Source organism: Nonomuraea sp. NPDC050643 (assembly GCF_040654715.1).
Classification (GTDB): domain Bacteria; phylum Actinomycetota; class Actinomycetes; order Streptosporangiales; family Streptosporangiaceae; genus Nonomuraea.
The window spans coordinates 1-56,300 of the sequence record NZ_JBFAIM010000019.1 but is presented as its reverse complement, the minus strand read 5'-3'; the positions used below and the strand labels follow the sequence as shown (position 1 = coordinate 56,300).

At 71.7% G+C, this 56,300-nt stretch carries 54 protein-coding genes and 1 pseudogene (1 of these 55 running past the window's edge); 31 read left to right on the top strand and 24 right to left on the bottom strand.

Going from position 1 to position 56,300, the window contains the following annotated elements; genetic code table 11:
* Together AB0I15_RS26000 and AB0I15_RS25995 are read right to left on the bottom strand one after the other, a co-directional pair.
* Positions 1–855 carry the 5' portion of a 5'-3' exonuclease gene (locus tag AB0I15_RS26000; protein ID WP_358100898.1) on the bottom strand. The gene continues 42 nt to the left of window position 1, outside the view, so 855 of the gene's 897 nt are visible here — the first part of the coding sequence; its start codon is at positions 853–855; its stop codon lies beyond the left edge, outside the window.
* Between the two features lie 10 nt (positions 856–865).
* Positions 866–2,092, bottom strand: a complete 1,227-nt coding sequence (locus AB0I15_RS25995; protein WP_358100494.1) for a SpoIIE family protein phosphatase — start codon at positions 2,090–2,092, stop codon at positions 866–868.
* Between the two features lie 143 nt (positions 2,093–2,235).
* Between AB0I15_RS25995 and AB0I15_RS25990 the strand changes: the two genes are divergently transcribed.
* The 6 genes from AB0I15_RS25990 to AB0I15_RS25965 all read left to right on the top strand — a co-directional run bounded on the left by AB0I15_RS25990 (position 2,236) and on the right by AB0I15_RS25965 (position 9,687).
* On the top strand, positions 2,236–3,345 hold the full coding sequence (locus AB0I15_RS25990) for a Xaa-Pro peptidase family protein (protein ID WP_358100491.1): 1,110 nt from the start codon (positions 2,236–2,238) through the stop codon (positions 3,343–3,345).
* Positions 3,346–3,441: 96 nt separating this feature from the next.
* The gene (locus AB0I15_RS25985) at positions 3,442–4,206 is read left to right on the top strand and encodes a protein phosphatase 2C domain-containing protein (protein ID WP_358100488.1); all 765 of its coding nucleotides are present in this window, start codon (positions 3,442–3,444) and stop codon (positions 4,204–4,206) included.
* Positions 4,207–4,303: 97 nt separating this feature from the next.
* Positions 4,304–7,249 carry an AAA family ATPase gene (locus AB0I15_RS25980; RefSeq protein ID WP_358100485.1) on the top strand — a complete coding sequence of 982 codons (2,946 nt, stop codon included), beginning with the start codon at positions 4,304–4,306 and terminating at the stop codon, positions 7,247–7,249.
* A 219-nt stretch (positions 7,250–7,468) separates the two neighbouring features.
* The gene (locus AB0I15_RS25975; protein ID WP_358100482.1) at positions 7,469–8,335 is read left to right on the top strand and encodes a terpene synthase family protein; all 867 of its coding nucleotides are present in this window, start codon (positions 7,469–7,471) and stop codon (positions 8,333–8,335) included.
* Positions 8,336–8,593: 258 nt separating this feature from the next.
* Positions 8,594–9,187, top strand: a complete 594-nt coding sequence (locus AB0I15_RS25970) for an ATP/GTP-binding protein (protein ID WP_358100479.1) — start codon at positions 8,594–8,596, stop codon at positions 9,185–9,187.
* 23 nt (positions 9,188–9,210) lie between these two features.
* Positions 9,211–9,687 (top strand): Lrp/AsnC family transcriptional regulator, encoded by a 477-nt coding sequence (locus tag AB0I15_RS25965; protein WP_358100476.1) that lies wholly within the window; start codon positions 9,211–9,213, stop codon positions 9,685–9,687.
* Between the two features lie 220 nt (positions 9,688–9,907).
* On the opposite strand, the gene AB0I15_RS25960 is transcribed toward AB0I15_RS25965, so the two are convergent.
* From AB0I15_RS25960 to AB0I15_RS25935, 6 genes are all read right to left on the bottom strand, one after another.
* Positions 9,908–10,960, bottom strand: a complete 1,053-nt coding sequence (locus AB0I15_RS25960; protein WP_358100473.1) for a BadF/BadG/BcrA/BcrD ATPase family protein — start codon at positions 10,958–10,960, stop codon at positions 9,908–9,910.
* Complete coding sequence (locus AB0I15_RS25955; protein ID WP_358100470.1) at positions 10,960–12,219, bottom strand: 6-phospho-beta-glucosidase; 1,260 nt, start codon at positions 12,217–12,219, stop codon at positions 10,960–10,962. Before AB0I15_RS25955 ends, AB0I15_RS25960 begins: the two co-directional genes overlap by 1 nt.
* Positions 12,216–13,109, bottom strand: a complete 894-nt coding sequence (locus AB0I15_RS25950) for a carbohydrate ABC transporter permease (protein WP_358100467.1) — start codon at positions 13,107–13,109, stop codon at positions 12,216–12,218. The genes AB0I15_RS25955 and AB0I15_RS25950 overlap by 4 nt, the downstream gene beginning before the upstream one ends.
* On the bottom strand, positions 13,106–14,053 hold the full coding sequence (locus AB0I15_RS25945; RefSeq protein WP_358100464.1) for a sugar ABC transporter permease: 948 nt from the start codon (positions 14,051–14,053) through the stop codon (positions 13,106–13,108). Before AB0I15_RS25945 ends, AB0I15_RS25950 begins: the two co-directional genes overlap by 4 nt.
* Position 14,054: 1 nt before the next feature.
* Positions 14,055–15,398 carry an ABC transporter substrate-binding protein gene (locus tag AB0I15_RS25940; RefSeq protein WP_358100461.1) on the bottom strand — a complete coding sequence of 448 codons (1,344 nt, stop codon included), beginning with the start codon at positions 15,396–15,398 and terminating at the stop codon, positions 14,055–14,057.
* An 88-nt stretch (positions 15,399–15,486) separates the two neighbouring features.
* Positions 15,487–16,698: an ROK family transcriptional regulator gene (locus AB0I15_RS25935; protein ID WP_358100458.1), complete on the bottom strand. Its 1,212-nt coding sequence runs from the start codon at positions 16,696–16,698 to the stop codon at positions 15,487–15,489.
* Between the two features lie 315 nt (positions 16,699–17,013).
* Here AB0I15_RS25935 and AB0I15_RS25930 point away from each other — a divergent pair, with 315 nt between their 5' ends.
* The 4 genes from AB0I15_RS25930 to AB0I15_RS25915 all read left to right on the top strand — a co-directional run bounded on the left by AB0I15_RS25930 (position 17,014) and on the right by AB0I15_RS25915 (position 23,021).
* On the top strand, positions 17,014–19,194 hold the full coding sequence (locus AB0I15_RS25930; RefSeq protein WP_358100455.1) for an ATP-binding domain-containing protein: 2,181 nt from the start codon (positions 17,014–17,016) through the stop codon (positions 19,192–19,194).
* Positions 19,195–19,733: 539 nt separating this feature from the next.
* Positions 19,734–21,662 carry an apolipoprotein N-acyltransferase gene (lnt, locus tag AB0I15_RS25925; RefSeq protein ID WP_358100452.1) on the top strand — a complete coding sequence of 643 codons (1,929 nt, stop codon included), beginning with the start codon at positions 19,734–19,736 and terminating at the stop codon, positions 21,660–21,662.
* Positions 21,663–21,672: 10 nt separating this feature from the next.
* Positions 21,673–22,428 carry a polyprenol monophosphomannose synthase gene (locus AB0I15_RS25920; protein WP_358100449.1) on the top strand — a complete coding sequence of 252 codons (756 nt, stop codon included), beginning with the start codon at positions 21,673–21,675 and terminating at the stop codon, positions 22,426–22,428.
* Positions 22,429–22,526: 98 nt separating this feature from the next.
* Positions 22,527–23,021, top strand: a complete 495-nt coding sequence (locus AB0I15_RS25915; protein WP_358100446.1) for an FxsA family protein — start codon at positions 22,527–22,529, stop codon at positions 23,019–23,021.
* Positions 23,022–23,129: 108 nt separating this feature from the next.
* Here AB0I15_RS25915 and AB0I15_RS25910 read toward each other — a convergent pair whose 3' ends face one another.
* From AB0I15_RS25910 to AB0I15_RS25900, 3 genes are all read right to left on the bottom strand, one after another.
* Entirely contained in the window at positions 23,130–23,474 is a 345-nt protein-coding gene (locus tag AB0I15_RS25910) for an RNA polymerase-binding protein RbpA (RefSeq protein ID WP_125637410.1), read from the bottom strand.
* A 116-nt stretch (positions 23,475–23,590) separates the two neighbouring features.
* A complete protein-coding gene (locus AB0I15_RS25905) occupies positions 23,591–24,259 on the bottom strand; it encodes a hypothetical protein (protein ID WP_358100443.1) in 669 nt (222 codons plus the stop codon).
* 232 nt (positions 24,260–24,491) lie between these two features.
* Positions 24,492–24,995 (bottom strand): nuclear transport factor 2 family protein, encoded by a 504-nt coding sequence (locus AB0I15_RS25900; RefSeq protein ID WP_358100441.1) that lies wholly within the window; start codon positions 24,993–24,995, stop codon positions 24,492–24,494.
* A gap of 33 nt (positions 24,996–25,028) precedes the next feature.
* Between AB0I15_RS25900 and AB0I15_RS25895 the strand changes: the two genes are divergently transcribed.
* Positions 25,029–25,523 (top strand): helix-turn-helix domain-containing protein, encoded by a 495-nt coding sequence (locus AB0I15_RS25895; RefSeq protein ID WP_358100438.1) that lies wholly within the window; start codon positions 25,029–25,031, stop codon positions 25,521–25,523.
* Between the two features lie 79 nt (positions 25,524–25,602).
* On the opposite strand, the gene AB0I15_RS25890 is transcribed toward AB0I15_RS25895, so the two are convergent.
* The 7 genes from AB0I15_RS25890 to AB0I15_RS25860 are packed head-to-tail and all read right to left on the bottom strand — an operon-like array spanning position 25,603 to position 31,937.
* On the bottom strand, positions 25,603–27,036 hold the full coding sequence (locus AB0I15_RS25890) for an MFS transporter (protein ID WP_358100435.1): 1,434 nt from the start codon (positions 27,034–27,036) through the stop codon (positions 25,603–25,605).
* Between the two features lie 36 nt (positions 27,037–27,072).
* Positions 27,073–27,870: a glycerophosphodiester phosphodiesterase family protein gene (locus AB0I15_RS25885; RefSeq protein WP_358100896.1), complete on the bottom strand. Its 798-nt coding sequence runs from the start codon at positions 27,868–27,870 to the stop codon at positions 27,073–27,075.
* A gap of 51 nt (positions 27,871–27,921) precedes the next feature.
* Entirely contained in the window at positions 27,922–28,461 is a 540-nt protein-coding gene (locus AB0I15_RS25880) for a TrmH family RNA methyltransferase (RefSeq protein ID WP_358100432.1), read from the bottom strand.
* Entirely contained in the window at positions 28,458–29,048 is a 591-nt protein-coding gene (locus AB0I15_RS25875; RefSeq protein WP_358100429.1) for a methyltransferase, read from the bottom strand. The genes AB0I15_RS25880 and AB0I15_RS25875 overlap by 4 nt, the downstream gene beginning before the upstream one ends.
* An 11-nt stretch (positions 29,049–29,059) precedes the next feature.
* A complete protein-coding gene (locus tag AB0I15_RS25870) occupies positions 29,060–30,007 on the bottom strand; it encodes a VWA domain-containing protein (protein WP_358100426.1) in 948 nt (315 codons plus the stop codon).
* Entirely contained in the window at positions 30,004–30,939 is a 936-nt protein-coding gene (locus AB0I15_RS25865) for a DUF58 domain-containing protein (protein ID WP_358100423.1), read from the bottom strand. The genes AB0I15_RS25870 and AB0I15_RS25865 overlap by 4 nt, the downstream gene beginning before the upstream one ends.
* On the bottom strand, positions 30,936–31,937 hold the full coding sequence (locus AB0I15_RS25860; RefSeq protein WP_358100420.1) for an AAA family ATPase: 1,002 nt from the start codon (positions 31,935–31,937) through the stop codon (positions 30,936–30,938). Before AB0I15_RS25860 ends, AB0I15_RS25865 begins: the two co-directional genes overlap by 4 nt.
* 55 nt (positions 31,938–31,992) lie before the next feature.
* On the opposite strand from AB0I15_RS25860, the gene AB0I15_RS25855 reads away from it, so the two are divergent.
* The 4 genes from AB0I15_RS25855 (at position 31,993) to AB0I15_RS25840 (ending at position 34,516) form a co-directional block, all read left to right on the top strand.
* Complete coding sequence (locus tag AB0I15_RS25855; protein ID WP_358100418.1) at positions 31,993–32,766, top strand: hypothetical protein; 774 nt, start codon at positions 31,993–31,995, stop codon at positions 32,764–32,766.
* A gap of 47 nt (positions 32,767–32,813) precedes the next feature.
* Positions 32,814–33,677: a DUF2268 domain-containing putative Zn-dependent protease gene (locus AB0I15_RS25850; protein WP_358100415.1), complete on the top strand. Its 864-nt coding sequence runs from the start codon at positions 32,814–32,816 to the stop codon at positions 33,675–33,677.
* Positions 33,678–33,736: 59 nt separating this feature from the next.
* Positions 33,737–34,054, top strand: a complete 318-nt coding sequence (locus tag AB0I15_RS25845; RefSeq protein ID WP_358100412.1) for a sensory rhodopsin transducer — start codon at positions 33,737–33,739, stop codon at positions 34,052–34,054.
* Positions 34,055–34,342: 288 nt separating this feature from the next.
* Positions 34,343–34,516 carry a hypothetical protein gene (locus AB0I15_RS25840; RefSeq protein ID WP_358100409.1) on the top strand — a complete coding sequence of 58 codons (174 nt, stop codon included), beginning with the start codon at positions 34,343–34,345 and terminating at the stop codon, positions 34,514–34,516.
* 331 nt (positions 34,517–34,847) lie between these two features.
* Here the strand turns inward: AB0I15_RS25840 and AB0I15_RS25835 are convergent, their stop codons facing one another.
* Positions 34,848–36,452 carry an AraC family transcriptional regulator gene (locus tag AB0I15_RS25835; RefSeq protein ID WP_358100406.1) on the bottom strand — a complete coding sequence of 535 codons (1,605 nt, stop codon included), beginning with the start codon at positions 36,450–36,452 and terminating at the stop codon, positions 34,848–34,850.
* Positions 36,453–36,580: 128 nt separating this feature from the next.
* Between AB0I15_RS25835 and AB0I15_RS25830 the strand changes: the two genes are divergently transcribed.
* The 9 genes from AB0I15_RS25830 to AB0I15_RS25790 all read left to right on the top strand — a co-directional run bounded on the left by AB0I15_RS25830 (position 36,581) and on the right by AB0I15_RS25790 (position 47,884).
* Positions 36,581–38,446, top strand: a complete 1,866-nt coding sequence (locus AB0I15_RS25830; protein WP_358100403.1) for a siderophore-interacting protein — start codon at positions 36,581–36,583, stop codon at positions 38,444–38,446.
* Between the two features lie 40 nt (positions 38,447–38,486).
* On the top strand, positions 38,487–39,497 hold the full coding sequence (locus tag AB0I15_RS25825; RefSeq protein ID WP_358100400.1) for an ABC transporter substrate-binding protein: 1,011 nt from the start codon (positions 38,487–38,489) through the stop codon (positions 39,495–39,497).
* Entirely contained in the window at positions 39,494–40,537 is a 1,044-nt protein-coding gene (locus tag AB0I15_RS25820; protein ID WP_358100397.1) for an iron chelate uptake ABC transporter family permease subunit, read from the top strand. Before AB0I15_RS25825 ends, AB0I15_RS25820 begins: the two co-directional genes overlap by 4 nt.
* Positions 40,534–41,592, top strand: a complete 1,059-nt coding sequence (locus AB0I15_RS25815; protein WP_358100394.1) for an iron chelate uptake ABC transporter family permease subunit — start codon at positions 40,534–40,536, stop codon at positions 41,590–41,592. The genes AB0I15_RS25820 and AB0I15_RS25815 overlap by 4 nt, the downstream gene beginning before the upstream one ends.
* Before the next feature lie 2 nt (positions 41,593–41,594).
* Positions 41,595–42,443: an ABC transporter ATP-binding protein gene (locus AB0I15_RS25810; protein ID WP_358100894.1), complete on the top strand. Its 849-nt coding sequence runs from the start codon at positions 41,595–41,597 to the stop codon at positions 42,441–42,443.
* Positions 42,436–43,632, top strand: a complete 1,197-nt coding sequence (locus tag AB0I15_RS25805) for an alpha/beta hydrolase-fold protein (RefSeq protein WP_358100391.1) — start codon at positions 42,436–42,438, stop codon at positions 43,630–43,632. Before AB0I15_RS25810 ends, AB0I15_RS25805 begins: the two co-directional genes overlap by 8 nt.
* Positions 43,629–45,389, top strand: a complete 1,761-nt coding sequence (locus tag AB0I15_RS25800) for an ABC transporter ATP-binding protein (protein ID WP_358100388.1) — start codon at positions 43,629–43,631, stop codon at positions 45,387–45,389. Before AB0I15_RS25805 ends, AB0I15_RS25800 begins: the two co-directional genes overlap by 4 nt.
* Positions 45,386–47,128, top strand: coding sequence for an ABC transporter ATP-binding protein (locus AB0I15_RS25795; protein WP_358100385.1), 1,743 nt, complete (start codon positions 45,386–45,388; stop codon positions 47,126–47,128). The genes AB0I15_RS25800 and AB0I15_RS25795 overlap by 4 nt, the downstream gene beginning before the upstream one ends.
* 252 nt (positions 47,129–47,380) lie before the next feature.
* A complete protein-coding gene (locus AB0I15_RS25790) occupies positions 47,381–47,884 on the top strand; it encodes an NAD(P)H-dependent oxidoreductase (RefSeq protein WP_358100382.1) in 504 nt (167 codons plus the stop codon).
* A 3-nt stretch (positions 47,885–47,887) separates the two neighbouring features.
* Here the strand turns inward: AB0I15_RS25790 and AB0I15_RS25785 are convergent, their stop codons facing one another.
* From AB0I15_RS25785 to AB0I15_RS25765, 5 genes are read right to left on the bottom strand one after another with little or no spacing between them, the layout of a single operon-like run.
* A complete protein-coding gene (locus AB0I15_RS25785; protein WP_358100379.1) occupies positions 47,888–48,460 on the bottom strand; it encodes an alkylhydroperoxidase domain protein in 573 nt (190 codons plus the stop codon).
* Complete coding sequence (locus AB0I15_RS25780; protein ID WP_358100376.1) at positions 48,457–48,846, bottom strand: CMD domain protein; 390 nt, start codon at positions 48,844–48,846, stop codon at positions 48,457–48,459. Before AB0I15_RS25780 ends, AB0I15_RS25785 begins: the two co-directional genes overlap by 4 nt.
* The gene (locus AB0I15_RS25775) at positions 48,843–49,835 is read right to left on the bottom strand and encodes a putative FMN-dependent luciferase-like monooxygenase (protein WP_358100373.1); all 993 of its coding nucleotides are present in this window, start codon (positions 49,833–49,835) and stop codon (positions 48,843–48,845) included. The genes AB0I15_RS25780 and AB0I15_RS25775 overlap by 4 nt, the downstream gene beginning before the upstream one ends.
* Complete coding sequence (locus AB0I15_RS25770) at positions 49,832–50,050, bottom strand: hypothetical protein (protein WP_358100370.1); 219 nt, start codon at positions 50,048–50,050, stop codon at positions 49,832–49,834. Before AB0I15_RS25770 ends, AB0I15_RS25775 begins: the two co-directional genes overlap by 4 nt.
* A gap of 46 nt (positions 50,051–50,096) precedes the next feature.
* Positions 50,097–50,693 carry a helix-turn-helix domain-containing protein gene (locus AB0I15_RS25765; protein ID WP_358100367.1) on the bottom strand — a complete coding sequence of 199 codons (597 nt, stop codon included), beginning with the start codon at positions 50,691–50,693 and terminating at the stop codon, positions 50,097–50,099.
* A 113-nt stretch (positions 50,694–50,806) separates the two neighbouring features.
* On the opposite strand from AB0I15_RS25765, the gene AB0I15_RS25760 reads away from it, so the two are divergent.
* From AB0I15_RS25760 to AB0I15_RS25730, 7 genes and pseudogenes are all read left to right on the top strand, one after another.
* On the top strand, positions 50,807–51,697 hold the full coding sequence (locus AB0I15_RS25760; protein WP_358100364.1) for a TIGR03620 family F420-dependent LLM class oxidoreductase: 891 nt from the start codon (positions 50,807–50,809) through the stop codon (positions 51,695–51,697).
* 241 nt (positions 51,698–51,938) lie between these two features.
* Positions 51,939–52,802 carry an amino acid ABC transporter permease gene (locus AB0I15_RS25755; RefSeq protein ID WP_358100361.1) on the top strand — a complete coding sequence of 288 codons (864 nt, stop codon included), beginning with the start codon at positions 51,939–51,941 and terminating at the stop codon, positions 52,800–52,802.
* Positions 52,799–53,575, top strand: a complete 777-nt coding sequence (locus tag AB0I15_RS25750; RefSeq protein ID WP_358100359.1) for an amino acid ABC transporter ATP-binding protein — start codon at positions 52,799–52,801, stop codon at positions 53,573–53,575. Before AB0I15_RS25755 ends, AB0I15_RS25750 begins: the two co-directional genes overlap by 4 nt.
* Before the next feature lie 28 nt (positions 53,576–53,603).
* Positions 53,604–54,593 carry a transporter substrate-binding domain-containing protein gene (locus tag AB0I15_RS25745; RefSeq protein ID WP_358100356.1) on the top strand — a complete coding sequence of 330 codons (990 nt, stop codon included), beginning with the start codon at positions 53,604–53,606 and terminating at the stop codon, positions 54,591–54,593.
* Positions 54,590–55,057 carry a GNAT family N-acetyltransferase gene (locus tag AB0I15_RS25740; protein WP_358100353.1) on the top strand — a complete coding sequence of 156 codons (468 nt, stop codon included), beginning with the start codon at positions 54,590–54,592 and terminating at the stop codon, positions 55,055–55,057. Before AB0I15_RS25745 ends, AB0I15_RS25740 begins: the two co-directional genes overlap by 4 nt.
* A 21-nt stretch (positions 55,058–55,078) precedes the next feature.
* The gene (locus AB0I15_RS25735) at positions 55,079–55,399 is read left to right on the top strand and encodes an FAD/NAD(P)-binding protein (protein WP_358100350.1); all 321 of its coding nucleotides are present in this window, start codon (positions 55,079–55,081) and stop codon (positions 55,397–55,399) included.
* Positions 55,383–56,300, top strand: a pseudogene (locus AB0I15_RS25730) (hypothetical protein); the annotation flags it as partial. The gene AB0I15_RS25735 and the pseudogene AB0I15_RS25730, both read left to right, overlap by 17 nt.

Below are 56,300 nucleotides of genomic sequence, written 5' to 3'. Positions count from 1 at the left end.
CAGGCCGTAGCGGTCGGCCAGGCGGACGAGGGCCTCGGGATCGCGCGGCTTGGCGGGCAGGGCCAGGTCGGTGGCGGGCAGCGGGGCGTTCTTGGCCACCGCGACCACGGCGGGTGCGGCGTCGAGGTAGGCGCGGGCGGCGGCCAGCTTGGTGCGGCTGCCGGCCGGGAACCCGTCGGTGGCGCCCCCGTCGAGGGCCTCCAGCAGGGCCGGCAGGGAGCCGAAGCGGGTGATCAGGGCGGCGGCGGTCTTCTCGCCGACCCCGGACACGCCGGGCAGGCCGTCGCTGGGGTCGCCGCGCAGGGTGGCGAAGTCGGCGTAGGAGCGGCCGGGGATGCCGTATTTGCCGGTCACGAACGCCTCGTCCACGATCTGCAGGTTGCGGATGCCGCGGACGGTGTAGAGGACGCGGACCGGGCGGGCGTCGTCGACGAGCTGGAACAGGTCGCGGTCGCCGGTCACGATGTCGACGGCGCCGTCACCGGCCTGATGGGTGAGCGTGCCGATCACGTCGTCGGCCTCGTAGCCGGGCGACTCCAGGCGGGCGATGCCGAGGGCGTCGAGCACCTCCTCGATGACCGCGATCTGCGGCACGAGGGCGTCGGGCACCTCCTCGGTGTCGCCGTGGGCGACGCGGTGCGCCTTGTACGTCGGGATCGCCGCCACGCGGAACGCCGGCCGCCAGTCGGCGTCCATGGTCGCCACGAGCTCGGTGGGGGAGTGCTGTCGCACGAGGGTGGCGATCATGTCGATGAGGCCGCGGACCGCGTTGACGGGCGAGCCGTCCGGGGCCTTGATCGACTCTGGGATGCCGAAGAAGGCGCGGAAGTAGAGGGACGGGGTGTCCAGAAGCATCAGCACGCGTCTATCGTCGCACTCCCGGCAGACAATTCGCCTGCTCCGGGCCGAGGATGCCGACGGCGAGCAGGCAGGCGTCGTCCTCGGGGTTGGGGCCGCCGATGTCGGTGAGCAGGCGGTCGAGCCCGGCGTCGAGGTCGTGGCCGCGTACGTGGCGGGCGGCGGCCATGGTCAGGTCGAGGCCGACGTCGATGTCCCGGGTGCGCCGCTCGACCAGCCCGTCGGTGAACATCAGCAGCAGGTCGCCGGGCAGCAGGCGGGTGGTGGCCAGCTCGTACGGCCGGCCGGAGGCGGCGCCGAGCAGCACCCCCCGGGGCTGGCCGAGCTGGCTGGCCACCCCGTCGCGCACCAGGACGGGCGCCAGGTTGCCGGCCTGGCCCCAGGCGAACACCCGGGTCTGCGGGTCGAAGTGGCCGATGATCGCGGTGGCGGTCGTGTCGGTGAGCTGGTGCATGACGAGGTCGTTGAGCAGGGTCAGCAGCCCGTTGGCGGCCTGCCCGGTCATGGCCAGGCCGACCAGGGCGTGGCGGAGCTGGGCCATGCGGGCGATCGCGGGCAGGCCGTGGCCGGAGACGTCGCCGATGGCCAGCAGCAGCCGGCCGTCGGGGGTCTGGGCGGCCTCGAACCAGTCGCCGCCCAGGTTCGCGGTCTTCTCGGCGGGCACGTAGCGCACCGCGATCCTGGTGTGCGGCAGGTCCAGGCAGCCGGCGGGCTCGGGCAGGATCGCCTCGCGCAGGGCGAGCATCACGTGGCGCTCCTCCGCGGCCTGCTCGCGGGCCTCCAGGAGCTGGCGGCGCGACTCCGACACCATGCGCTCGGCCCGGCGGCGGCCGGTGATGTCCTGGATGACGCCGTGCAGGCCGACCGGCCCGCCGGGCGCCATCATCGGCTCGAGCACGACCCGCAGGTCACGCAGCTCGCCGCCGCGTCGGATGCGGAACTCGGCCTGCACGGGCTCGGCGTCCTGCCCGGCCGACCACAGCAGGCGGTCGAGCGTGCCCGCGTCGGCGGGCTCGATGTGCTCGGCCAGGTCGGGCAGCGCGATGGGGCCCTGGTCGGTGTCGCGGCCGAAGATGGCGTACACCTGGTCGGACCAGATCGTCTCGCCGGTGTGCAGGTGCCATTCGGCCCACCCCATGTTGCCGAGCCGCTGGGCGTGCGCCAGCCGTACGGCGAGCAGCTCGGCGTCGATCTCGTGTCCGAGCAACTCGGCCGCGCCTATGACGTCGACCATGGTCTCACTCTCGAAGCGCAGTCGAATTGGACAATTGGCCCCACAATACGTGATCGACCGTGAACGGAGTGTAGTGGAGGCTTGCCGTGTTGTGAGACCTTTTCACGGATTTTAGGCAGTGCGCTCCGGAGTAGATTGGGCCTGTGACGTCCTCAGACCTGTATCCCGTGTCCCGTCTGGCCGCCGCTCAGGAGGCCACCGCCAAGGCGGGCCTTGACGCCCTGCTGCTCACCCCCGGCCCCGATCTGCGCTACGTGAGCGGCTACGACGCCAAGCCGCTGGAGCGGCTGACGTGTCTCGTGGTGCCCGCCTCCGGTGAGGCGTTCATGATGGTGCCCCGCCTGGAGCTGCCCGCCGCGCAGGCGTCGCCGGCCGCGCGGCTGGGGCTGGAGTTCGTGGCGTGGGACGAGACCGACGACCCCTACGCGATCGCGGCCGCCCGGCTCGGGCGGGCCGGCAAGGTGGGGCTGGCCGACCGGATGTGGGCCATGTCGTCGCTGCGCTTTCGCGACGTGCTGCCGCAGGCCGAGCAGGTGCTGGCCGGAAGCGTGCTGCGGGAGCTGCGGATGCGCAAGTCGCCGGCCGAGGTGGCGGCGCTGCGCGAGGCGGGCGAGGCCATCGACGCCGTGCACCGTCAGGTGCCCGGGCTCCTGCGGGCCGGGCGCACCGAGCGCGAGGTGGGCCGCGACATCGCCGAGGCGATCCTGGCCGCCGGTCACGACACGGTCGACTTCGTGATCGTCGCCGCCGGGCCCAACGGTGCCAACCCGCACCACGACGTGTCCGACCGGGTGATCCAGGCCGGGGAGCCGGTCGTGGTGGACATCGGGGGGCAGTTGCACAACGGCTACTGCTCCGACTCCACGCGCACGTACAGCGTGGGCGAGCCGCCGGCGGACTTCGCCGCCTACTACGAGGTGCTGCGGCGGGCCCAGGAGGCGGCGTGCGCGGCGGTGCGGCCCGGGGTGTCGTGCGAGTCGATCGACGCGGCGGCGCGCGAGATCATCGCCGAGGCCGGCCACGGCGAGCACTTCATCCACCGGACCGGGCACGGCATCGGGATCGAGACGCACGAGGAGCCCTACATCGTGGCCGGGAACGGTGAGCCGATGGAGGCCGGGTTCGCGTTCTCGGTGGAGCCGGGCATCTACCTGCCGGGGCGGCACGGGGCCAGGATCGAGGACATCGTCGTGTGCACCGAGAGCGGCGGCGAGCGGCTGAACAACACCCCGCGCGAGCTGGTGATCGTCTAGGTCGCGAGAGACTTCGGGGCGCCTGGCCCGCCCGTCGCTCCGCGGAGGGGCCCCGCCGGGCGGTGCGTGAAGATCACCTGTGGCACAGTCGAGGTCATGTTCACGGAGTTCACGTACGCCACCAGGCCAGGTTCGGGACGGCCCAACGAGGACCTGGTGATCGCCGGGCCCTCGTGGGTCGTCGTGCTCGACGGGGCCACGGCGGCGGCCGGGGTGGACAGCGGGTGCGCGCACGACGTCCGCTGGCTGGTGGGGCGGCTCGGTGGCGCGCTGGCCGGGCGGCTGGCCGGCGGCGACGGCGCGCCGCTGGCGGACGTCCTGGAGGCGGCCATCGAGGACACGGCGGCGGCCCACGCGGGCACCTGCGACCTGGGCAACCCCGACTCGCCGTCGGCCACCGTGGCCCTGGTGCGGTGCGCCGGCGGGCGCGTGGAGTACCTGGTGCTGGGGGATTCGCCGGTGGTGCTCTCGACGGCGGGCGGCGGGGCGCTGGTGGTGAGCGACGACCGGCTGGAGCGCCTGCCGGGCGGGCGGCCGTACACGGTGGAGCTGGTGCGGCGGATGCGGAACGCGCCCGGAGGGTTCTGGGTGGCCGCCGCCCGGCCCGAGGCCGCCCGGGAAGGGGTCACCGGCGAGGTGGACGCGGGCGCGCTGCGCGGGACCGGGGTGTTCACCGACGGGGTGGCGCGGCTCGTCGACTGGTACGGCTGGAGCTGGGATTCCGTGCTGGCCGAGCTTCAGGGCCGGGGGCCCGGAGCGGTGATCGAAGCCGTACGGGAGCTGGAGGCCGCCAGGGGGCCCGTCCACGGGAAGCGGCACGATGACGCGACCGCCGTCTGGGGGCGCCTCGGGGAGCTTTGAGGCGGGTCGCCGCTCTACTGAGGATGTGGCGCCGCCGGGGTGTATTTGACACCGTCTCCCGTGCTCTGGGATGGAGAGGGCCGCGGAGGGAGTGCGCATGTTCGTCGGCAGGACGGCGGAGCTCGCCCTACTGCGCGCGGAGCTGCGCGCGGCGGGCGGCGGGTCCGCCAGACGGGTCGTCGTCGAAGGGCCGGAGGGGATCGGCAAGACGGCGCTCATCAACCACGCGCTCGGCGGGGAGGCGGGCGCGCGGGTGCTGGCCGTCAGCGGCGAGGAGAGCGAGCGGGAGCTTCCGTTCGGGGTCGTCCGGCAGGTCGCGGCGGAGGCGGCCCTGCTGGGGCTCGAACGTACGGGGCCCGTGGGCGAGGTGGATCCGTGCGCGGCCGGGCAGGCGGTGTGCGACGTCATCGGCGAGCTGCAGGGGCGCGGGCCGCTGGCGGTGCTGATCGACGACGCCCAATGGGCGGACCGGCCGTCGTTGCGAGCTCTGGGCTACGTGCTGCGCCGGGTGCGAGCCGGCCGCGTCCTCATGCTGGTCGCCTGCCGTGACCTCGCCGACCCCTGGCTGCCGGAGGGGCTGCGGCGGCTGCTGACCGGCGACGACACGCTGCACCTCACGCTGGGCGGCCTGAGCGCGTCCGACCTCGCCGAACTGGCCACCGACCCCGCCCTGAGACCCCGCCGGCCGGACCCGACCACCGGCACGGAGCCGGCGGACCGGCGGCCCGGGGCCGCGTTCGGGCCCGGAGCACCGGATCGGGCGGCCGGGTTCGGGCTTGGAGCGTCGGATAGGGCCGGGATGCCGGATCGGGCGGCCGGGGCGGGTGCCGAGGGGGAGGAGCGCGAGGCGGGGCTGAGTGCGGCGGAGGCCGTACGGTTGCGCGAGCACACCCTGGGCAACCCGTTGCACGCCCGCGCCCTGCTGGCCGCACTGTCGGCCGCGCTGCCCACGGCGCTATCGGCCGCGCTGCCCACGGCGCTGCCGGCCGGCCCCGGGGTGCGGCTGCCGGCGCCCGCCACCTACGTACGGCCCTTCGCCCGCCGGTTGCACGCCTGCGCCCCCGCCACCCAGCGGCTGATCGCGGCCTGCGCGGTCCTGGGCGAAGCCTGCCCGCTGCACGTCGCCGCCGCCGTGGCCACCGAGGTGGACGAGCCGCTGGGCGCCATGGAGGAGGCCGTCGCCGCGGGGCTGCTGCGTGAGCTGCCGGGCCGCATGGTCGACTTCCCCGAGCCGCTGGCCCGGGCCGCCGCCTACGACGGCATCGGCGCGGGGGCGAGGGCCCGCCTGCACCTGGCCGCCTCCCGGCTGGTGGAGGACACCGGCCAGGCGCTGCGGCACCGCGCCGCCGCGGCCGGCGGGCCCGACGAGGTGCTGGCCGAGGAACTGGCCAGCTTCGCCGCCAAGGCGGCGCAACACGGGCTGTGGCAGGAGGCCGCCGCCCATCTGGACCTGGCCGCCGGGCTCACCGAGTCGGCGGCGCGGCGCGACGAGCTGCGTACGGCAGCGCTGGAACACGTCCTCATCGGGGGCGACGTGCTCCGCGCGACCGAGCTCGCCGCGGCGCGCAACGCCGACCCACGCCCGGTGCGCCGGTACGTGCTGGGACGCCTCGCGCTGGCCCGAGGACGCTTCGACGAGGCGTCGGAGCTGCTGGCCGAGGCGTGGCGGCACGCCGAACCCGGATTCGCCGCCGACGTGGCCGAGCAGCTCGCCTGGCTGCACCTGGTCACGGGGGATCGGGCGGTGGCGGTGGACTGGGCCCGCCTGGCGATCGAGCAGCCCATTCAGGGCGCGGTCGCCAGGCCGTACGACGTGCTGGCGCTGGGAGGGGCACCCAGCGTCAGCGCGCCCTCCGGACCCGCGCGGGTCCGGCCGGCCGGCGGCCCCTTCGGTGTTTCCGCGGACGCCTCCTCCGCCGAGACGCTCGGTGGCCGGTCGTGCGCCCTGCCCAAGGGCATCGCCGTGGCGGTCGCGCACCTGGCCGGTGACGAGCCCGCCGAGGCGTGCGCCGTCCTCAAGCGGGTCGTGGCCGAGGGCATCAAGGCCGGAGTGCCGCACCAGCGGCTGCTGGCCACCGCGCTGCTGGCGGTCGCCGAGCATGCCGTGGCGCGCTGGGACGACGCCGCCGCGCGCGCCGAGCACGCCCTCGCCGAGGCGGTGACCCTCGGCCAGTGGTGGTTGCGGCCCCTGCTCGAGGTGGTCTGCGTGGCGCCCCTGGCCGCGCGGGGTGAGCACGAGCGTGCGCTCGCGCACGCCACCGCCGCCGCGGGCGCCGCCCGCCGGATGCGGCACGTCCTGGGCGAGCGGCAGGCCGACCTGGCCATGGCGCTGCTCGGGACCGGCGAGGTGCCGGGAGCCGACGGGACGCCCGCCGGCGAACTGGACGTGTTCGTCCCCGACCCCCGGCCGGCGCAGATCGAGGCGCTGCTCGCGGACGGGCGGCTGGAGGAGGCGGAGCGCGCGCTGGCCGCCTTCGACCACGCCGCCTTCGAGCAGGCCACCCTCAACGGGGAGGCCGGCGTTCCGGCGTCCGTGGGGGCGCGCAGGCGGGCGGAGCGGGTCAGGCTGGGCGGGCTGCTCCTGGCCGCCAGGAACGTTCCAGAGCGGGCGGAGGAGTCCTTCTCCCGGGCGCTCGCGCTGGTCGAGTCGGGTGTGTGCCCGCTGGAGGAGGCGCGGGTGCTGCTCGACCTCGGCCGGCTGCTGCGCCGTACCGGCAGGCGGCGGGCGGCGGCGGAGCGGCTGGGGGCGGCGCGGGCCATCTTCGAGCGGCTGGGGGCGCGGCCTCTGGTGGAGCGGTGCGCGCAGGAGTTGGAGGCCTGCGGGCTGGAGCCGCCCGCCACCGTACGGCTCGGGCTCACCCCGCAGGAGCTCAGCACCGCCACGCTCGTGGCCGGCGGGCTGACCAACCGGCAGATCGCCAGAGAGCTGCTCATCAGCGTCAAGACCGTCGAATACCACATCGGCAAGATCTACACCAAGCTCGGCATCGGCTCCCGGGTGGCGCTGGCGGCCAAGCTCGCGGCGTACCGGAGGCCGGCCTGAGCCCTGCGGGCACGGTTGGGGCGTGGTCGGGGCATGGTCGGGGCGTGGTGAGGGCATGCTGGGAAGGTGTCGTCGACAGGAAGCGGAACGGACTGATCGGCCAGTCTGCTGATACCTTGATCGGCAGCGCGTGATCATGAAAGAATTCTTCAATAGATGGATATCCGGGTATTGGGGGGTCGTCGGCCATGATCCGCGAGCCTTACGAGCGGCCCTAGGATGCCGGACGACGAACTGGACGAGGCGTTCGAGCTCGGCAGGACGTGCGCGCTGGCCGCCGAATGCGGCAGGGACCTGCGGCGCTGCGCCCAGATGTACAGCGGGCTGTTCCCGGCCGCGGCCTTCGGCGCCGAGTTCTACAGCGCCCTGACCCTCGGCACGGCCTTCAGCGCCCCCTGGGCCAGGGCCGACCGGCTGAAGATCGTCAACCGGACCGCCCTGTGGGTGGTGGCCCTGGACCGGCTCGTGGACCACACCGTCACCACCCGCGAACAGGTGAACCGCCTGACCCGCGAGTGCCTGTCGGTCGCCGACGGCGCCGTGCCGCAGTCGGCGATCACCCGGTTCCTCGCCGACCTGCGCGACGAGCTGTCCACCGTCAAGGAGTTCGACGACCTGCAGTGGCTCTGGCGCGACCAGCTCGCCCGGATGATGGCGGGCATGACCAGGGCCTGGGTGTGGCGCGACACGCACGCCCTGCCCACGCTGGCCCGCTATCTCGACAACGCCGACAGCCGCGGCTCGTGCTTCGTGGACGTCTCGCACTGGATCTACACGGCCGATTCCTGGACGAAGACCCATCTGGAGAGCGTGCGCGCGGTCAGCAGGCAGGTGCAGCGCTACCTGCATCTGCTCGGCGACGTGGCGTCGTACCGCCGGGACATGAGCTGGGGCGATCTGAACGTGCTCTCGCTCGGCGTCAGCCGCGCCGAGGTGACCACCATGATGGCCGTGCTGGCCCGCGAGGCGGAGGCCCTGATCGAGCCGGTACGCGCCCACAGCCCCCGCACCGCCGTCTACCTGCGACGACAGATCGGCTTCAACGCGGGTTTCACCGGGATTTCGGACTTTGAGCCCGTCACGTAACGGGCTTGTCGGATTGCATGACACACTGATTTGACTCCTGAGCTGTTAGATCGGCGAATAGGGGTGCTCGAGACGACAAACCGTGACATTTTGTTTCTTGTAAAAGTTTGCGGCTTGAGTGAAAAATGTAGCGTTGCTAGGGTGTCTCGATGCCAGGTATGTGGATCGGCCTACTCAACGCACCTTGACAGGTACCACTGACCACGGCACCTCAGGGGCGGGGTCGCGCATGCGCGGGAGATGTACGGGCGGTGCTGGATGGAATTCGGTCGCTCTGACCGTTGGCGGCTTCCAACGGCGATCAAGATCTTGATCGCGGGAGGGTTCGGTGCGGGCAAGACCACCATGGTGGGTGCCGTCTCGGAGACTCGGCCTCTTCGCACAGAAGAGGCGCTCACCCAGGTCGGCACGCACATCGACGACCTGTCGGGCGTCGAGCGCAAGCTGACCACGACCGTGGCCATGGACTTCGGCCGCATCACGATCCGCAACGACTACATGCTGTACTTATTCGGCACCCCGGGCCAGGAGCGGTTCTGGTTCGTGTGGGACGAGCTGGCCCTGGGCGCGCTGGGTGCCGTCGTGCTGGCCGACACCCGCCGTCTCGACGACTGCTTCCCCGCCGTCGACTACTTCGAGAAGCGCGGCCAGCCGTTCATCGTGGCGCTCAACTGCTTCGACGGCACCAGCCCGTTCACGGTCGGCGAGGTGCGCTCGGCGATCGGCCTGGAGCCGGAGATCCCCATCGTGCGCTGCGACGCCCGGCGCCGCGACTCCGGCAGGGAGGTGCTGATCACGCTGGTCGAGCACGCCATGCGCTCCGGCGCCACCCCTGTCGGGACCATGTCGTGACCATCACCGGCTACCTTTGACCGATGGAGGAGATCGACCGCCGGATCGTCACGCTGCTCGCCCGCGACGGCCGCATGAGCTTCACCGACCTCGCCAGGGAGACCGGGCTCTCGGTCTCGGCGGTGCACCAGCGCGTACGCCGCCTGGAGAAACGAGGGGTCGTCCGCGGATACGCCGCGATCGTCGACCATGACGCGGTGGGGCTGCCGCTGACCGCGTTCGTGTCGATCAAGCCGATCGATCCCGCCGCGCCCGACGACGCCCCCGATCGGCTGGCCCATCTGGCGGCCATCGAGGCGTGCCACAGCGTGGCCGGCGACGAGAGCTACATCCTCAAGGTCCGCGTCGCCTCGCCGGTGGCGCTGGAGGACCTGTTGCAGCAGATCCGCGCCTCGGCCAACGTCTCCACCCGCACCACGGTCGTGCTCAGCACCCCGTACGAGCACCGCGCCCCCGACGTCGCCAGCGAGCTCGCGCCCACCCAGGACGGCCCCGTCTGACATCGGGCCCTGCCGGCCTCCCGGGCGCGTGCTGTGTCCTCCGCCGGCGCGAGCCTCTCAGACCACGCTGATCCACCGCGGCTCCCCGATGCTATGACAAACCCCGGGTGACGGCCGTGCGGGCCGCACCGGGCCCCAGAGAGCCCGCCAGAGGCCTCCAGGAGCTCCAGGTACAACGACAGCCCCGCCGCAGGGCCCACGACCGGCCCAGGCGGCGGGCTCAGGGAGTGGTGTCCGGCTCGTAGTGGGCGCGCAGGCGGGACAAGGCCGGTTCCGCGGCGCCCAGGTGCTCCAGGCCCAGCAGGGCCGCGCCCATGATCGGTGGCGCGTCGGCCACCACGAGCTTGGCCCGGGGCGCCCTGAGCGCGAACCCCGTGTCCAGCAGCGAGGTCATCAGCGGATCCCGGGCCCTCAGCAGGCCGCCGCCCAGCACCACCTCCGCCGGCGTCTCCAGCAGGCCGAGCCGTCGCAGGCACACCTCGGCCAGCACGATCACCTCCTCCGCCTGCCGCTCCACGAGCGACCTGGCCACCGCGTCCCCGTCACCGGCCGCCGCCAGCACGCCGGGCGACAGCTCGTGCAGCCGCCCCTCGTCCACGTGGCCGAAGTGCAGGCCGAGCACGAGGTCCGCCACCGTCGCCATGCCGAAGTGGGACGTCACCAGCCCGGTCAGGGCGGTCGGCACGCCCCGGCCGTCCTCGGCGCGGGCCGCGTGCCACAGCGCCTCCTCGGCCAGCCCGTGCCCGCCGCCCCAGTCGCCGCTGATCCGGCCCAGCGCGGGGAAGCGGGCCACCTCGCCGGTGGGGGAGACGCCGACCGCGTTGATGCCCGCACCGCACACCACGGCCACCCCCCACGCGGCCGACGCGCCCGCCCGCAGCAGCGCGAACGTGTCGTTGCGCACGACCACGTCCGCGCCGAACCCGCGCGCGGCGAACTCCCGCGCCAGCGCATCCTCCTCGACCGGCAGGTCCGCACCCGCCAGACAGGCCGACACATGGTCGAACGCAGGACCGGACGCGGGGCCCGACGCAGGGGCCGACGCGGTGTCGAAGGAGGTGTCGAAGGAGGTGTCGAAGGAGGTGTCGAACGCCGGTATCCCGTCGGGGAGCGCGGCGCGCACCACGTCCACCGCCGTGGCCACCCCGTCCCGCTGCGGCGCGAACGGCCCCGAGCGGCCCGTGGCGACCACCTGCCCGTGTTCCGACACCACCGCCACATCGGTCTTGCTGTTGCCGCCGTCCACGGCCAGCACGAACCTGGTGCGCGCCACTAGCCCACCGTCCACGGCAGGTGCGCCCGGTTGGCCTCCAGCAGCGCCCCGGTCAGCTCCCCGGCGACCTCGTCCTGCCCGACCAGCGGATGGGCCAGCAACGCGTCGTGCACCCGGTCCGCGCCTCCGTGCAGGGCCGCCTCCAGGGCGAGCGTCTCGTACGCCGACACGTGCGCGATCAGCCCCGCGTACAGCGGCTCCACCGGCCGCACCGGCAGCGGCACGGCCCCCGACGCGGTGATGGTCGCGGGCACCTCGATGACCGCCTCGTCGCCCAGGAACGGCAGCGTGCCGGCGTTGCGCACGTTCACCACCTGCGCGTCACCCCGGTCGCCGAGCAGCGACGCGATCAGCGCCACCGCCGCCTCCGAGTAGAACGCCCCGCCCCGCTGGGACAGCAGCTCGGGCTTGGTCACCACCGCCGGGTCCGCGTACAGCTCCAGCAGCCGCGCCTCCATCGCCGCCACCTCGGCCGCCCGCGACGGCTTGGCGCGCTGCTCGCGCACCACCGCGTCGTGGGCGTAGAAGTAGCGCAGGTAGTAGGAGGGCACCACGCCCAGCCGCCGCAGCAGCTCCGGCCGCAGGCCCAGGCTCTCAGCGATCTCCGGGCCGTGCTCGCGCAGGAGCGCGGGCAGGACGTCCTCGCCGTCCAGGTGGACCGACCGTACCCAGGTCAGGTGGTTGAGCCCGACGTGGCCGAGCGAGATCCGCGCGGGATCGGCGCCCAGCCAGGAGGCGAAGCGCCGTTGCATGCCGATCGCCACGTTGCACAGCCCGATGGCCCGGTGCCCGGCGTCGAGCAGCGCCCGGGTCACGATGCCGACCGGGTTGGTGAAGTCCACGATCCACGCCTCGGGCGCCAGCGAGCGCACCACCGAGGCGATCTCCAGGACGACCGGGACCGTGCGCAGCGCCTTGGCCAGCCCGCCCGCGCCCGTCGTCTCCTGCCCCACACACCCGCACCGCAGCGGCAGCGTCTCGTCCACGTCACGGGCCGCCTGGCCGCCCACCCTGAGCTGGAACAGCACCGCCCGCGCCCCCGCCACCCCCTCGGCGACCGACGACGTGGCCAGCACGCGGGCCGGATGCCCGGCGTGCGCCAGCATCCGCCGCGACACCCCCGCCACCAGCTCCAGGCGCGCGGCGTCCGGGTCTATCAGGGCCAGCTCCGTCACGGGCAGCTCCTCGCGCAGCCGCGCGATCCCGTCGACCAGCTCAGGCGTGTACGTCGAGCCGCCCCCGACCACGGCCAGTTTCAACCCTTCACTCCCGTCAAAGTAACGCCCTCGATGAAGACTCGCTGGGCGAAGAAGAACACGATGATCACCGGTGCGGTCACCAGCAGTGTGGCGGCCATGGTCAGGTTCCACTGCACGCTGTGGAACGCCTTGAACGTGGCCAGGCCGAGCGACAGCGTCAGGTTCTCCTGCTCGACGCCGGCGTACAGCAGCGGCCCGTAGTAATCGTTCCAGCAGTAGAAGAACTGGAACAGGGCCACGGCCGCGATCGCCGGGCGGGCCATCGGCAGGATCACCCTGAGCAGCGTCATCAGGTCCGAGCAGCCGTCCACCCTGGCCGCGTCGGTGTAGTCGCGCGGGATCGTGATGAGGAACTGCCGCAGCAGGAAGATCGAGAACGCGTCCCCGAGCAGCAGCGGCAGGATCAGCGGCCACAGGCTGTCGGTCAGCCCCAGCCGCGCCCACACCAGGTAGATCGGCACCGCGATGACCTGCGGCGGCAGCATCATGGCGGTGACCACCAGCAGGAACGCCGCCCGCCGCCCCCGGAAGCGGAACCGGGCCAGCGCGTAGGCCACCGGCACCGACGACAGCACGGTGAACAGCGTGCCGAGGCCCGCGTACAGCAGCGTGTTGCCCGCCCAGCGCAGCAGCATCGACTTCTCGATCACCACCGCGAAGTTCTCCCAGTTCCACTCGCGCGGCCACAGGTCGCTGGTCAGCGCCTGCTCGTCGGTCATCAGCGCGGTCAGCGCGATGAACACGACCGGGGCCAGGAACATCAGCGCCAGCGCGATGGCCAGCGCGTGGGTGGCGATCCACAGCAGCATCCGCCGCCGGCGGGCCCTGGTCCCGCCGCGCCGCGCCGCGGGTGCGACGTGCCGTGGCGGCGCGGTGATCGTGGCGCTCATGAGGCCTCCTCGGCCCGGCGGAACTGCCGCAGCAGGATCAGGGTGAAGACCATCGAGGTGGCGAACAGGAGCAGCGCGAGCACGCACGCGTACCCCATGGAGTAGTCGCGGAAGCCGGCCTGGAACAGCCACTGCGGCAGCGTGAGCAGCGACTCGTCCGGATAGCCGGGGGAGAACGTGCTGCCCGCCGAGTCGGTCGCGCCCGACGCCACGCGGGAGGCGATCATCGCCTGCGTGAAGTACTGCAGGGCGTAGATGACGTTCGTGACCAGGCAGAACATCAGCACCGGCGAGATCATGGGCAGGGTCACGCTGCGGAACTGCCGCCAGGGGCCGGCGCCGTCGATGGCGGCGGCCTCGTACAGGTGCTTCGGCACGTCGAGCAGCGCCGCCATGAAGATCACCGCGAGCTGGCCGCAGCTCCACAGCGACAGCAGCGTCAGGCTGGGCTTGGACCAGGCCGGATCCCCGAACCAGTCGGGGCCCTGGATCCCGAACAGGGCCAGGAACTGGTTCCACGGCCCCGTCGAGGGATTCAGCAGGAAGACGAACGTGATCGTGCCCGCCGCCACCGGCACCAGCGACGGCAGGTAGAAGATCGTCCGCAGCAGCCCGGCCCCGGCCTTGAGCCTGATCACGAGCTGCGCCAGCGCCAGCGAGAACAGCAGGGTGACCGGGACCATGATGAGCACCAGCCACAGCGTGTTCCGCGCCGAGGTCGCGACCCGGGGGTCCTCGAGCAGGTAGCGGTAGTTGTCGAGGCCGATGAACTCGAGGGTGTACATGTCGTAGCGGTGGAAGGAGAAGTACACCGTGGACAGCAGCGGGTAGACGAAGAAGATCGACACGCCGGCCAGCCACGGCGACAACCACAGCAGGGCGCGCAGGCCCTCCCGGCGCCGCGGCGGGCGCGGCGCCGGAAGGACCGGCGAGGAGAGGGCCACCTCAGCCCCCGGAGAGCTTGAGCTTGTCGTTGATCTGCTTGTCCACGCCCTTCAGCCCGGCGTCCAGATCCGCCACTCCGCCCTTCTCCCACTTGGCCATGAACGCCGCGAACGCCTCCTGGTTGAAGACGCTGTTCACGCTGGCGGGCAGGGTCGAGGTCTTGGGGTGGGCGAAGATCTCCAGGAACGTCGCGAAGTTGGCGTCCTTGGCCAGCTCGGGGGAGTCCATCGACGCCCTGGTCGTGGGGACGTTGCGCAGGGCGTTCGACAGGGTCACCAGCGAGCCGGTGTCCGTGGTGAGGTGCTTGATCAGCTCCCAGGCGTGCTGCGGGTGCTGGGCGCCCTTGGGCACGCCGATCACGGTGCCGGCGGTGAAGCCGCTGCCGTACAGGTCGGGCTTGGCGTCGGCGACCGGCAGGGGAGCGGTGCCGTAGTCGAGGTCCTTCGCCTCATTGGCGATCATGGCGTTACGCCACTCGCCGTCGAGGATCATGGCGACCTTGCCCTTGAAGAACGGGTGCTCGGCGCTCCACTCGTCGCCCAGGCTCTTGCGGAACTTCTCCAGCTTGTCGTAGCCGTACCAGTCGACGAGCTCCTTCTGCCAGGTCAGCAGCTCCTTCCAGGCAGGGTCGGAGCCGATGGCCGAGGTGCCGTCGTCGTTGTACCACTTCGCGCCCACCATCGGGCCGAGGTGACTGGGGCTGTTCTCGTAGTACTGGACGCTCGGGATGAAACCGGCCACCTTGATCTCGCCGTTCGCGTCGCGCATCGTGAGCTTCTTGGTCAGGGCGGTCAGCTCGGCGAGCGTCTTGGGCGGCTGCTCGCCCTTCATCAGGGCCTTGTTGTAGTAGAGGCCGTACGCGTCGGCCAGCAGCGGCAGCGTGCACTGCTTGCCGTCGAAGCGCGTGTAGGAACGTGCCACCTCCGGCAGCACCGTCAGGTCCACGCCGTCCTGCTCGATCACCGGCGTGAGATCCTGGAACGATCCCGACCTGCACCATTGGGCGACGTTGTCGGTGGTGAACGAGGCCGCCACGTCCGGCGCCTTGCCGCCGCGGATGGCCTGGGTGATCTGATCGTCCTGGACGCCCTTGACGGCCTTGACGGTGATCTGCGGGAACTTCTGCCGGAATCCGGCGATGGCCTGCTCGAACGCCTTGACCTCGGCGTCGGTGGAGAAGCCGTGCCACAGCTCGATGGTGGCGGCAGGCAGGGCCTGCGTGGCCGCTCCCGAGGGTCCTGCGGGCTTGGCGCCGAGCGACGGCCCGGCCTCCTTGTTCGCGGTGCAGGCGGTGCAGGCGGTCAGCGCGAGTGCCGCGGCGACCGCGAGATGGACGAAGCGCACGGGGGGTGCCTCCTGTCGTCGATCACGACGGAACGGTGGAACGGTGGAACGGACGACCTCTCATCACGAATGATCAAAAGAGCTCTGACTACGACGGGACGGTCGAGCTGAACACCTCGTCGCGCACGGCGGCGAGGGCCAGGTCGAGGGCGCCGGCCAGGACCGGGTTGCCCTCCACGCTCGACAGGCGGACGCGGGGTTGGGGGATGGTCAGCGCGTGCAGCTCGTGCTCGACCAGCTCACGCAGGGTCTCGCCGCCCGACAGCACGACGCCGCCGGTCAGCACGATCAGCCCGGGGTCGACGACGGAGGTGATGGCCGCCAGGCCCACGGCCAGGCGGGCGGCGATGTCGCGCAGCCCGGCCCTGGCGTCGTCGGCCTTCTGCCCCGTGCCCTCCGCCGCGCGTACGGCGTGGGCCACGGCGGTGCGGAAGTCGGCGCCGCGCACGCCGTACGAGCGCAGCAGCTTCAGCACCGCCGGCCCGCCGGTGAGCGCCTGGTAGCCGTGGTTGGCGTAGCGGCCCGCCTCACGGGCGGTCTGCGCGCCCGGGGTCGGCATGTAACCCACCTCGCCCGCGCCGCCCGTGGCGCCCCGGTGTATGTGGCCGCCCAGCACGATGGCCGAGCCGATGCCCTCGTCGGCCCACAGCAGCACGAAGTCCCGGTGGTCCTGGGCGGCACCGTGCGCCTGCTCGGCCACCGCGACCAGGTTGACGTTGTTCTCCACGTCCACCGGGACGCCGAGGCCGGCACTGAGCGCCGGCACCAGGTCGGGGATCTGCCAGCCGGGCACGTCCTTGGCGGCGGCGTAGCCGAGCCGGCCGGTCGAGGGGTCGATCGCGGCCTGCACGCCGATCACGACCCGCCGCAGCTTGTCGGGGGGCTCCGTGCCGAGCAGCGCGGTGTTGAGCCGGTCGACCAGCTCGCCGTGCGGCCGGCGCGGGGTCGGCAGCGTGTGCTCGCTCACGACCGTGCCGGTGAGGTCGGCCACCTTGGCCTCGATCCGGTCGGGCGTCACGTCGAGCGCGCCCACGTACGCCGCCGCCGGGTTGATCCGGTAGACCTCCGCCGTACGCCCCGGCAGGCCCTCCCTGATGCCGTCGAGGACCACCAGGCCGGCCTCCTGGAGACGGGCGAGGAGCTGGGAGGCCGTCGGCTTCGACAGGCCGGTGAGCGCGCCGATCTCGGGGCGGGTCAGCGGGCCGCGTTCGAGGAGTGCCAGCAGGGCCGCGCGATCATTGATGGCGCGTAGCAGACTAGGGGTCCCCGGCACCGGACCGCTCACGGCGAGCTCCTTCATCAGGGTTAGGAAACTTTCCTAACTCGGGATGACCATAAAAAGACCCGCGGGTCACGGTCAAGGGGCGAAACCAAGACGTGACCGAACGCGGGAACAGGGACGAAGCCGAGGAAAGGGGGAATGTGATGAGAGTGCCTCGACAGGCATGCTAATGTCGTCGTTTGTCGTAACAACAAGCAGAATGGCCCGGAGTGTCCCATTAACCACAATAATGGTCAGGCGGCAGCGCGTCAAACGGAGCTCGCCAGGGAGCAAGACTACGTCACCCGCCTCTATGACCGCCTCGACACGCTGCGCGAGCGGACCCAGCGGCAGTTGAAGGAGGTTCTCGCGGCGGGCGCAGTCGGCACGATGCAGAACAGGTCCGAGCGTGACACGTTCGCCGACATGTACGCCAGCCGGCTCGCCCGGCTCTGGGCGGTCGAACGCGGGCTGGTCTTCGGCCGGCTCGACCACGTCGACGAGGGCCGGCTCTACATCGGCAAGCTCGGGCTCACCGACGACGAGCAGCAGCGCCTGCTGATCGACTGGCGGGCGCCGGTGGCACAGCCGTTCTACCGCGCGACCGCGACCGCGCCCATGGGCGTGACCAGGCGCCGGCACCTGCAGACCAAGGGGCGCGCCGTGGTGGGCGTGGACGACGACCTGCTCGACCTCGACTCGCTCACCGACGACGACCGGGCCACGCTCAACGGCGAGGCGGCGCTGCTGGCCGCGCTCGACGAGCGGCGCACCGGCCGCATGCGGGACATCGTCGCCACCATCCAGTCCGAGCAGGACCGCGTCATCCGCAGCGACCTGAACGGCGTCCTGGTCGTGCAGGGCGGCCCCGGCACCGGCAAGACGGTCGTGGCCCTGCACCGGGCCGCCTACCTGCTCTACACCCACCGTGAGCGGCTCGAGCGGCGCGGCGTGCTCATCCTCGGGCCCAACCTCACGTTCCTGCGCTACATCGAGCAGGTCCTGCCCTCGCTGGGCGAGACCGACGTGCTGCTGTCGACGGTCGGCGAGCTCTATCCAGGGCTGACGGCCACCGTCAGGGAGCGGCCGGAGGTGGCCGCGCTCAAGGGCGACCTGCGGATGGCCGAGGTGATCGCCAGGGCCGTGCGCGACCGGCAGCAGATCCCGCGCAAGCCGATCGAGCTGACCATCGGCCGGATCACGCTCACCATCGACCGTTCCATGCTGGAAGGGGCCAGGAACAAGGCCACGCGCTCGCGCCGGCCGCACAACCAGGCGCGGGCGGTGTTCGTACGGTCGCTGCTCAACGGGCTGGCCCGGCAGCAGGCCCGCAAGATCGGCAAGGGGCTCATCGACGACGAGGAGCTGGCCGACCTGCGGGAGGAGCTGCGCACCGAGACGGTGGTCAAGTCGGCGCTGAACCGGCTGTGGCCCTACCTGACGCCGCAGCGGCTGCTGCTCGGCCTGTACGGCTCCCCCGAGCGCCTCGGCTACGCGGGCTCCGCCCTGACGCCCGAGGAGCGGGCGCTGCTGCGCCGCGACGGCGGGGAGTGGACCGAGTCGGACGTGCCGCTGCTCGACGAGGCGGCCGAGCAACTCGGCGAGATCGACGAATACGTGCTGCGGGCCAGCGCGATGCAGGCCGAGGAGGAGCTGGCCGCCGCGCGGCAGGCCGAGGAGCGCGAGCGCGAGGCCGAGCTGTCCTACGCGCGGGAGGTGCTGGAGCTGACCGGGCTGTCCGACGTCGTGGAGGCCGAACGGCTGGCCGAGCGGCAGCGGGGCGATGGGCCGTACCTGACGACCGCGGAGCGGGCCGCGGCCGACCGCACGTGGGCGTACGGGCATGTGATCGTGGACGAGGCGCAGGAGCTGTCGCCGATGGCGTGGCGGGCCGTCATGCGCCGCTGCCCGACGCGGTCGATGACGATCGTCGGCGACATCGCCCAGACCGGATCGGCGGCCGGGGCGCGGGCGTGGGCGGAGGTGCTGGACCCGTACGTGGCCGGGCGCTGGCGCCAGGAGCGGCTGAGCGTCAACTACCGCACACCGGTGGAGCTCATGGTCGTGGCCGCCCGCGTGCTGGCCACCATCGACCCGGCGCTCGAGGCGCCCACGTCGGTCCGCGAGCTCGGCGTGGAGCCCTGGGCGGCGCCGCTGTCGGCGCTGCCGGAGCTGGTCAAGGCGGAGGTCGGCGAGGGCGGCAAGCTGGCCGTGGTGGTGCCGGACGCCCTGCTGCCCACCCTCGGCCCGGAGATCGCCGCCGCCGTGGCCGGAACCGTGGTGGTGGCGCCCGGGGCCGGGCGCGCGCGGGGGGCGGAGGCCCTCGACGCGCCGGTGGCGGTCATGGGCGTGACGGACGCGAAGGGGCTGGAGTTCGACTCGGTGATCGTGGCCGAACCCGACCTTATCGCCGTTCAGTCGCCGCGAGGGCTCAGCGACCTGTATGTTGCTCTGACACGCGCGACGCAACGGCTCGGGGTCGTTCACGAGCGGCCGCTGTCACAGGCTCTGCAGGGCTTGCCAAGCCGCTCTTAGGCCCCCGCAAATGTGCTTCGACCGGCTTTGCTGGCACTGGTCGAAGATGTCCCACCTGCGGAAACTTGATGTTTCTGCTGATCGGGACACGGTTGACATCTGAGGTGGAGTCGGTAGTTTGCTGCGCAGTCCAGCACGGGACTTGGCCGGTTGGCCGTCTCTGACATCGTCGGATCCTGCGTCCGTGACGGAGCGTGACTTCGTCCACACAGCCAGGTGCAGGGCCGTCGGTCCGTCGAGTCGGGGCACCCCAACCGGGCGGGGGGTTGGACCCGGGACGGGTCCGGGAGCCCAGTAGACAACGGAATTCCGCGCTCGCCGCCGACGAGACGGGTCCGGTCCGAAGGGTTTCCGGGCCCTCTTCCCGCTCTCGTGCGCTTGGATCGCCATTGCGCCGGGTGGTCCCGTCGGTCGCGGGATCACCCTGTCGCCCCTGCCCGTGATTTTTGGATCTTCGGGTGCCGCGCTGGCATGAGCGCGGCCTGGGGGCGGTAGCGTTTTCGCTAGCAGGCGTGCGATGTGGCGAGGAGACCGTCGGAGTGGTTCAGGACAGGATGGGCCTAGCCCCCACCGCCGGGCGCGACTCGACCCCGGCGGCCGATTCGCCGCCGTCGTCCGTCACCCCCGGCGAGGCCGACCCCGCCGACGTGCCTGCCGTTCCTACCTCTGCGGCGTCCCCGGCGCCCACGTCCGACGCGGCCCAAGCGCCCGACGCGACGCCCTCGCCCGACGTGACGCTCCCGTCCGACGCGGCGCTCTCGTCTGATGTGGTGCTCTCGTCCGAGGCTGCCGGTTCTTCCCCTGCGGACGCCTCCGAGGCCGGGTCTGAGGGGGCCTCCGTCCCCGTCTCCGAGAAGGCGGCCCCCGGTGGGGGCGAGGAGCCCGCGGGCGCCGCCGGCAGCCCGTCCGGGGGTGAGGTGCCGGGCGGACGTGGCGGCGCGGCGGGGGAGCGGCCCGAGGCGCGCTGGGTGCTGGGGGCCAGGGTCCTGGCCGCGATCGCCGGCGGACTGGCCCTGTACGCCGCCTTCCCACCGCTCGACTGGTGGCTGTGCGCCCCGCTCGGCATCGGGCTGATCATCGCCTCCCTCCGCGGCACCAGGCCCAGGCGGGCCGCCTGGCTCGGCTACCTCGCGGCGCTGGTGTTCCTGCTGCCCGCCCTCGCCTGGGTGCGCACCATCGGCGACGACGTCTGGGCCATGCTGGTCGCCACCGAGAGCCTGTTCTACGCCGCCATGGCGGCCCTGGCCGCGCTGGTGTTCAGGCTGCGCTGGTGGCCCCTGTGGTTCGGCGGGTTGTGGGTGGCCATGGAGTGGGCACGCGGGCTGGTGCCCATCGGCGGGTTTCCGTGGGCGCGGGTCGCCTTCAGCCAGGGCGAGTCGCCGTTCACCCCGTACGCCGCGCTCGGCGGCGCGCCGCTGGTGTCGTTCGCCGTCGCCGTGTGCGGCGGGCTGCTCGCCCATGCCGCGCTGACCCGGTCCGCCCTGCTGCGCAGGGCCGTGCCGGTGGGGCTGGCGCTGGTCGTGCCCGTGCTGGGGCTTCTGGTGCCCAGGCCGGGCGACGAGGGGCGTGCGGTCAACGTCGGCATCGTGCAGGGCAACGTCCCCGGCCGTGGCATGAACGTGCTCGGCGACGAGCCCGCCGTCGTGCTGCGCAACCACGCGAACGAGACCAAACGGCTGGCCCAGGCCGTACGCGAGGGCAGGCTCCCGAAGCCCGACCTGGTCGTCCTGCCGGAGAACTCCACCGACATCGACCCCTACCGCGACGCGGTCGCCCGCGAGATCATCCACGACTCCGTGAAGGACGTCGGCGTGCCCACGCTCGTCGGCGCCGTCGTGTCGATCGGCGACGAGCACCGGGCGACCCGTAGTCTCGTGTGGGACCCGGTGACCGGGGCCGGTGACTACTACGACAAGCAGCGGCTGGTGCCGTTCGGGGAGTACACGCCGTTCAAGGAGATCGTGCTGGCCCTGTGGGAGCGCGCGGGGCTGGTCGGCCGGCAGTCGGTCCCCGGCGACAAGCCGGGCGACCTGAAGCTGGGACCGGTCACGGTCGGCGCGGTCAACTGCTACGAGGTGGCCTACGACGACACCGTGCGCGACACCGTGCGCGCGGGCGGCACCCCCATCGTGGTCCAGACGAACAACGCCACCTACGCGCTGTCCAACCTGCCGCCGCAGCAGCTCGCCATGTCGAAGCTGCGGGCCGTCGAGCACAACCGGGCCGTCGTGACCGCCGCCACCACCGGGATCTCCGCCTACGTGACTCCTGACGGTAAGGTCTCCTGGCAGACCCGCGAACTCGTCGCGGACATGAACGTGGTCAAGGTGCCCGTACGCACCCAGGAAACGATCGCCACCAGGGTCGGGGCCCTGCCGGAATGGGCATTGATGATGATGGGAGTGGCGGCGGCCGGAGTCGCCGCGTGGCGTGGCAGGCGGCGCGACCGTACAAGGGCGACCGGATGAGGAACGACTGATGATGGAGACTCTCGGCCGGGTGCTCGTCGTCGTGCCCACCTACAACGAGCGCGACAACCTGCCCCTGATCGTCGAGCGGATTCGCGCCGCCGTGCCCGACGCCCACGTGCTCGTGGCCGACGACAGCAGCCCTGACGGCACCGGAGAGGTCGCCGACGCGCTGGCCGACGGCGACGACAAGGTGCACGTGCTGCACCGGCCCGGCAAGCAGGGGCTCGGCGCCGCCTACATCGCCGGGTTCCACTGGGGCCTGGGTGAGGGCTTCGACGTGCTGGTCGAGATGGACGCGGACGGCTCGCACCAGCCCGAGGAGCTGCCGAAGCTGCTCGAGGCGCTGGCCGACGGCGCCGACCTCGCGATCGGGTCGCGCTACGTGCCCGGCGGCAGGGTCGTCAACTGGCCGCAGCGGCGCGAGCTGCTGTCCAAGGGGGCCAACCTCTACACCCGGGTCATGCTGGGCCTGCCCGTGCGCGACGCGACCGCCGGGTTCCGCGCCTACCGCGCCGCCACGCTGGAGAAGGTGGGCTTGTCCGGGGTGGAGTCGCAGGGCTACTGCTTCCAGGTCGACCTCACCCTGCGCACCTCCAGGCACGGGCTGCGGGTGGTGGAGGTGCCGATCACGTTCGTGGAGCGGACGGTCGGCAAGAGCAAGATGAGCGGCAAGATCATGTCCGAGGCGCTGTGGCGGATCGGGATGTGGGGGGTCACCGGGCTGCCCAAGCGGTTCAAGAGCGGCCGCCGCGACCGTCCCTGAGGCAGGATCAGGGGGATCCCCGACGTCCAGGACGGAACGCTCGCGGTGTGCCGGGCGTTGTTCCTGCTGTAACGCGCGTACGCGGAATCGAGGAAACGATGCGGCTCCTGCTCTTCCTGGCCTTCCTGGTCGTCCCCGTCCTGGAGATCTGGCTGCTCATCCAGGTGGGATCGGTCATCGGGGGGCCCGCGACGGTCGCCCTGCTGATCGCCGACAGCCTGCTGGGGGCGTGGCTGGTGCGCCGCGAGGGCCGCAGGGCCTGGCGGGCGCTGCAGGACGCCCTGCAGTCCGGCCGCATGCCCGACCGTGAGCTGGCCGACGGCGGCCTGGTCCTGGTGGGCGGCGCGCTGCTGCTGACGCCGGGCTTCTTCACCGACGTGTTCGGGTTCCTGTGCATCCTGCCGTTCACCCGGCCGTTGATGCGCCGCCTGGGCTCGTGGTTCTTCGAGCGCCGGGTCAAGAAGATGGCCGCCGCTTCGCCGTACGCGCACCTGTTCCCGCCGTCCCCGGGGAAGGCCCCCGGCGCCGGTGGCGCGCCGCAGGGCGGCCGGGTGGTGCACGGCGAGGTCATCCGCGAGGAGCGCGACTCCTGAGAGCGGCGGGCGCACCCACGGCCCCGGCGTCCGATGGCGCCGGGTGAGCTGAGAAAAGGAAAGAAGACCCCCGGGCTCAGCCCGGGGGTCTCTCACCGTGAGAAGTTGTCAGGCGCTCTTACGTCGCTGTGCCCGCAGGACTGCGAGCCGCTCGTTGAGCACCTCCTCAAGGTCTTCGATGGACCTCCGCTCCAGGAGCATGTCCCAGTGTGTCCGCGGGGGCTTCGTCTTCTTGGACTCCGGCTGCTCGCCGTCCACGCGCACCGCGGTCACACCGCACATGCGGCACTCCCAGGTCGCGGGGATTTCGGCCTCGGCGGCAAGCGGAACCTCGAAACGATGGCCCTTAGGACAGGTGTAGGACACCTCCTGGCGCGGGGCCAGATCCGTGTTACGGTCGTTCTCGTAGCTGGTTGCCCCGAGCCGGGTGCCACGAAGCGCGCGCTCGCCCATGTCTCAATGCCTCCTACAGGGCCCCCTTGCGTGGGGGGTCTGTCTCCCACGGTGTCTAACGCTTGATACCGTGATGGGATTCCCACCTGCGGGGTGATCCAATCGCGCTTGGGGCCTCAGTTCTTCACACGATTGCCGATCATGCGCTTGGCCAGGGGTTGCGCGGTTTCAGCGATCTGCCCGGCCGGTCGGCCGGCTTTCTGAAGAAGCGCCGCCGCCATCCAGAGCCCGCCGATCATGATGAGCGCGCCGTGGGCGACCCGCAGCGGGTACGGCCCGAAGAACTGCGGGATGAACAGCACGAAGCCCAGCGCCGTCACCGTCGCGCTCCAGCGGTGCAGCGTGCCCGAGCGCCAGACGGCGATCGCGGCCATGACGGACCCGGCGGCCAGGAGCAGCAGGCCGGTGGCGAACATGGTGACCGCGACCGGCCCGTACCTGAACTCCTCGGCCAGTTCCATGAGCGCCGGCGCCTGGTCGCGCAGGGAGCGGACGGCGATCACGTTGAGGCCGAAGTCCTCGGCGCCGTAGTACGGCAGCGTCAGGCCCGCGCCCACCCACGTCACCACCGCGGCCCGCAGGGACAGCCGGTCGCCGAGCACCTGGTGCAGGCCGAGGACGGCCAGCCCGAACAGGATGAACCCCAGCATGGCGGCCGCGTGGCCGGCCACCCACGCCGTGGAGGCCATGGCGGTGGCGTCGTCGCCGGAGGGGCGGATCGCGGGATAGAGGAAGAACAGGACGCCGCCTGCGGCGAAGGCGGCTGAGGTGAGCTTGGGGGACATCGGTGCTCCTTGGAGAGGGCGTCGCTCTGCAGCGAGAGCAATGCTCTCGCTACAGGTGCATCTCTGTCAAGAGCAGTGCTCTCTCCTTGGATCGTCGCCCTCTCGTGCGGACGGGGTTTCGGCCTCCTGCGGACGGGATTTCCGCCGAAGCGGGCGCGGTCAGCGGTGATGGGTGGAGCCGGTGGCGGTGGCCGAGCCGGCGGCGGCGGGTGGGTCGGTGGCGGGGGTGGAGTCAGCGGCGGCGGGTGAGGAGGGGGACGAGGGTCTTGTCGCCCAGGCGGGTCATCGCGGCCAGGGGCTTGACGGCGGCGGCGACGAGCAGGGGGAGGCCGGGCCGGCCGGTGGCCCGGGCCATACCGGGGCCGAGGGCGGCCATCATCGCGGTCAGGGCGGGCAACGGGCGGATCCACATGGTGACCTCCGTGATCAGCCCGTTGGCGCCCACCTCCACCATGGCGGCCTCGTGGATCTCCTGCCGGCCCAGGCGGGCGGTCCCCGTCAGCGCCCGTGTCCGACCGTCGCCGATGTCGGTGTGGTAGCGCAGGTCCGACAGGACGTCGAAGACGACGGAGAACAGTTCGCGCACCTGCTGCCTGCCGCGGAAGTCGGCGGTGCCGCTGAGGGGCGAGTGGAAGACCACGTCGTCGGCGAGCGTGGCCATGAGCGCGTCCAGATCGTGCCGCTCGCCCGCTCGCCGATACGCCGCAGCAGGTGAGTCCTGAATGTGAACTGTCATGGGTTCACTTTATCAACCCACTATCCTGGGTCCATGAACAGGTTCGGTGAGATGCACTGCTCCATCGCCCAGGCCGTCGGCGTGGTGGCCGAGCCGTGGACGCCGCTGATCCTGCGCGACCTGTTCCTGGGGCTGCGCAGGTTCGACGACCTGGCCGAGGACCTGGGGATCTCGCGCAACCTGCTGACCCGGCGCCTGGAGCATCTGGTCGCGGCCGGGGTGGTGGAGAGACGGCCGTACCAGGAGCGGCCGGTGCGTCATGAATACGTGCTCACCGAGGCGGGCCGCGACATCGTGCCCGCCCTCCTGACGCTGATGGCCTGGGGCGACCGCTGGTCCACGCCGCCCGGCGGGCCGCCCGCGCTGCTGGTGCACTCCTGCGGCGAGCCCTTCACCCCGGTCGTCACGTGCCCGCACTGCGGCGGCGAGGCCACGGCCGACACGGTGACGGCCGTACGCGGCCCTGGGGCGGCCCAAGGGCCCGGCACGATGCTGCTGGCGGCCGGCATCGGCCCGGGCGGCGGCTGAGCGTGCGAACGGCCCGCCTCCGGCTCGGCCAAGGGCGAGAGCCGGAGGCGGGCCGGAAGCGGGCCGTGCGGCCGTGCGGTCAGAGGCGCTCGGGGACCTCGTTGCCCGCCGCGCGGATCGCCTTGGGCAGGTTCGTCATCGCGAGCAGGATGAACCCGATGACAAAGAAGATGATCATCGACAGGATCGCGATGCGGTAGCTGTTGGTGAACTGCAGGGTGATCGTGATCGTCAGCGAGCCGATGAACGCCGACCCCTTGTCGCTGATCTGCAGCAGGCTGAAATACTCCGCCTCCCGCCCCTTCGGGATCACCTGCGAGAACAGCGAGCGCGACAGCGCCTGCGTGCCGCCCAGCACGATCGCGATCGCGAACGCCATCAGGTAGAACTGCAGCGCCTGCCCCTCGCCGACGAACATGGCCATCGCCACGATCACCGTCCACAACACCAGGCTGGCCAGCACCGTGCGCTTGGTGCCGAAGCTGCGGGCCGCCCGGCCCAGCAGCAGCGCCCCGAAGAACGCCACGAACTGCACCATGAGGATCGCGGTGATCTGCACGGTCTGGTCCAGCTTGAGCGCCTCGGAGGCGAAGGCCGCGCTGTTGCCGATCACCGTCTGCACGCCGTCGTTGTAGACCAGGTAGGCCACCAGGAACAGTAGCGTCAGCGGATATTTGCGCAGTTCGGACAGGGTGCGGCCGAGCTGGCGGAAGCTGCCGCCGACCGAGCGCAGCGCCGTGCTCTCGTGGGCGGGCACCGGCCGGTTGCGCAGCCGCAGCAGCGGGATGATCGTGAACGTGGCCCACCACAGCCCGGCGGACATCATGCAGATCCGCACCGCCATGCCCTGGGTCAGGCCGAGGCTCTCGTACTGCAGGTAGAGCACCAGGTTGAGGGTCAGCAGCAGGCCGCCGCCCAGGTAGCCGATGGCCCATCCGCGTGAGGAGACCGCGTCGCGCTCCTGCGCGGTGGAGATCTGCGGCAGGAATGAGTCGTAGACCACCACCGAGGAGCCGTAGGCCAGGTTGGCGAGGATGAACAGCACCCCGCCCAGCAGGTAGCGGTCGCCCTCGACGAAGAACAGGCCCATCGTGGCCAGCGCTCCGATGTAGGCGAACACACCGAGCATCTCGCGCTTGCGGCCGGTGTGGTCGGCCAGCGCGCCGACGATCGGCAGGAACACGATCTGCAGGAACACCGCGACCGTCATGATCAGCCCGAAGAACGCGGCCGGCCTGATGTCGGCGCCGAGCACGTCCACGTATCCCAGGCCGGGGTGGTCGACGGCCAGCTTGTCGAAGGTGTCGACGCAGGTGCCGGGGGCGACGTCGGGGAAGTCCTTGGCGCAGGCCGCGGTCTTGGCGACCGGGATCAGGTAGGGGCCGAGGAAGACCGAGATGATGGTGGTGTAGAAGGCGGAGTTGGCCCAGTCGTAGAAATACCAGCCGCGCTGCTCGCGCCGGCGCGCTGTGGGGGAGTCGTCGAGGGCCGCGGGGGGTGCGGTTCGGGGCATGGGTCGGGTCGCTCCTCTTGCGACTTGTACGGCAGGTCAGGCGGCCATGCGGCCGGGATGCCACTGGCCCCGGCGTTCGAGCACGCCGCGCAGGCCGGTGACGTTGTCGGTCATGATGCCGTCGACGCCCAGGTCGAGCAGGTGGTCCATGCGGGCCGGGTCGTTGACGGTCCACACGTGCACCTGCATGCCGATGGCGTGCGCCGTACGGATCAGGCGCCGGGTCGTGACGCGCAGCCCGCGGAAGCCCACGGGCACCTGCGCGCAGGGGACACCGGCGCGCGACAGGCGGGCCAGCAGGCGGCCGTAGCCGGAGGTGGCCGCGGCGGCCCGCAGCGCGGCGACGCCGCGGGGCCCGAGCGCCGAGCACACCTCCTTGCCCAGCGCCGCCCTGGCCAGGACGAGCCGCTCGTCGGAGAAGGAGGTCAGGCAGATCCGGTCGTAGGCGTCGGTGCGCCGGATCGCCTCGGCCAGCGGGGCGATGGCGGCCGCCTCCTTGACGTCGATGTTGAAGCGGATCTCCGGCCAGGTGCCGAGCAGGTCCTCCAGCAGCGGGATCTCGTGCACGCCGCCGATGCGGGCCTGCCTGACCGCCCGGTAGGGCAGCTCGGAGATGCGGCCACGCTGGTCGGTCACGCGGTCGAGCGTGTGGTCGTGGAAGGCGACCAGCACGCCGTCGGCGGTGGCGTGCGCGTCCGTCTCGAGATAGGTGTAGCCGAGCTCGACCGCCCGCTCGAAGGCGGCGACGGAGTTCTCCGCGCCTTCCGCCGCTCCGCCACGGTGTGCGAAGGGCAGGGGGCCCGGGTGATCGAGGAAGGCGAATCGGCGGCTCAGCACGTTTTGGAGTATGCCCTTCGTGGGGGAACCCGTGGGTGAACGCTGCGGTTACGAATCGGGGAGATTCTCCCATTCCTGGCGGCGGGCCTCGGACAGCGCGATGGCGGCGGCCACCGCCACGTTGAACGAGCCGACCCGGCCGACCTGCGGGATGTAGCAGACGCCGTCGACGGCGTCGAGCAGGGCGGGGGAGCAGCCGTGGTCCTCGCTGCCGACCACCAGGCACACGTCGCGGTCGAGGTCGGCCTTGTGCAGGGGCCGGGCCTCGCCGGTCAGCTCGATGGCCAGTACCGTGAAGCCGGCCTCCCTGGCCGCCTTGACCGCCTCGGTGGCCGGCACCGCCTCGTGCCAGTTCACCAGCCGCTCGGTGCCCAGCGCCGTCTTGCCGGCCTTGGGGTTGGTCGGCGGGGTGGCGTTGCCCGCCAGCCAGATGTCGTCCACGCCGAACGCGGCGGCGCTGCGGAAGATCGAGCCGATGTTGAACGGGCCGGTGACCGACTCGATGATCAGGCCGAGGCGGTTTCCGGTGTTCCTGCGCCAGGTGCGGTTGAGCCGCTTGACGTCGGTGGGGCGCAGCTGCCTTCTCATCGGGTCACCTTCAGGATGCGGTAGGCGGCTCGGCTGGCCTCGCGGGAGGCCTGCCAGCCCTGCTCGCCGAGCCAGCGCTGCAGGGAGTCGGAGCCGAGGTGTTTCTGGACGACCAGGTAGGCCACGCCGTCGGGCGTCAGCCGGGTGAGCCACCTGGTGAGCATGTCGTGCAGGGCCTGCTTCCCGATCCGGATCGCAGGATTCGACCAGATGGCCCGAAATCTCACTTCATCTGGCACATCGTCAATATGAACTGACCTTACTTTGTAAAGGCGCGCGGTCTGAGCGTTCCGCTCGGTCAGCTCCAGGCTGCGCCGGTTCACATCGACGGCCCACACGGTCGCCTCAGGCGCCCGCGAGGCCATGGTCAGCGCGATCGGCCCGTAGCCGCAGCCCAGGTCGAGCAGGTCGCCCTCCTGCGGCGGCGCCGGGACGCTCTCCAGCAGCACCCGCGTGCCGACGTCGACCCGCTCGGGCGAGAAGACGCCGCTGTCGGTCTCCAGCCGCAGGTGCAGGTCGGGCAGGACGAGATCGACCGAGCCCGGCCTGCTCGCGGTCTTCGGCTGCTCGGAGAAGTAGTGCGCCACGTCGCCAAACGTTACGGGATTCGCGAGCCGAACAAGACCGCGCAGCCCGACACCAGCAGCCCGGTCAGGATCGCGGCCACGATGAACCACTGGGTGATCTCCTGGTTGACCAGCTTGTAGCCGAGCGAGGTGCCGATCTGCTCGTAGACCTCGCGCAGTTCGCTGCCGGACTCGGCGGCGTAGGCCCGGCCGCTGGTGCCGTCGGACAGTGACTGCAGGGTCTGTTTGTTGACCGGGACGTTCACCGGGCGGCCGTCGATGTTGACGGTGCCCTCCTGGGTGCCGTACGCGATCGTGGAGACGGGGACGCGGGCCTGCTGGGCGGCCTCGATGGCCTCGTTGACCGAGCGCCCGGAGGTGTTGTCCCCGTCGGAGAGCAGCACGATCGCGGCGGGGGGCGGGTCGGTGGCGGCCTGCTGGTCGAAGGAGCGTACGGACTCCAGGGCGTTGAAGACGGCCTCGCCGATCGCGGTGCCGGGGCGGGTGGTGAGGTTGCCGATGGCGGTGATCACGGCCTGGTGGTCGGTGGTGGGGGAGATGACGACGTTGGCGGAGCGGGCGAAGGAGACCACACCGACGTTGAAGCGGTCGGGCAGTTCTCTGGCGAAGGCCTGGGCGGCGGCCTTGGCGGCGCTGATGCGGTCGGGCTGGACGTCGTCGGCGTCCATGGACAGGGAGACATCGAGGGCGATCATGATGGTGGCGCGGTCGCGTGGCACGCGTACTTCGTCGGCGGGTTTGGCGGCGCCGATGACCAGGAGCGACATCATGACGAGGAACAGGCCGGGGGCGACGTGGCGGCGCCAGCCGGGGCCGGCGGGGGCGACGAGGTTGAGCAGGGCCAGGTTGGTGAAGCGCACGGTGTAGCGGCGACGGGCGAACATGGCCGCGATGTAGCCGGCCACGAGCAGCAGCACCAGGATGAACAGCCACAGCCAGCCGGGGGCCAGAAAGGTCATGTGGCCCTCCGATGGGCGAGGTGGCTCATCCGGCGCTGGCGCAGGACGAACTGTGCGATGTCGAACACCCAGTCGCGGTCGGTGCGCAGCACGAGGTGGGCGACGCCGGCGCGGCGCAGGGCCAGGCGGGTGCCTTCGCGCTGCAGGGCGGCGGCCTCGGCGTACGCCTGCCGGATTTTGGGTGAAAGGTGCACTTCGCGTACGTGCCCGGTCTCGGGGTCGGCGAACGCGACGCGGCCCACGTCGGGCAGTTCGAGCTCGCGGGGGTCGATGACCTCGACGGCGAGCACCTGGTGGCGGGCGGCGAGGCGTCTGATGGGGCGCTCCCAGGGGCGTTCGGCGTCGGGGTCGAGGTCGGGGTGGGCGTCGAGGAAGTCGGAGACGATCAGCCGCATGCCGCGCCGCCTGCGGGTGGCCGACAGGACGTCGATGCCCTCGGCCAGGTCGGGCGGGTCGTCCACGACGCTGCCGCGCGGGGCGTCCATGAGGGAGTGCAGCAGGCCGTAGAGGGCGGGGCGGCCGGTGCGGGCGGGCATGCGGTGCACGTACTCGTCGTGCAGCACCAGGGCGCCGAAGCGGTCGCCCATCCGGCTGGACAGGAACCCGATGGCGCCGACGGCGGCCACCACGAGATCGCGTTTGTCAGTGTCGGCGGTGCCGAAGTCCATGCTGGGCGACAGGTCGGCCAGTGCCCAGGTTTCGAGCTCGCGGTCGGCGATGAGGTCGCGGACGTGGGGGACGGTCGTGCGGGCGGTGACCGCCCAGTCCATGCGGCGTACGTCGTCCTCGCCGGGGACGTAGAGGCGGCTGTCGCCGGCCTCGCTGCCGGTGCCGGGCAGCAGGCCCTGGTGGGCGCCGTGCAGCAGGCCGTCGAGCCGCCGGGTGACGGTCAGCTCCAGCCGCCGGAGCGCTTGTTCGGCTGTCGTGGTCAACGGTTCTGGTTCCAGACGACGAGGGGCGGGGGGACGGCCTGGAGGATCTGCTTGACGACCTGTTCGGGGTCGACACCGTCGGCCAGGGCGTCGAAGGTGAGCATGAGGCGGTGGGACATGACGTCCACGGCGACGTCGCGTACGTCGTCGGGCAGCAGGTAGTCGCGGCCGCGCAGCAGGGCCAGGGCGCGCCCGGCCGAGACCAGGCCCAGGGTGGCGCGGGGGCTGACGCCGATCTCGATGGTCTCGGTGAGGTCGGCCAGGCCGTATTCGGAGGGGGCCCGGGTGGACATGACGAGGCGGACGACGTAGTCGGCGACGAGCTGGTGGACCGAGATCTGCTCGGCGGCCTCCTGGAGGGCCAGCAGTTTGGCGGGGTCGAGCACCCGCTCGGGCACGGGCGGGGTGACGCTCATGCGGTGCAGGATCTCCAGCTCCTCGTGGGCGCTGGGGTGGGGGACGCGGACGCGGAACAGGAACCGGTCGCGCTGCACCTCGGGCAGCGGGTAGACGCCCTCCGACTCGATCGGGTTCTGGGTGGCCAGCACGATGAACGGTCTGGGCAGCGGGTGGGTGACGCCGGCGAGCGTGACCTGCCGCTCGGCCATCACCTCCAGCAGGGCGGACTGGACTTTGGCGGGGGCACGGTTGATCTCGTCGGCCAGCAGGAAGTTGACGAACACGGGACCGAGCTCGACGTCGAACTTCTCGTTGGAGGGGTGGAAGACGCGGGTGCCGACGATGTCGCTCGGCACGAGGTCGGGGGTGAACTGGATCCGGGCGAACGTGCCGCCCACGACGGTGGCCAAGGTGGAGGCGGCGAGGGTCTTGGCGACGCCTGGGACTCCTTCGAGCAGGCAGTGCCCGCGGGCCAGCAGGGCCACGATGAGTCTTTCGACCATGTGGTCCTGTCCGACGATGACACGCCGGACCTCGTCGAGACTTTGACGCAGCAGGGCGGCGTCGTTTCCGCCTGGCAACTCTTCGGCGACGCTCATGACGCCATTCCACCAAACGTGCCGCAAACGTGCACGACGCCACGTCTGTGCTTTCATGGCAAACGTGGCAAGTCCCCTGCAGTACGGAGATCCGCCCCGGCTGGGCCCCTACGTGGTGCAGGCGCGTCTGCACCAGGCGCCGGCCGGATTCGTGTACCTGGGTCAGGCGCCCGACGGGCGTGCCGTGTCGCTGGCGGTGCTCACGCGCGGGGCGGCGCTGGACGCGGCGGCGCGCGATCGGTTCGTGACCGCGGTGAAGGAGGCGGGCGGCCGGGACCGGGGCGGGGTGCGCGGCTGGCTGGGGCGTCCCGGCAGGCCGCGGGGCTCGGTGCTGGAGGGCGCGCCCGAGGTGCTGGACCTGGACGGGGGGCACGCGCCGTGGGTGGCGGTGCCGTACGTGCCGGGTCAGCCGGGGGCGGAGCGGTTCCTGGAGCCGGTCATGGTGGGCGGGACGTTCATCGGGGAGGCGCACGGGCCCGACTTCGTCCCCTATTGGCTGACCGACCGCGCGCCCGCGCTGCCGCGGCCGGCGACGCGGCGACGGCCGCTGACCGAGACGCGCAAGCGGGTGCTGCTGGCCGCGCTGGCGCTGGTGCTGCTGCTCATGCTGGTGACGGCGATTCTGCTGTTGCTGCTGTTCGGCAGGCAGGACGAAGAGCCGCAGCCGCGGCAGTTGCCGCCGACGGTGTTCGTGCCGACGCCGCCGCCGACGCCGGAGTCGCCGGTCCCGCAGCCGTCTCCGTCGCCGTCGCAGTCGCCGAGCGACACGGGGCCGGGCACGCCGGGCCGTTCGCCGGGTGACGATCCGGGTGAGGAGTCCCCGCTCTGAAAAATGCGCTTGAGCCTCACGTAGCGTGAGACCCTAGCGTCCCTGGCATGGAATTCATCGTTCACGACACGCTCACGGCGATGGCGGCCCTGCTGGAGCAGCCGCTGGAGCGCCGGCCCGACGCGTTGCGGGAGATGCTGGCGCCGATGCGCTCGGCGATCCCGATGCCGGGCGACATCGCCGACATTCACCACCAGGGCGGCGGCTTCCGCGTCGACGCCGACGACCCGCGCTACCTGCCCGCCGTCCGGCGCATGATCGAGGCCGACGTGCTGGGCCAGGTGCGGCGCGAGCTGACCCGCGCCTCCGAGCGGCTGGGCGCGGCCAAGCAGGTGGATGCGCTGCAGGTCATGTTCGTGATGGGCAACCCCGACGACGAGCACCTGATGACGAGGTCCGGCGGCTACTACGGCATGGGCGGGGCGCCCGGCTGGCTCTATCTGCTGGCGTGGCCGTCGGAGGAGGTCATCGGCAGGATCGCGCACCTGGCGGTGCACGAGTTCCACCACAATGTCCGGTTCACCAACGTGGAGTGGAATCCGGTGAGCGTGACCGTGGGGGAGCATGTGGTGGCCGAGGGGCTGGCCGAGGCGTTCGTCCGAGAGTTGTCGGGGCCGGCGGCGATGGGGCCGTGGTCGTCGATGGTGACCGGGCAGGCGTACGACGTGGCCTACGAGCGCATCATGGCGGACTTCGACCTGGAGGGGATGCGGCACACCTCCGCGTACGTGCTGGGCGACGGCGCCATGCGGCTCTTCGGCCAGGAGCCTCGGGGCATCCCCGACATGGCCGGATACGCGGTGGGCCTGCGGCTGGTCGACCAGGCGCTGAGCGCGTCCGGGCTGAGCGCGGCGGAGGCGACCGTGCTGCCCGCGGCCGAGTTGTTGCGGCGCGGAGGCGTACGCGGGTGATAGATCCCGGTTCGTGGGGGTAGCGGGAGGACTGCCACACGAGAACACGGGAGTCGCGCATGAGCACAGTAGTGGGTGCCAGGAAAATGGCGATCACCGAGGAATACGTTCCCGGTGACCGGCTCTGCCTGTTCAACCTCAGCTCCAGGAACGCCGGCGTCGAGCTGACGTTCTGCGCGGAGGGGGAGGAGCCGCTGGGGCCGTTCCGCTCGACCGTGCCCGCGCAGCGCACGTGCGCCGTGGGCCTGGACGATCTGGTCGATCCCGGCGCCCTGTCCGCCGGCGCCCCCTACGCGGTGGTGGTGGTCTCGGACCTGCCGGTGATGGTGCGGGTCGTCCGGCCCGGCGTGCCGAGCTCACGGCGTCCGGCGGCCTGACCCACGCCCCCGGATCCCGGAGCCCTGGTGCCGGACCCTGGTGATCGGCCGCGCGTGGGTGATGATGTCGGGGAGTCGCCGGAGCCGGACGGGAGCCCTTCATGCAGGTCGGTGTTGTCTTTCCGTAGACCGAGATCGGCGCGGACGCCGGAGCCGTGCGCGCCTACATGCCGAGCGCCAGGAGGGGGCGGCGCCCGGGCGGGTGCGGGCCATGTTCGCGGCGGAGTGGGCCAGATCCCACTCCGGCTGAGCGAACAACTCAGTGCAAGGCCGCCTACCGTGACGATCGTGAACACGAACGCACGCACCCTGCCCGTCGCAAAGTTGGTGCGCCTGTCGGAACCGGTCAAGCCGGTCCGGCCGAGCGAGGCGCCGCTCGCCAGATCGAGCAGGACCTGGCCCGTTCACCCGTTCGCGCTGAGCGACGAACAGCGGAACGCGAAGCCCGAGGAAGCCGGCTGACCGGCCCTGCCCGGCACGCCGGTGCTCAGGGCATCGTACGGGGTACTCGGGTGGGTGCTGCGTAGGACCGGGCTCAGCCGGGGAAAGACCCGTCATGAGATCGTCAACGATGTGCTGAGCATGGCTCTGGGCCTGATGGATGTACCAGCGCTGGAACGAGCTCGGGGGGACAGGAGCAGCAGCGCCATAGCCGATCGCCCGCTTCATCCTCCGGGGCATCACGTCGGCGTGGTCTCGGACCTTGCGCACACCAGTTCCGAGAAGCCGACAGGTATGCAGGAGGGCCTCCTGATCGCGGCGGATAGGGCCGCTTTGCAGGACAGCAACGGTGCTACTGGTTCCGCTCAGACTCGCGCTGCTGGTAGTCGCGCGGAGACAGTCCGTGGAAGCGGGAGAAGGCGGCGCTGAACGTGGGCAGGTGGGCGTACCCGATCCGGCGCGCGACGGCGCTGGGCGGGGCGCCCCCGGCGAGCAGGTCGCGAGCGATGCGCATGCGGGCGGCATAGCGCCAGCGACCCAGTGTCATACCTGTCTCGTCGCGGAAGGCACGGTGGATCTCAGCGCGGACATCACCATCATGCGTCCCGCCAGGCTCGCCGATACGACGCAAGCACTCCATCGCGACAGCACGCGCGCGCGGATTGGTGGGCATCGGCACCGACAGCGCTCGCTGCGCGGCAACCTGTTCCGCGAACAGGTCGAGGATGTGGCGGGGGTTGTGGTCGTCGGGACGCAGTCCGGACCGGGCGCTGATCGAGCAGAACATCAAGTAGTCGTCCCACGCAGGCGAGAACCGCACCTGCAGCGGCACCGTCAGTTGGAGGTCGCCGGTACTCGCGTTGCCCAGCGGCAGGGAGACGGAGTTCTCGCGGAGGCCGGTGACATGTTCCATTTCTGCAGGGATCCAGGTCGCCACCCCTCGCTCCCGCTCGTAGCGTTGGTCGCCGATGTCAAGGTACCCGCTGCCTCGATACATCCAGCTGAGGACGTGGATGTCGTTGGTGTGCGACGGCGTGCTGGCCGCGGGCAGCATCTCAGGCGCAGCGGGAGTGTCCATCTTGCGCATCATCCGGATCAGGTCGTCGGTCTGCCGTGCCGCCGCTGCCCGTTGCGTCAGCCCACCGCCGGATCGGGCGGAGAGCTCCCGTCCGAACTCGTGGGGGGTCAGTCCGAACCGTCCCTTGAAGGCCCGCGTGAGGCCGTTGCGGCTGGCGAAGCCCACTCGAGCGGCCACCTGGTCCACGTCGTAACCGGCAGCGAGGAACTCCACGGCGGCGCCGAGCCGGCAGAGCAGCCGCCATTGCTCGAACGTGAGCGCGGTGTCGGCGAGAAAGTCGCGGCGAAGGGTGCGCGCGCTGAAGAGCACCCGCGACGCCCATTGCTCGACCGTGAGGTCAAGCGCGGGGTCGCGAATCAGTTCCTCGGCGACTGCTCTGGCGCCGCGGGCTTGCGGCATCGCCGGCGAGGCGAATCCCTCTGAGGTCGGATTTCGCCCGACCTCGACGGGCACCGGCGAGCGCGAGCCAGGACGCCGAAGGAGCTCCTCGATCGCCTTGGGGGAGTACCCGCGGCCGCTGAACGGAGTGACCTGCAGGTTGAAGAGCTGGATCAACCAGTCCTGCCAGCCGCTGGGAACGTCGAACCGCGTCAGTTCCGACAACCCCCACGCGCCGACGCTGGCGTGGGGCCACAGCGGGAAGGCGACAGTGCCTGGCTCAGTGGTGATCGCCCGCTCTGCCCAGCCATCTGCGGGAATCCAGGCGCCTTCGCCGGCCTTGAGCTGGAGCACCGGCCCGCCGTCGAGGCGCACGTGCGCCGCGCCAGCGCGAACCCAGAGCAGCAGCGGTCGAACACGCGCATCTGTCGAACCCAACCGCGCGCCCGGAATCGGTGGCGGGTCGCCGGCGCCCGCGGCGAACGACGAGGGCACCACCACGTCCTAACCATACGGCAGTCTGCGCACACCCTTGTAGGTGAGGTTTGCCTAACCTTACCAATGCGCGCCCTCCTGATGCCCGCGCGCTGCCTCTGCCCTCGAAGCGACCGGAAAGTTGAGTTCCCCGCATGCCCAAGACCTCGCGCCGGCTGACCGTGCACCCGCCGACCCTGCGTGAGGTCGAGGTGGTCCGGACTGTCGACATCACCCCGGGGATGCGGCGGGTCACGCTGAGCGGCGAACAGTTGGGTGCGTTCACCACTGCGGACGGCTTCGTGCAGCCGGCCTTCGAGTCCTCGGGCTTCGACGACGACCTCGGGTTCTACTTCCCGTACCCAGGTCAGCGCGATCCGGTGCTCCCGGTCCAGGGCGAGGCCAAGTTGATCGTGCCCAAGGATCCTCGACCGCTGTCGAGGGCCTACACGGTTCGCCGGTGGGACCCCGAGGCCGGGGAGCTGGACGTGGACTTCGTCAAGCACGGGGTGGGCGTGGGAACGACGTGGGCCTATCGCACCCAGCCGGGTGACCGGATCCACCTCAGCGGCCCGAGCACGTCCAAGGCGTTCCCGGCCGGCGCCGACTGGTTGCTCGTGGCAGGCGACGACACCGCACTCCCCGCGATCGGCCGCCTGCTCGACGAGCTCCCGCCCGACGCCCGGGCGCAGGTGTTCATCGAGATCGCCAAGGACGCCCACCGCCAGGAGCTGCGCGAGCTGCCCGGGGTGGACGTGACGTGGCTGGTCCGCCCCGGCGTGACGGCCGGGACCGTGTCGCTGCTGACCGAGGCCGTCCGCGGTGCGGAGTGGTGGCCGGGCCAGGCGTTCGCGTGGCTGGCCGGCGAGCACACGGCCGTCCGGGACATCCGCCGGCACCTGGTCGAGTACCGTGGCGTGCCCAAGGAGGACATCGACTTCGCCGGCTACTGGCGTCGCTCCCAGGTCGTCGCCCTGGAGACCGACGGGGCGGTACCCGACCCGGACAGGACGGTCACCCCGTTCCAGAAACTCCACGACCTGACCGAGCTTGTCGCGCCGATCGCGATCCGCACCGCCGTCGAGCTGGGCGTCCCCGATCTGGTCTCCCGCGGCGTGACCAGCGTGACCGAACTGGCCGCCAAGGCCGGCGCCGACGAGCGCGCTCTGGGCAAGCTGCTGCGCTACCTGCACACCCTGGACGTGGTGACCGAGACAGAACCGGGTCACTACGCCCTGACGCCGGTCGGCGATGTCCTCACTCTCGAGTTCATCGCCGACCGGCTCCACTCCGCTGGGGTGGTCGGCCGCGAGATGCTCGGGATCCACGGCCTCACGGAGTCGGTCCGCACCGGCCGGCCCGCCTACGCCTCGGTCACCGGCCAGACCTTCGCCGACGTGCGAGCCGAGCAGGACTACGAGGACCGTCACCTGGAGCGCCTGGCGAAGTTCCAGCCCGCACTGGCCGAACCGATCGCCACGTCCGGCCTGCTCACCGGAGTCCAGCACCTGGTGATCCACTCCGGTGGTGCCGGCGCCCACGCCCGTGAGTACGTCGCAGCCCACGAGAGCCTGCGCGTGACGATCTGCGCCCTGCCCGCCCAGGCCGACTGGCTGCGCCGCGACCTGCCCGCCACGATTCCCGACGAGCGGCAACGCACGCGGGTCAGCGTGCTGGAGCAGTCCGTCTTCGAGCCCAGCCCAGCAGCCGACGCCGTGCTCATCAGCCGCGCCTTCAAGACCCTGCCCGATGCCGACGCCGCTCACGCACTACGCCGGGCGGCCGAGAACCTCGTCCCCGGCGGACGGGTGCTGCTGATCGAGGAGGTCTTCGACACCGACGACCTCGACGAGCACGACGGCGAGGAAGACCTGATCGGCCTGGTCTGCCACGGCTCCGGCCTTCGCACTGCGGCGGAGCTGGACGCCGTCATCGCCCGGGCCGGCCTCACGCGCAGGTCGGCGCACACCGTCGGCCTGGGCGCCACCGTCCACGAGCTCCTCCGCTCCACCGCCGACTGAACCCCTCCCTCCCGAGAAGAAGTGGAAGAAGAGACCACCCATGAGCAACATCCCCCTGAGGAGGCGCGGCGCCGCCCTTGCCGCCGCGCTGATGAGCGCGTCGCTCGTCCTCACCGCCTGCGGCACTGAGGGCGGCGACACCGGCGACAAGGCCGCCGAGACCCGCAGCGTCAAAGCCGCCGAGACCCGTAGCGTCAAGGCCGAGAACGGCACCGTCGAGGTTCCCGTCGCCCCCCGGCGGATCGTCACGATCGGCAACACGAACCTCCCCTTCATCGATCTGGGTGGCAAGCCAGTGGGCGTCACCGAGGTGTCCGACTCCGACCTCGACGTGCTGCCGAAGGAACAGAGGACTGTGTACGAGGCAGCCGAGATCGTCGGCAGCAGCGGTGGTGAGGTGGACCTCGAGAAGCTCGCCGGCCTCAAGCCGGACCTCATCCTGGTCCAGTTCCACTCGAATGACTGGGACAAGGTCGGCAAGCGACTCGAGTCGATCGCCCCGACCGTGCTCTGGGGGCTCGACACCGAGTGGAAGGCCTTCGCCGACGCCATCGCGGAGGCCGGCAACGTCGCGGATGCGCTCAGCCGGCAGAAGGCGGAGTTCAAGGAAAAGGTCGCCAAGATTCAGGAGACCTACGGCAAGGTCATCGACGGCACCTCGTTCGTCGACGTCTCCCGCGGAGACTGGAGCGATCCCGGAACGTTCTACATCGCGGACATCGGCTGCTCCGAGATCGCCCGGGACGACGTCGGCCTGGACCTCCCCGAGGCGGCCGAGGGCAAGGACCCCTTGGCGTACGAGTCCTTGCCGTTCGAGCAGATCGGAAAGCTGTCCAAGTACGACGTGATCACCTACCCCGTCGACGCCGAGGGTCGGCCGACAGAGCCCTTCGTGCCGGTGGTCGAGACCAACACCTGGAAGGCGCTGCCTGCCGTGAGCTCCGGTCGTGCGCTGGGAGTCTTCTGCCCCGGCAACAACTCCTACGGGCCCGTCATCCGGTACCTGGACTCGCTCGACAGCGCACTGGCGACCCTCCCAGCCAAGAAGTGACAGCCCTCGCCCTGCGGCAGGACAGTCCGGGCACCGAGACGGTGCCCGGACCGCGTCGTCGTCTGCTCGGCCTGGTCGTCGCGCTGGTGGTGCTGGTGGTCCTGCTGGTGCTGAGTGTCATGATCGGGTCGACGGCGATCGCGCCGTCAGTGGTGTGGGACGCGCTGTTCCGCTCCTCTGCCGACATCGACCAGTTCGCGATCCGCGACTTCCGGCTGCCGCGCACGATCGTGGGTCTGGTCGTCGGCGTCGCACTCGGTTTGTCGGGCGCGTTGATCCAGGCGCTCACCCGCAATCCCTTGGCCGATCCAGGTGTCCTCGGCGTCCATGCCGGTGCGTCCTTCGCGGTGACGGTCGCCGTGGGCTTGCTCGGCGTCCGCGACGCCCAGGGCTACATGTGGTTCGCGTTCGCGGGGGCACTGATCGTCACGCTCCTGGTGCTCGCCCTCGGGTCGACACGTCAGGGCTCCTCGCCGGTGGTCATGGTGCTCGCCGGGGTCTGCGTCGGCGCCGTGCTCGGCGGCGCCAGAGAGGCGCTCCAGTTGACCAACCCGGACGCCTTCGACGCGATGCGGTACTGGAACGCCGGGTCGATCGTGGGTCGCCCGCTCGAGGTCGTATGGCCGATCCTGCCGTTCTTCGCGGTGGCACTCATCCTGGCCTTCGCGGTGTCGGGCCCGCTCAACGCTCTGGCTCTGGGTGACGAGCTGGCGGTCGCCCAAGGGGTCCGGTTGGTACGCACCCGTGTGCTTGCGGTGATCGCACTCACCCTCCTGGCCGGTGGCGCCACCGCGATCGCCGGACCCATCGCATTCGTCGGACTCATGGTGCCGCACGTGGCCCGCTGGATCGTCGGCCCGCACCAACGCTGGATCTTCGCCTACAGCATCCTCCTCGCCCCGAGCCTGCTGCTGGTCTCCGACATCCTCGGCCGCATCGTGATGAGACCCAGCGAGATACCCGTGGGTGTCGTCACCGCCTTCGTCGGCGCTCCCGTCCTCGTCGCGCTGGTGCGGCGGAAGAAGGCGAGCGGACTATGAGCACGCACATTCCGCGGGTGGACTTCGGGCGGCGGGTGCTGGTGCTGCGGCGCCGGCGGATCGCGGTACGGCTCCAGTGGCGCTCGGTCGTCGTCTGCGCGCTGCTCGCGGTCGCGGTCGCCGGTACGGCGGTGCTCGCGCTGATGACCGGCTCGTACCCGCTGAGCCCCGGGCAGGTGCTCTCCGCACTGACCGGCCAGGAGACCGGCATCGTCCACGACATCGTGGTCGAGTGGCGGCTGCCCCGGGTGGCCGCGGCGCTGGTGTTCGGCGCGGCTCTGGGGGTGAGCGGGGCGCTCTTCCAGTCACTGTTGCGCAACCCTCTCGCCGACCCCGGCGTCATCGGGTTCTCCCAAGGCTCCTACACCGGCGCGCTGATCGTGATCCTGGTCGTCAACGGCACCTACGTGCAGCTGGTCGGCGGGGCGTTGCTGGGCGGGATGGCCACCGCCGTGGCCGTGTACGTGCTCGCCTACCGACGAGGGGTGCAGGGGTTCCGGCTGATCGTCGTCGGCATCGGCGTCTCGGCGATGCTCGGGTCGCTCAACACCTGGCTGATCCTCAAGGCCGACCTGGACCAGGCGATGTCCGCGGCCGCGTGGGGTGCCGGGTCGCTCAACGGCGTGTCCTGGGACCGGGTCGTCGTCGGCGGCGCCTGCATCGCCGTACTCCTGTTGCCGGCCGGGATGTTGAGCCGGCCGCTGCGGCAGATGGAGCTGGGTGACGACGCGGCCGCCTCACAAGGGGTACGGGTCTCGCCCGTACGCCTCGGCCTGATCCTGGTGGGAGTGGCGCTGACGGCGACGGTCACGGCCGCGTCGGGGCCGATCGCGTTCATCTCCCTGGTCGCCCCTCAGATCGGACGCCGGCTCGCCCGCACCGCCGGGATCACCCTCGCCCCCGCCGCCTTCGTCGGCGCGCTGCTGTGCCTGGCGTCGGACTACCTCGCTCAGCACGTCGCCCCCACCCCGCTGCCGGTCGGCATCATCACCGTCGTGCTCGGCGGCGGCTACCTCGGATACCTGCTGTTCACCGAAGCCAGGAGGCGCCTGTGAGCGTGACCCCGCCCGGCGCCGCGCGCCTCTGTGTGGAGTCGGCGACGATCGGCTACGACAAGCGGATCATCTCCGAGCACCTCTCGGTGGCGATCCCCGACGAGTCGTTCACCGTCGTCGTCGGCCCGAACGCGTGCGGCAAGTCCACCCTGCTGCGCGGCCTGTCCCGGCTGCTGAAGCCGTCGGCCGGGCAGGTCGTCCTCGACGGTGCCGACATCAACTCCTACAAGACCAAAGAGGTGGCGCGGCGGGTCGGACTGCTGCCGCAGACCTCGATCGCCCCGGACGGGATCACCGTCGCCGACCTGGTGGCCCGGGGACGGTATCCCCACCAGGGGTTCATCCGGCAGTGGACCGAGGACGACGAACACGCCGTGCTCAGGGCGATGCACCAGACCTCGGTCACCGACCTGTCCGGGCGCCTGGTGGACGAGCTGTCGGGCGGGCAGCGCCAGCGCGTGTGGGTGGCGATGGCGCTCGCGCAGCACACCGGCATCATGCTGCTCGACGAACCGACCACCTTCCTCGACATCACCCACCAGATCGAGCTGATGGAGCTGTTCACCGACCTGCACCACGTCGGCCACACCCTGGTCGCCGTCCTGCACGACCTGAACCACGCCGCCCGCTACGGCACCCACCTGATCGCCATGAAGGACGGCGCCGTGGTCGCCGAGGGCACTCCGGACGAGATCGTCACGGCCGAGCTGGTCGAGGAGGTGTTCGGTCTGCGCTGCCTGGTGGTGCCCGATCCGGTGGCCGGCAGCCCCCAGGTGGTGCCGCTCGGCCGCGAACGAACCCGACAGAGGTCCGCTGACAAAACCCACGTGGAGAGCGCGAGAAATGGCTGATCCGTTTGTCGAGAAGCTGTCGACCGGTGAGTGGAGCCCGGAAAGGTTCAGACGACACCTCGATGAGACGGGCGCACCGCTTGTCGAGCGGGTCTCCGCGGACGAGGTGGAGGTGACGTTCGTCGACGAGCCCGGAGACGACACAACGGTCACCCTCTCGGTGGTGATCGGCCCCAGGATCGGCTTCAACCCGATCGACACGGAGTTCGCCCCGGTGGCGGGGACGCCGTTCCGCGTTCTCACCCTGCGGATGCGTTCCGACCTGCGCTTCTCGTACGTGTTCGCACGACGTGGGCCGACCGGTGAGGGCAAGCAGGTTCCTGACCCGTTCAACCCGCCACCGAGGTTCTCGGAGTGCTCGGTGGCGCGGTTCTCCGGGGCCTCGGTGGCGGTGCTGCCCGACGCTGTGCCGTTGCCCTGGCTCGATCAGGCCGAAGCGGGGCCGGCCCCCGCCGTGGAAACCGCAGTGCTGGCGAGCGAGCTCCTGGGAGGCGAACGCCGTATCTGGGTCTCGATGCCCCCGGGAGAGTTCTCGGACGAGAGCGCACTGCCCTTCGTGATCCACCTGGACGGGACGCCGGGCCACAGCGCGCCGAGCGTTCGTGACGCCCTGGTCCGGGCGGGACTGGTCCGCCCCTGCGTGGTGGTCCTCGTCGGCCAGCCCGCACCGCAGCGCGACAAAGAGCTGCTCTGCAACCCGGCGTTCTCCCAGATGCTGGTCCAGGAACTGCTGCCGTGGCTCCACCACCGGTATCCGCTCTCGCGGGACCCCGGTGACGTTGCGCTGGCCGGCGAGAGCTTCGGCGGTCTGTGCGCCGGCTGGACAGCGCTCCACCACCCGACGACGTTCGGCAACGCCATCCTCCAGTCCCCGTCGTGCGGGTACCACCCTGACCTCACGTGGGGCACCGGGTCAGGTGAGCTGCTGCGCCGTACCCCCGTACCGGCACTGATCGCCGACTACCTGGCCGCGGAAACGGCACCGATCCGCATCTTCCACGACGTCGGTGAGCTGGAGAGCTCGAACACCCACAGTCGCTGGTTGGACCACGTGCTCACCGGGAAGGGCTACGACACCCTCTACCGAGAGTTCGCCGGCGGACACGACTACGCATGGTGGCGAGGAATCTTCGCCGATGCCCTGCTCTGGTGCTTCCCGCTCAGGAGCAGGGACCGGAGCCAGGCGTGAGGAACTCCTCGCGCTTCTCGGGCGCCGACACCGCAGGACTGGGGCGAGGACCGCTGACCCGCCGGCTGCCCGTGCTCCTGCTCGATCCCGCCGAGCCGCTCGGTGCTCGGCAGTTCGAGTCCGGGCCGGGGATTACCCCTGACCGGTTCCTGCTGCGCGTGATCTTCTCGGTGCGGCGGGTCAGCGTTCCCGCGTCGCTGCTGGCGATCGTGTGGCAGGTGGGCGAGTCCGCGGTCCCGGTGGTGATGGGACTCGCGATCGACCGGGCCCTGGCGACCGGGGATGAGGGACAACTGGTCCTGTGGCTCGGCGCGCTGGTGGCCCTCTACGTCGCGCTGACGTCGGCGGCGAGGCTCTCGCTGCGGCTGACCGCCTACGCGGTGCAGGTACTGCAGCACCGACTCCGCGGCACCCTCTCCACTGGCGTGCTGCACCCGGTCGGCGGCACCGCCCGCGCGCCGGTCGGCAGCGTGGTCTCGGTGATGACGAACGACGTCGCGCGCCTTTCCAACGCGGTGATCCTGACGATCATCGCGGTCTCGAGGATCGCGGCCATCGGATTCATCGCGGCATCGCTGCTGGCGACGCACTGGCTGCTCGGACTCGTGGTGCTGTTCGGGGCGCCGGTCGCGGTCTGGTCGATGGGCGTGCTCAGCGAGCGGCTCTCCCGGGACACCCGCGAGTACCAGGAGCTGCTGGCCTCCACGGTCGGACAGGCCACGGACCTGGTCGCCGGCTACCGGGTGATCAAGGGGGTGCGTGCCGAGGCCGAGGCGACCAGCCGGTACCGGCAGGCAAGCCAGGAGACCCTTGTCGGCGCCAGGCGCAACGCGGGCCTGCTGGGGAGGTTCCTGGTGGGCTCGGGCGTGGTCAGCGGCACGTTCGTCGCCGCGGTGCTGGGGCTGGCGGGCTGGTTCGCCGTGGACGGACAGCTCAGCATCGGCGGGCTGATCACCGCCGTCGGCCTCACCCAGGCACTGCTGCCGCAGATCCAGGCGATCGCGAGCACGTCCATCCCCAACCTCGCCGGAGCCCGCGCCGCGTCCGCGCGTATCCTCGACGTGCTGCGGGACAACGCCACGTCGACGGCCGGGCCCGATGACGTTACCCGGCGGGAGGTCACCGCGCTGCCGAAGCTGGACGTGGTCGTGCCGAGCATCTCCGGGCCCGGCGTGACGATCCGGGTCGAGCCCGGCGAGCTCGTGGGCGTTCGCGCCGACGACCGGACCGCCGCCCGTGTCGTCGAGGCGCTGCTGGACCCGCAGGCTGAGGGAGGGGTCGAGGCGCGGCTGGACGGGATCGCGGCGCGGGAGCTGTCCCCGGTCGAGTACCGCTCCCGGGTCACCGTCGCGCCGCACCGCGCCACGCTGTTCAGCGGCACCCTCCGCGACAACGTCGCCGTGATCGCGGGCGCGCCCGAGCGGGTGGACGCCGCGGTGCGAGCCGCCGCTTGCGACGACTTCGCGGCCGACCTCGACGTCCCGGTCGGCGAGGGCGGCAACCGGCTCTCGGGCGGCCAGCGCCAGCGGGTCGCGCTCGCCCGCGCCCTGGCGAGCGACGCGCCGGTGCTCGTGCTGCACGACCCGACCACCGCGGTCGACTCGGTCACCGAGCACACGATCGCAGGCCGGCTGCGCGGCGTCCGGGCAGGCCGCTCGACGCTGCTGATCGCCTCGACCCCGGCGCTGCTCGCTGTCTGCGACCGCGTCGTCGAGCTGCCTGACGACGTACCCGCGCCCTCAAGGACGGCGCGGTGAGCGGCACCTCCGCCGTGCCCGAGACCGCGGCTTCCGATGCCGGGCTGCCGGTCGCGAGCGGCCGCGAGACGGTCAGGGAGGTGTGGCGGCTCAGCCACGGGTACCGGCTCCGGCTCGCCGCGACCGGGGCGCTGGGGATCGTCAGCACCGGCGTCGACCTGATCGTTCCCGGGGCGATCGGATTCCTCGTCGACCGCGTGCAGGCCGGCACCGCGGACCTCGCCACAGTGCTGACGGTCACGGTCGTCATGGCGCTCTCGGCAGTCCTCGGTGCCGCGGGCACCGCGCTGACGATCGTGCTCGCCACCCGCGTCTACCACTCCATCCTCGCCGCGCTGCGCGAACAGCTCGTGAGCCACGCGATGACGCTCCCACAGCACCTCGTCGAGCGCGCCGGCACCGGAGACCTGATCTCGCGCTCCAGCGACGACGTCACCGCGGTCGCCGACGCCGCCCCCGCCGTGATCCCGGTGCTCACCGTCACCGCCTTCACCATCGTCGTGTCGCTGGGCGGGCTCGCGGCACTGGAATGGCCCTACGCGGCCGCCTTCGCCGTCGTGCTGCCGGTCTACCTGCTGGCCGTGCGCTGGTACCTGCGCACCGGACCAGGGGTCTACCGCGCCGAGCGCACGGCGATGAGCGCGCGTGCCCAGCAGATCCTCGAGTCCCAGCGCGGCTACGCCACCGTGCTCGGCTTCGGGCTCACCGAGCAACGACACCGGGCTGTGATGACGGACTCCTGGCGCGTCGCGGGGCAGTCGCTACGCGCACGCACCGTGCTGAGCATGCTCAATGCCCGGCTCAACCTCGGGGAGTGCCTGAGCCTGGCCGCCGTACTCGTCGTCGGCTTCGTCCTCATCGACCACAACGCATCGACCGTCGGCGGCGCCACCACCGCCATGCTGCTCGTGCTACGCCTGCTCGGACCGGTCAACCAGCTGCTGCTGGTCATCGACACCCTCCAGTCCGCCCTCGCATCGCTGAGCCGCATGATCGGGGTCGTCACGATTCCGTTCAGCTCGTCGGATGTCCCGTCACAGGCCGCGAGCACCGCCGTACAGCTCGACGAGGTCTCGTTCCGGTACGGCGAGGGGCCACGGGTGCTCGACGACATCACCCTCGACATCCCGTCCGGTCAGCGCGTGGCCGTCGTCGGCGTGTCCGGGGCGGGCAAGACCACGCTCGCCGGCGTGGTCACCGGCACCCACCTGCCTGAGGCCGGTAAGGTGACTCGCCCCAGCCGTACCGCGATGATCACCCAAGAGGTCCACGTCTTCGCCGGCACCCTGCGCGACAACCTCACCCTCGCCGCCCCCGGGGCCACCGACCGCGACCTCCATGCAGCGCTGGAAGCCACCGGCGCCGCATCGATCCTCGATGTTCTCCCCGACCGGTTGGACACCCTGCTAGGTGTCGGCGGACACCCGCTCACCGACGCACAGGCGCAGCAGCTCGCCCTCGCCCGCCTGCTGCTCACCGACGCTGATCTGGTGATCCTCGACGAAGCGACCGCCGAGGCCGGCTCCACCTACGCCGGACAGCTCGACCGCGCTGCCGATGCCGTCCTCGCCGGGCGCACCGCAGTCGTAGTCGCGCACCGTCTCTCCCAAGCAGCTACCTGCGACCGGATCATGGTGATGGCGCACGGCCGGATCATCGAGACCGGCACCCACGGAGAGCTGGTTGATGCCGGTGGTGTGTACGCCGGGTTGTGGACGGCCTGGGAGGCCGCTCAGTGACGACAGCACGACCAGGCCAGGATTCGCCGCAGTCCGCGGAGCTGGAGACGGTCGCCGACGCGCTCGAGCTGCGGAAGGTCTAGTCTGCGAGACGCCTGCGTATAAATCGCAGACGTAGGCGCATTGGTTATCTCGCCGGAGGCTCCTACCGTGGGGTTGCGCTCTTCCAGCGCCTTACCCCGAAGGGAAATCCTCCATGACCAGGATCGGCATCATCCTCGGCACCACGCGCCGAACCGCAACGGTGAGGCCGTGGCCCGGTGGGTCCACGAGCTGGCGGCCGAACGCGGCGACGCCGAGTACGAGCTCGTCGACCTGAGGGACTACGCCCTGCCGCACCTGGACGAGCCCAACGCCCCGGCCATGGGGAACTACCGGCACGACCACACCAAGAGGTGGTCGGAGAAGATCGCCTCGTTCGACGCGTTCGTGTTCGTGACCCCCGAGTACAACCATTCGATCCCGGGCGTGCTCAAGGACGCCGTGGACTTCCTGTACGCCGAGTGGGCCCACAAGGCGGCCGGTTTCGTCGGCTACGGGGTGGACGGCGCGGTGCGGGCGGTCGAGCACCTGCGGCACGTCCTCGCCATGGTGAGCGTGGCCACCGTGCAGGCCCAGGTGACGCTCTCGATCTACGCCGACTTCGAGAACCACACCACCTTCAAGCCCGCCGCCGCCCAGGAGGAGCGGCTGAGCCTGGTCCTGGACCAGGTGCTCGCCTGGGGCGGCGCCCTGCGCCCGCTCAGAGCGGCGTGAGGGTCACCGGTCCTTCGCGGGGGTGGGCTCGCCGAGCGAGAGCATGAGCCGGTTGGCCCAGTTGAAGAACGCGGCCGCGTGCAGCGCGTCGCTGATGGCCAGGTCGTCGAGCCCGGCGGCGCGCAGGGCCGCGATGTGCCCGGCCCCGAACTGCCCCGGCGTGGCCGTGAGCGCGACCGAGGCGTCGATGAGAGCCCGCCACCTGTCGTCGGCCTGCTCCGCGCCGACGCCCTCGTCCAGCAGGCGCCGCACGTCGGCGGGCCGCTTGGAGTGGTGGGCGGCGAACCGCGCGTGCACCGAGGCGCAGTAGACGCACCCGTTGTGGCGCGAGGTGGCGGTCGCGGCCAGCTCCCGCTCGGCGCGGGGCAGGCCGCCGTCGGCGTTGCGGAAGATGTCGGCGTCGGTCTTGGTGCGGGCGTGCAGGACCTCCGGGTCGCGCGCGAGCAGCCGGAAGTACGGTGACGCGGCGCGCGCTTTGTCGGCCAGCGCCTCGTGGTGGGCGTCGGTCAGCTCCTCCTCGGCCAGCGGCGCGAGCCACGGCCGCCAGCCGAGGTGGTCCTGGGTGAAGCCGGTCATGCGGCGAGTCCTTCCTGGTTGAGCAGGCGCAGGCCGGTGACGAGCCGTACCTGGAAGCTGAGGAACGCCACGAGCTGCGACAACGTCACGATCCCGGTGGCGCTCCAGCCGGCGCGGGCCAGGGCGTCGAGATCGTCCTGGCGGGCCTCGCGCGGCCGGAACACGAGCAGATGGGCGTGCTCGAACGCGGCGGCCAGCCGCTCGCCCAGCTCCGGGACGCCGGTCACGCGGTAGCGGAGCCCCTCGTCGCTCTCCGCCGCCAGGACCCCGCCGCCCGGATAGACCCCGTAGGGGCCGGTGGTGTGGCCGGCCTCGATCTCGGCCTCGACGGCCGCCACCAGGCCGGGCGCTATGCCGGCCAGGTGGTCGATGACGTCGACGATCACGGTGAGCTCATTTCGGTCGAGGGGAGCCAGCCGAGCGCGGGCGCGACCTCGGTCGCGAGCAGCTCGATCGAGCGGAGGATGAGCGGGTGCGGCGGATCGACCGAGTGCGCCTGGAAGACCAGGTCGGTGACCCGTTCGAGGGTGGGGTCGGCGCGCAGGCTCTCGATGACGTCCTGCGGCGTCCCGACGTGGACGTCGAACGCGGCGATCCGCCGGTCGAGGTCGTCGTCCGGCAGCTCGAACGGCAGCCGCCCGCGGCCCAGCCCCAGCTCGGCGAGGCGCAGCGCCTCGGCCCGGCTGTCGGCCACGAACGCCGTCCGCGAGGCCACGATGCGCGGCGCGGCGCCGGCCGGCAGGTTGTCGTAGTACGCGTCCACGATCGGCCGCTGGATGCCGGCCAGCGTCGCCTGCGGATCGTCGGCGGGCCGGGGCTGCGTACGCGACAACATCAGCCCGTTGCCGGCCCGGCCCGCGCGGGCGCCGCCGGACACCGAGAACGTGGCCTCCCAGATCGCGCCGGCCAGGCGGGGCGCGGGCGGGTAGAGCCGGTTGCCGCCGCCCAGGTCCTCTCCGGACCAGGCCCGGACCAGCACGTCCAGGTGCTCGGCGTACAGGGCCGCGCGGTCGGCGGGGTCGTGCCCGAACGGCGCGAACGACGACGGCGTGCCGCCGCCGGCCACGCCGACCTCCAGCCGGCCCCCGCTGAGCAGGTCGAGGACGGCGGTGTCCTCGGCCACCCGCACCGGCTGCTCCAGCGGCAGCGTGATGATGCCGGTCCCGAGCCGGATCCGGGTGGTGCGCGCGGCGACGTGGGCCAGGAACACCAGCGGCGCGGGCAGGCCGCCCTCGTCGCCGTCGAAGTGGTGCTGCGCCACCCACGCGGTGTCGAAGCCGAACGCCTCGGCGTGCTCGATCTGCTCGGCGGCCAGCCGGTAGCGCTCGCCCGCGGGCACGTCGTCCAGCAGCCGCGTGAAGAACCCGATCCTCATCGCACCCGCTCGGGGGTCGCGCGCGTGCGGTCATGCCGGGGGTCGGTGACGACCCGGCGGGTGGTTCCGGTTTCCACGATGCGTCCTTTGCTCATGACGGAGCCCGCGGCCCCTTCTTCACGACACCGTCCCCCGGCGGGCGGGGACGGCATGTCCACGGTCAAGTCGACCAGGACGAACACGGTCATGGCGAGCACCACGACGGCGAGGGTCACCGGCGCGTCCCGCCAAACCATAATAACCTACCTAGAAAGTTGCGATTTAGGCGGGTGTCCGGGGTGGCCGGGTGGTCAGGCCGTCGAACAGCAGGGCGAGCAGGCGGTCGAGATCGGCGGGGCCCGTGCGCGGGTTCTGTTCGTGGGCCCAGGCCACGCCGAACACCAGCGTGGACAGCTCGGCCACGGTCAGGTCGGCGCGGATCTCCCCGCCGTGCTGGGCGCGGGTCAGCAGCGCCTCGCCCGCCGTGCGCATGGCGGCGCATGAGGCGTGCAGGGCGGAGGTCTCGTCCTGGAGGGTCGCCGACAGGGCGGCCGTCAGGCCCCGGAAGGTCGTGCCCGCCTCGGCGAATCCCCGTGCCCAGGTGAGGAGCGCGGCGCGGGGGGCGGCGTGGCCGAGCAGGGCGCGGGCCTCGGCGCCGAGCGCGTCGAACCGCTCGCGCAGCACCGCCTCCAGCAGGGCCTCACGGGTCGGGAAGTGCCGGTAGAGCGTGCCGATCCCGACGCCGGCGCGGGCGGCGACGTCCTCCAGGGAGGCCGCGACACCGTCTTGGGCGAAGGCGGCGCGGGCCTCGGCGACCAGCCGATCACGATTCCGCCGCGCATCGGCCCGCAGCGGCCGCGCGGGCGTTTCGGCGTCCATGCGCGTCCCCTTGCTCTCGCCGTTCCCGTTGCCAACCGGAGTCTGCCTCCGTATCTTAGCCCGAGGGGAAGCGGAGGCTGCCTCCGGAAGTTGACGGACGAGAGGTGACGGTCATGGACGTCGAAGAGACCAGGGGCGCGCTCGGCGGGTTCGGGGTGTGGATCGCGCCGATGACGCTGCTGGGCACGCCGGTGCCCGTGCAGCGCGAGCAGTTCGCCCGGATCGAACGGCTGGGCTACCGGTCGCTGTGGACGGGCGAGCCGCCCGCCGCCTCGCCGGTGGGCGGGCGGGAGATGTTCGCGCAGCTCTCGGTCGTCCTGGGCGCGACCGAGCGGCTGATCGCCGGCGCGGGCATCGCCAACGCCGGCGTACGCCATCCGGTGGCCATGCACACGGCGGCGGCCACGCTCGCGGAGGCCCACCCGGGACGCCTCGTGCTCGGGCTCGGCGGGCACCCGGGCGAACGTCCCCTCGCCGGCCTGCGCGACTACCTGGACGCGATGGACGAGGCCGCCTCCCGGCTCCTGCCCGGCATCCGCTACCCCCGTGTGCTGGCCGCGCTCGGCCCCAAGGCGCACCGGCTGGCCGCCGAGCGGGCCGACGGCGTGCACCCCTTCCTGCAGCCGGTGGAGCACACCGAGATCGCCCGCGAGGCGCTCGGGCCCGGCCCGCTGCTCGTCCCGCACCAGGCCCTGGTCCTCGAGCCCGACCCGGGCGCGGCCCGGGAGCGGATGCGCGGCCTCCTGCGCGCCGGGCAGCGCAACGTCGAGACCCCGTACACGGCCAACTACCGCCGGCTCGGCTACGGTGACGCCGACCTGGCGGACGACCGCAGCGACCGGCTCGTGGACGCCACCCTGGCCTGGGGCGAGGAGGACGCGGTGGTGCGGCGCCTGCGTGCGCACCTGGACGCCGGGGCCGACCACGTCCTGCTGCACCCCCTGGCCCACGACCTCGTCTCGGCCGTGGACCAGCTCGAACGGCTCGCGTCCCACCTCCGGTGAGGTAAATCATGTATATCCAGTAGGAAATGTTGACTTTCTTGCGGCGGGCTCGTAGCTTCATGGTCATGAGCCAGGGCCTCAACCTGACCCGGCGCCCGCACGTGGACCACGGTCACGTCGCCAGCGCGCAATGTCGCTGATCACGAAATCTCACCAGCCACCCCCTGTCCCTCCCGTCTGAGGAGAGATTCGTGACCTGCCATGCCTTGACCGCCGCGCCGTACCCGATCGGGGGCGGCCCGTGACACTGCCCGAGGTTCGTACGCCGCCCCGCCAGGAGGAGCGGGCGCTGGAGGTGGTCAGAGCCCGCCACCCCCTCCGCTGGCTGGCCGCGGCCGGCGTGCTCGTCCTGCTGGCGATGGCCGCCAGCGCCCTGATCACCAACCCCGCCTGGGAGTGGGACGTCGTCGGGCAGTACCTCTTCGCGCCCTCCGTGGTGCGCTCGGTGCTGGTCACGATGGAGCTGACCGTGATGGGCATCGTGCTCGGCTTCGCGCTCGGCACGGTGCTGGCGCTGATGCGGCTCTCGCCCAACCGGCTGCTGTCGTCGGTGGCCTGGGGGTACGTCTGGTTGTTCCGGTCGGTGCCGCTCATCCTGCAACTGCTGTTCTGGTACAACCTGGCGCTGCTCTATCCCCGGCTGTCGGTGGGCGTGCCGTTCGGGCCCGCGTTCTTCGACTTCGGCACGATGGACCTCATCGCGCCGCTGACGGCGGCGGTGCTCGGGCTGGCGCTGCACCAGGCCGCGTACGCCGCTGAGATCGTCCGCGGCGGCCTGCTGTCGGTGGACCCCGGCCAGCGCGAGGCCGCCGCCGCTCTGGGGCTGCCCCCGGCGCGGCGGTTGTTCCGGATCATCCTGCCGCAGGCCATGCGGACCATCGTGCCCAACGCGGGCAACGAGATCATCGGCCTGGTCAAGGGCACGTCGGTGGTGTACATCATGGCGCTGCCCGAGCTGTTCTACCAGGTGCAGGTGATCTACAACCGCAACGGCAGGGTCATGGCGCTGCTGCTGGTCGCGGCCATCTGGTACCTCATCCTGACCACCGCCCTGTCCATCGTCCAGCACTACGTGGAACGCCACTACGGCAGGGGACGCGCATGACGAGCCACCCCGGGAGCCCCATGGTGGAGCTGCGCGGCGTGCACAAGAGCTTCGGCCCGCTGCACGTGCTGCGCGGCGTGGACCTCGACGTACGGCGGGGCGAGGTGCTGGTGATCCTGGGCCCGTCGGGCTCGGGGAAGTCGACGCTGCTGCGCACGATCAACCACCTGGAGAAGGTGGACCGCGGTTCGGTCCGGGTGGACGGGCGGCTGCTCGGCTACCGCCAGGTGGGCGGGCGCCTGCACGAGCTGCCCGAGCGCGAGGTGCTGCGGCAGCGCACCCAGATCGGGTTCGTCTTCCAGGCGTTCAACCTGTTCCCGCACCTCACGGTACGGCAGAACCTCATGGAGGCGCCGCTGTCGGCCCAGCGGCGGCCACGCGCCGAGGTCGGGCCGCTGGCCGAGCGGCTGCTGGACCGGGTGGGGCTGGTGGACAAGGCCGACGCCTACCCCCGCACGCTCTCCGGCGGGCAGCAGCAGCGCGTCGCCATCGCCAGGGCCCTCGCGCTGGAGCCGAAGCTGCTGCTGTTCGACGAACCGACCTCCGCGCTGGACCCCGAGCTGGTGGGCGAGGTGCTGGACGTCATCAAGGATCTCGCCCGCGGCGGCACCACGATGATCGTGGTCACCCACGAGGTCGGATTCGCCCGTGAGGTGGCCGACACCGTGGCCTTCATGGACGCCGGCCGCGTCGTCGAGATCGGCCCGCCCGCGCAGGTCCTCGACGGCCCCCGTCACGAACGGACCCGCGCCTTCCTCGGCAAGGTCCTCTGACTCCCTCCGAACCAGAAGGAAACGACACATGCGCACCTCGTTCGCGCGGGCCTCAGCCATGCCCGCGATCCTCCTCCTCGCCGTCGGCGTCGCCGCGTGCGGCGCGGAGCCCGCCCTGGTGTCCTCGTCCGGCTCGGCGGCGCCCGTCGTGGCCGGCAAGAAGATCAACATCGGGCCGGAACAGAACCGCGTGCGCGCCGAGAAGGTCGCCGCCATCGCGGCCCAGGTGCCGCGGGCCGTCGCCGCCGACGGCAGGCTCTCGGTCGGCTTCAGCGCCAGTGGCTCACCGCCGCTGGCGTTCCCGGCCACCGACGACACCACGCTGATCGGCGTGGAGACCGACATCGCCCAGCTCGTCGCGGACGTGCTCGGCCTGGAGTTCGCCGCGCAGACCAGCTCGTGGGAGAACCTCTTCCTGGCCGCCAAGTCCGGCAAGTACGAGGTCGTCTTCAGCAACGTGACCGTCACCGAGGAGCGCAAGGACATCTACGACTTCGCCACGTACCGGATCGACCAGCTTGCCTGGCAGGTGCCCGGCAACAGCCTCATCAAGGCGATCGGCAGGCCCGCCGACATCGCCGGCCTGCGCGTCTCGGTCGGCTCCGGCACCGACCAGGAGAAGATCCTGCTCGACTGGGACAGGCAGAACCGGGCCGCCGGGCTCGCACCCGTCGAGATCTCGTACTACGAGAAGTACGGTGACGTGCTGCTGGCCCTGAAGTCCGGCCGCGTCCAGGCGTACTTCGGGCCCAACCCGAACATCGCCTACAACATCGCCGTCAGCGGTGGATCGAGGATCGTGGGCACGTTCTCCGGCGCCGGGCCCGACCTGCAGGGGCTCATCGCGGCCATGACCAAGAAGGACAACGGCCTGGTCGAGCCGCTCAACAGGGCGCTCGCCACGGTCATCGGCAACGGCCGCTACAAAGAGGTGCTCGACCGCTGGGGGCTGGCCAACGAGGCGATCCCGAAGTCGCAGATCAACCCGCCCGGCCTGCCGCGCCAGGCCGCGTCATGAGCGAGCTCATCGCGGACGTACGCCTCGTGCGCATGTCCGACCCGGCCGCCGCGCCGCTGCTGTCGGGGCTGAGCCTGGAGTACACCTCGCGGTACGGGGTGAACGACGAGCTCACCCGCTACGCCGAGGCCGAGTTCGAGCCCCCGCACGGCGCGTTCCTGATCGTGGTGTCCGATGGCGAGACGGTGGCCGGGGGCGCCTTCCGGCGCCACGACGCCACGACCGCCGAGCTCAAACGCGTCTGGACGCACCCGCGCCACCGCCGCTCCGGGCTCGGCCGCCTCGTGGTGCGGGAGCTGGAACGGGAGGCGCGCGACCGTGGCTACCGGCGGGTCTGCCTGACCACCGGGCCGCGCCAGCCCGAGGCCGTGCGCCTCTACCTGGCCAGCGGCTACGACCCGCGGTTCGACCTCGCCGACCGGCCGACGCGGGGGCCGCTGGGCTTCGTCAAGGAGCTGGCCTAGCGGGCCGGGCGGGGGAGTGGCATGGCGGGGACCATCGGAGGGGGACGCGTGGTGGAGCTGGGGAAGACGGCCGACCGGCCCGGCCCGCGAGGCGCTGGTGTCGCCGCGGGGGCGTTCATGAGCGCGGTCGTGGTGGTCAGGGCGGGGGCGGCCGGGACGTGCCTGGTGGAGCGAATGTGCGCCAACCTCCCGTCGCCGGGGCGGGGGTGCGTGCTGGACCTGCACGTGGTGGACCCGTACCCGCCCGGCGGGGGCCGTTCGTGGCGGGCCGGTCAGCCGGAGGCGCTGCGGGCCGACTCCCCGGCGGGCGAGCTCGGGGCTGGAGGTGGTCGCTGCGGGTGAGCCGGTCCTGGTGCTCGGTGCCGGACGGACGTTCGCCGACCTGGCGGCCCTGCTCACCGTCGGCCGCGGCGGCCGGTTCGCCGAGGGACGGCACGGCGAGACGATCTACGTGCCGAGCGGCGCCGAGCCCCTGCTGTACGTCGGCTCGCGCCGCGGCGTGCCCTCCCACGCCCGCCCCGGCCACCCCCTCACCACCCCGCCGTCCGACCCGCCGCGATTCCCGGAGGAGGACCTGCGGGCGGCCGTGGCCAAGAGACTGGCGTACGCCTACTACCACGAGCTGTTCACCCGGCATCCCGAGCGCACCCGGACGACCTGGCGCGCGTTCGAGGCCGCCTTCGCGCGCGCCGGCTGGGGCGGCAAGGAACTGCGGGCCCTGGTCACCAAGTCCGTGCCGCGCTTCGCCGACCGGCTGCTCCTCGATCGGCTGGCGAACCCGCTGCACGGCATGCGCTTCGGCGACCTGGCCGGCCTCCAGCGGTGGATGCACGGCTATCTCGCGGCCGACCTGGAACGCGGGTCCGACCCGGCCTTCAGCGCCGACCTGGCGATGCTCCACGCCCCGCGTGGCGCGCGACCAGCCCCACCGCGCCCGGCGCGACGACGGCGCGCATCCTCGTCGAGGCCCGCCGGCCCGCGCCCGGCGTGCGCCGCTGCGCCGACCCGTTGCTCGCCGGGCTGTTCGCCCGGGACGAGTGCCGGGACGTGTCGGGCCTCCTGGACGTACACCTCCCGGACCGCCGCCTGGTCACCGGGACCGGCGCCGCGCACCCGCGCCGGTTCGCGCTCGGCCCCTGGACCACCGGCGGCGCCGCCGGGTTCGGCGTACGGAAACCTGGACCTGCTCACCAGGATCTCGATGACCGGGCGCATCAAGCTGGTGCACGCCTGCCACGAGCAG

Bases quoted from the DNA above. Each gene is read 5' to 3' on its own strand.
- AB0I15_RS25870 (WP_358100426.1), bottom strand. From the start codon at position 30,007: ATGACCTTTCTGGCCCCCGGCTGGCTGTGGCTGTTCATCCTGGTGCTG.
- AB0I15_RS25735 (WP_358100350.1), top strand. From the start codon at position 55,079: ATGGCGGGGACCATCGGAGGGGGACGCGTGGTGGAGCTGGGGAAGACG.
- AB0I15_RS25775 (WP_358100373.1), bottom strand. From the start codon at position 49,835: ATGAGGATCGGGTTCTTCACGCGGCTGCTGGACGACGTGCCCGCGGGC.
- AB0I15_RS25740 (WP_358100353.1), top strand. From the start codon at position 54,590: ATGAGCGAGCTCATCGCGGACGTACGCCTCGTGCGCATGTCCGACCCG.
- AB0I15_RS25825 (WP_358100400.1), top strand. From the start codon at position 38,487: ATGAGCAACATCCCCCTGAGGAGGCGCGGCGCCGCCCTTGCCGCCGCG.
- AB0I15_RS25910 (WP_125637410.1), bottom strand. From the start codon at position 23,474: ATGGGCGAGCGCGCGCTTCGTGGCACCCGGCTCGGGGCAACCAGCTAC.
- AB0I15_RS25965 (WP_358100476.1), top strand. From the start codon at position 9,211: ATGGAGGAGATCGACCGCCGGATCGTCACGCTGCTCGCCCGCGACGGC.
- AB0I15_RS25760 (WP_358100364.1), top strand. From the start codon at position 50,807: ATGGACGTCGAAGAGACCAGGGGCGCGCTCGGCGGGTTCGGGGTGTGG.
- AB0I15_RS25915 (WP_358100446.1), top strand. From the start codon at position 22,527: ATGCGGCTCCTGCTCTTCCTGGCCTTCCTGGTCGTCCCCGTCCTGGAG.
- AB0I15_RS25975 (WP_358100482.1), top strand. From the start codon at position 7,469: ATGCCGGACGACGAACTGGACGAGGCGTTCGAGCTCGGCAGGACGTGC.
- AB0I15_RS25980 (WP_358100485.1), top strand. From the start codon at position 4,304: ATGTTCGTCGGCAGGACGGCGGAGCTCGCCCTACTGCGCGCGGAGCTG.
- AB0I15_RS25830 (WP_358100403.1), top strand. From the start codon at position 36,581: ATGCCCAAGACCTCGCGCCGGCTGACCGTGCACCCGCCGACCCTGCGT.
- AB0I15_RS25995 (WP_358100494.1), bottom strand. From the start codon at position 2,092: ATGGTCGACGTCATAGGCGCGGCCGAGTTGCTCGGACACGAGATCGAC.
- AB0I15_RS25815 (WP_358100394.1), top strand. From the start codon at position 40,534: ATGAGCACGCACATTCCGCGGGTGGACTTCGGGCGGCGGGTGCTGGTG.
- AB0I15_RS25935 (WP_358100458.1), bottom strand. From the start codon at position 16,698: ATGAAGGAGCTCGCCGTGAGCGGTCCGGTGCCGGGGACCCCTAGTCTG.
- AB0I15_RS25765 (WP_358100367.1), bottom strand. From the start codon at position 50,693: ATGGACGCCGAAACGCCCGCGCGGCCGCTGCGGGCCGATGCGCGGCGG.
- AB0I15_RS25785 (WP_358100379.1), bottom strand. From the start codon at position 48,460: ATGACCGGCTTCACCCAGGACCACCTCGGCTGGCGGCCGTGGCTCGCG.
- AB0I15_RS25745 (WP_358100356.1), top strand. From the start codon at position 53,604: ATGCGCACCTCGTTCGCGCGGGCCTCAGCCATGCCCGCGATCCTCCTC.
- AB0I15_RS25855 (WP_358100418.1), top strand. From the start codon at position 31,993: ATGGCAAACGTGGCAAGTCCCCTGCAGTACGGAGATCCGCCCCGGCTG.
- AB0I15_RS25895 (WP_358100438.1), top strand. From the start codon at position 25,029: ATGAACAGGTTCGGTGAGATGCACTGCTCCATCGCCCAGGCCGTCGGC.
- AB0I15_RS25985 (WP_358100488.1), top strand. From the start codon at position 3,442: ATGTTCACGGAGTTCACGTACGCCACCAGGCCAGGTTCGGGACGGCCC.
- AB0I15_RS25920 (WP_358100449.1), top strand. From the start codon at position 21,673: ATGATGGAGACTCTCGGCCGGGTGCTCGTCGTCGTGCCCACCTACAAC.
- AB0I15_RS25880 (WP_358100432.1), bottom strand. From the start codon at position 28,461: ATGAGAAGGCAGCTGCGCCCCACCGACGTCAAGCGGCTCAACCGCACC.
- AB0I15_RS25750 (WP_358100359.1), top strand. From the start codon at position 52,799: ATGACGAGCCACCCCGGGAGCCCCATGGTGGAGCTGCGCGGCGTGCAC.
- AB0I15_RS25850 (WP_358100415.1), top strand. From the start codon at position 32,814: ATGGAATTCATCGTTCACGACACGCTCACGGCGATGGCGGCCCTGCTG.
- AB0I15_RS25900 (WP_358100441.1), bottom strand. From the start codon at position 24,995: ATGACAGTTCACATTCAGGACTCACCTGCTGCGGCGTATCGGCGAGCG.
- AB0I15_RS25890 (WP_358100435.1), bottom strand. From the start codon at position 27,036: ATGCCCCGAACCGCACCCCCCGCGGCCCTCGACGACTCCCCCACAGCG.
- AB0I15_RS25805 (WP_358100391.1), top strand. From the start codon at position 42,436: ATGGCTGATCCGTTTGTCGAGAAGCTGTCGACCGGTGAGTGGAGCCCG.
- AB0I15_RS25950 (WP_358100467.1), bottom strand. From the start codon at position 13,109: ATGAGCGCCACGATCACCGCGCCGCCACGGCACGTCGCACCCGCGGCG.
- AB0I15_RS25905 (WP_358100443.1), bottom strand. From the start codon at position 24,259: ATGTCCCCCAAGCTCACCTCAGCCGCCTTCGCCGCAGGCGGCGTCCTG.
- AB0I15_RS25845 (WP_358100412.1), top strand. From the start codon at position 33,737: ATGAGCACAGTAGTGGGTGCCAGGAAAATGGCGATCACCGAGGAATAC.
- AB0I15_RS25970 (WP_358100479.1), top strand. From the start codon at position 8,594: ATGGAATTCGGTCGCTCTGACCGTTGGCGGCTTCCAACGGCGATCAAG.
- AB0I15_RS25860 (WP_358100420.1), bottom strand. From the start codon at position 31,937: ATGAGCGTCGCCGAAGAGTTGCCAGGCGGAAACGACGCCGCCCTGCTG.